At 65.6% G+C, this 55,980-nt stretch carries 54 protein-coding genes and 1 tRNA gene (1 of these 55 only partly in view); 27 read left to right on the forward strand and 28 right to left on the reverse strand.

Annotated elements, in window-relative coordinates; all coding sequences use genetic code 11:
• The 7 genes from arsH to ACN0WF_RS02055 all read right to left on the reverse strand — a co-directional run.
• Positions 1–306: the start of an arsenical resistance protein ArsH gene (gene arsH / locus ACN0WF_RS02025; protein WP_417771211.1), read on the reverse strand. The gene continues 390 nt to the left of window position 1, outside the view; the window shows 306 of its 696 coding nt (coding positions 1–306); the start codon lies at positions 304–306; the stop codon falls past the left edge of the window.
• A 10-nt stretch (positions 307–316) separates the two neighbouring features.
• Positions 317–736 (reverse strand): arsenate reductase family protein, encoded by a 420-nt coding sequence (locus tag ACN0WF_RS02030; RefSeq protein ID WP_417771096.1) that lies wholly within the window; start codon positions 734–736, stop codon positions 317–319.
• Positions 733–1,785 (reverse strand): ACR3 family arsenite efflux transporter, encoded by a 1,053-nt coding sequence (gene arsB / locus ACN0WF_RS02035; RefSeq protein WP_417771097.1) that lies wholly within the window; start codon positions 1,783–1,785, stop codon positions 733–735. The genes ACN0WF_RS02030 and arsB overlap by 4 nt, the downstream gene beginning before the upstream one ends.
• A gap of 16 nt (positions 1,786–1,801) precedes the next feature.
• Positions 1,802–2,314 (reverse strand): arsenate reductase ArsC, encoded by a 513-nt coding sequence (locus ACN0WF_RS02040; protein ID WP_417771098.1) that lies wholly within the window; start codon positions 2,312–2,314, stop codon positions 1,802–1,804.
• Between the two features lie 8 nt (positions 2,315–2,322).
• Complete coding sequence (locus ACN0WF_RS02045) at positions 2,323–2,655, reverse strand: ArsR/SmtB family transcription factor (RefSeq protein WP_417771099.1); 333 nt, start codon at positions 2,653–2,655, stop codon at positions 2,323–2,325.
• A gap of 95 nt (positions 2,656–2,750) precedes the next feature.
• Entirely contained in the window at positions 2,751–3,929 is a 1,179-nt protein-coding gene (locus tag ACN0WF_RS02050; RefSeq protein WP_417771100.1) for an NAD(P)/FAD-dependent oxidoreductase, read from the reverse strand.
• A 93-nt stretch (positions 3,930–4,022) separates the two neighbouring features.
• Positions 4,023–5,018: an AraC family transcriptional regulator gene (locus tag ACN0WF_RS02055; protein ID WP_417771101.1), complete on the reverse strand. Its 996-nt coding sequence runs from the start codon at positions 5,016–5,018 to the stop codon at positions 4,023–4,025.
• A 179-nt stretch (positions 5,019–5,197) separates the two neighbouring features.
• Between ACN0WF_RS02055 and ACN0WF_RS02060 the strand changes: the two genes are divergently transcribed.
• The 5 genes from ACN0WF_RS02060 (at position 5,198) to ACN0WF_RS02080 (ending at position 9,823) form a co-directional block, all read left to right on the forward strand.
• Complete coding sequence (locus ACN0WF_RS02060) at positions 5,198–5,638, forward strand: cupin domain-containing protein (protein ID WP_417771102.1); 441 nt, start codon at positions 5,198–5,200, stop codon at positions 5,636–5,638.
• A gap of 173 nt (positions 5,639–5,811) precedes the next feature.
• Positions 5,812–6,654: an alpha/beta hydrolase gene (locus ACN0WF_RS02065; RefSeq protein WP_417771103.1), complete on the forward strand. Its 843-nt coding sequence runs from the start codon at positions 5,812–5,814 to the stop codon at positions 6,652–6,654.
• 183 nt (positions 6,655–6,837) lie between these two features.
• Entirely contained in the window at positions 6,838–7,305 is a 468-nt protein-coding gene (locus tag ACN0WF_RS02070) for a cupin domain-containing protein (RefSeq protein WP_417771104.1), read from the forward strand.
• Complete coding sequence (locus ACN0WF_RS02075) at positions 7,302–8,537, forward strand: flavin-dependent oxidoreductase (protein ID WP_417771105.1); 1,236 nt, start codon at positions 7,302–7,304, stop codon at positions 8,535–8,537. The genes ACN0WF_RS02070 and ACN0WF_RS02075 overlap by 4 nt, the downstream gene beginning before the upstream one ends.
• A 104-nt stretch (positions 8,538–8,641) precedes the next feature.
• Positions 8,642–9,823 (forward strand): ABC transporter substrate-binding protein, encoded by a 1,182-nt coding sequence (locus ACN0WF_RS02080; protein WP_417771106.1) that lies wholly within the window; start codon positions 8,642–8,644, stop codon positions 9,821–9,823.
• Between the two features lie 179 nt (positions 9,824–10,002).
• Here the strand turns inward: ACN0WF_RS02080 and ACN0WF_RS02085 are convergent.
• Positions 10,003–10,078 (reverse strand) — tRNA-Ile (locus tag ACN0WF_RS02085).
• A gap of 248 nt (positions 10,079–10,326) precedes the next feature.
• Between ACN0WF_RS02085 and ACN0WF_RS02090 the strand changes: the two genes are divergently transcribed.
• The 5 genes from ACN0WF_RS02090 to ACN0WF_RS02110 all read left to right on the forward strand — a co-directional run bounded on the left by ACN0WF_RS02090 (position 10,327) and on the right by ACN0WF_RS02110 (position 14,616).
• A complete protein-coding gene (locus ACN0WF_RS02090; protein ID WP_417771107.1) occupies positions 10,327–11,400 on the forward strand; it encodes an AI-2E family transporter in 1,074 nt (357 codons plus the stop codon).
• Positions 11,401–11,531: 131 nt separating this feature from the next.
• Positions 11,532–12,269, forward strand: coding sequence for an SIMPL domain-containing protein (locus ACN0WF_RS02095; RefSeq protein ID WP_417771108.1), 738 nt, complete (start codon positions 11,532–11,534; stop codon positions 12,267–12,269).
• Between the two features lie 237 nt (positions 12,270–12,506).
• Positions 12,507–13,031: an adenosylmethionine decarboxylase gene (speD, locus tag ACN0WF_RS02100; RefSeq protein ID WP_417771109.1), complete on the forward strand. Its 525-nt coding sequence runs from the start codon at positions 12,507–12,509 to the stop codon at positions 13,029–13,031.
• A complete protein-coding gene (gene speE / locus ACN0WF_RS02105) occupies positions 13,028–13,897 on the forward strand; it encodes a polyamine aminopropyltransferase (protein WP_417771110.1) in 870 nt (289 codons plus the stop codon). Before speD ends, speE begins: the two co-directional genes overlap by 4 nt.
• 191 nt (positions 13,898–14,088) lie before the next feature.
• Positions 14,089–14,616 (forward strand): cytochrome b, encoded by a 528-nt coding sequence (locus ACN0WF_RS02110; protein ID WP_417771111.1) that lies wholly within the window; start codon positions 14,089–14,091, stop codon positions 14,614–14,616.
• 34 nt (positions 14,617–14,650) lie between these two features.
• Here ACN0WF_RS02110 and ACN0WF_RS02115 read toward each other — a convergent pair whose 3' ends face one another.
• Complete coding sequence (locus tag ACN0WF_RS02115) at positions 14,651–15,748, reverse strand: NAD(P)/FAD-dependent oxidoreductase (protein WP_417771112.1); 1,098 nt, start codon at positions 15,746–15,748, stop codon at positions 14,651–14,653.
• 107 nt (positions 15,749–15,855) lie between these two features.
• A complete protein-coding gene (locus tag ACN0WF_RS02120; RefSeq protein ID WP_417771113.1) occupies positions 15,856–16,245 on the reverse strand; it encodes a DoxX family protein in 390 nt (129 codons plus the stop codon).
• A gap of 573 nt (positions 16,246–16,818) precedes the next feature.
• On the opposite strand from ACN0WF_RS02120, the gene cueR reads away from it, so the two are divergent.
• Positions 16,819–17,202 (forward strand): Cu(I)-responsive transcriptional regulator, encoded by a 384-nt coding sequence (cueR, locus tag ACN0WF_RS02125; RefSeq protein ID WP_417771114.1) that lies wholly within the window; start codon positions 16,819–16,821, stop codon positions 17,200–17,202.
• 28 nt (positions 17,203–17,230) lie between these two features.
• Here cueR and ACN0WF_RS02130 read toward each other — a convergent pair whose 3' ends face one another.
• The 5 genes from ACN0WF_RS02130 to ACN0WF_RS02150 all read right to left on the reverse strand — a co-directional run bounded on the left by ACN0WF_RS02130 (position 17,231) and on the right by ACN0WF_RS02150 (position 24,592).
• Entirely contained in the window at positions 17,231–18,550 is a 1,320-nt protein-coding gene (locus tag ACN0WF_RS02130; protein WP_417771115.1) for a DUF930 domain-containing protein, read from the reverse strand.
• Between the two features lie 180 nt (positions 18,551–18,730).
• Positions 18,731–19,153: a hypothetical protein gene (locus ACN0WF_RS02135; RefSeq protein WP_417771116.1), complete on the reverse strand. Its 423-nt coding sequence runs from the start codon at positions 19,151–19,153 to the stop codon at positions 18,731–18,733.
• A 40-nt stretch (positions 19,154–19,193) separates the two neighbouring features.
• The gene (gene rpoD, locus ACN0WF_RS02140; RefSeq protein ID WP_417771117.1) at positions 19,194–21,233 is read right to left on the reverse strand and encodes an RNA polymerase sigma factor RpoD; all 2,040 of its coding nucleotides are present in this window, start codon (positions 21,231–21,233) and stop codon (positions 19,194–19,196) included.
• A 604-nt stretch (positions 21,234–21,837) separates the two neighbouring features.
• Positions 21,838–23,841 carry a DNA primase gene (dnaG, locus tag ACN0WF_RS02145; protein ID WP_417771118.1) on the reverse strand — a complete coding sequence of 668 codons (2,004 nt, stop codon included), beginning with the start codon at positions 23,839–23,841 and terminating at the stop codon, positions 21,838–21,840.
• Positions 23,842–24,136: 295 nt separating this feature from the next.
• A complete protein-coding gene (locus tag ACN0WF_RS02150; RefSeq protein WP_417771119.1) occupies positions 24,137–24,592 on the reverse strand; it encodes a GatB/YqeY domain-containing protein in 456 nt (151 codons plus the stop codon).
• 242 nt (positions 24,593–24,834) lie between these two features.
• On the opposite strand from ACN0WF_RS02150, the gene carA reads away from it, so the two are divergent.
• The gene (gene carA, locus ACN0WF_RS02155; RefSeq protein ID WP_417771120.1) at positions 24,835–26,046 is read left to right on the forward strand and encodes a glutamine-hydrolyzing carbamoyl-phosphate synthase small subunit; all 1,212 of its coding nucleotides are present in this window, start codon (positions 24,835–24,837) and stop codon (positions 26,044–26,046) included.
• A gap of 266 nt (positions 26,047–26,312) precedes the next feature.
• Here carA and ACN0WF_RS02160 read toward each other — a convergent pair whose 3' ends face one another.
• Both ACN0WF_RS02160 and ACN0WF_RS02165 read right to left on the reverse strand, forming a co-directional pair.
• Positions 26,313–26,768 carry a MerR family transcriptional regulator gene (locus ACN0WF_RS02160; protein ID WP_417771121.1) on the reverse strand — a complete coding sequence of 152 codons (456 nt, stop codon included), beginning with the start codon at positions 26,766–26,768 and terminating at the stop codon, positions 26,313–26,315.
• Between the two features lie 429 nt (positions 26,769–27,197).
• On the reverse strand, positions 27,198–28,259 hold the full coding sequence (locus tag ACN0WF_RS02165) for a helix-turn-helix domain-containing protein (protein WP_417771122.1): 1,062 nt from the start codon (positions 28,257–28,259) through the stop codon (positions 27,198–27,200).
• A gap of 331 nt (positions 28,260–28,590) precedes the next feature.
• Between ACN0WF_RS02165 and ACN0WF_RS02170 the strand changes: the two genes are divergently transcribed.
• The 3 genes from ACN0WF_RS02170 (at position 28,591) to greA (ending at position 32,958) form a co-directional block, all read left to right on the forward strand.
• Positions 28,591–28,911: a helix-turn-helix domain-containing protein gene (locus tag ACN0WF_RS02170; protein WP_417771212.1), complete on the forward strand. Its 321-nt coding sequence runs from the start codon at positions 28,591–28,593 to the stop codon at positions 28,909–28,911.
• Between the two features lie 141 nt (positions 28,912–29,052).
• Positions 29,053–32,367 (forward strand): carbamoyl-phosphate synthase large subunit, encoded by a 3,315-nt coding sequence (gene carB, locus ACN0WF_RS02175; protein ID WP_417771123.1) that lies wholly within the window; start codon positions 29,053–29,055, stop codon positions 32,365–32,367.
• Between the two features lie 117 nt (positions 32,368–32,484).
• Complete coding sequence (gene greA, locus ACN0WF_RS02180; protein WP_417771124.1) at positions 32,485–32,958, forward strand: transcription elongation factor GreA; 474 nt, start codon at positions 32,485–32,487, stop codon at positions 32,956–32,958.
• Between the two features lie 113 nt (positions 32,959–33,071).
• Here greA and ACN0WF_RS02185 read toward each other — a convergent pair whose 3' ends face one another.
• Positions 33,072–33,548: an Lrp/AsnC family transcriptional regulator gene (locus ACN0WF_RS02185; protein ID WP_417771125.1), complete on the reverse strand. Its 477-nt coding sequence runs from the start codon at positions 33,546–33,548 to the stop codon at positions 33,072–33,074.
• 158 nt (positions 33,549–33,706) lie between these two features.
• Here ACN0WF_RS02185 and ACN0WF_RS02190 point away from each other — a divergent pair, with 158 nt between their 5' ends.
• The 3 genes from ACN0WF_RS02190 to ACN0WF_RS02200 are packed head-to-tail and all read left to right on the forward strand — an operon-like array spanning position 33,707 to position 36,656.
• Positions 33,707–34,732, forward strand: coding sequence for a mitochondrial fission ELM1 family protein (locus tag ACN0WF_RS02190; protein WP_417771126.1), 1,026 nt, complete (start codon positions 33,707–33,709; stop codon positions 34,730–34,732).
• A 12-nt stretch (positions 34,733–34,744) separates the two neighbouring features.
• Positions 34,745–35,710, forward strand: a complete 966-nt coding sequence (trxB, locus tag ACN0WF_RS02195; RefSeq protein WP_417771127.1) for a thioredoxin-disulfide reductase — start codon at positions 34,745–34,747, stop codon at positions 35,708–35,710.
• Positions 35,711–35,765: 55 nt separating this feature from the next.
• On the forward strand, positions 35,766–36,656 hold the full coding sequence (locus ACN0WF_RS02200) for a LysR family transcriptional regulator (RefSeq protein WP_417771128.1): 891 nt from the start codon (positions 35,766–35,768) through the stop codon (positions 36,654–36,656).
• A 582-nt stretch (positions 36,657–37,238) separates the two neighbouring features.
• On the opposite strand, the gene msrP is transcribed toward ACN0WF_RS02200, so the two are convergent.
• From msrP to ACN0WF_RS02235, 7 genes are all read right to left on the reverse strand, one after another.
• Positions 37,239–38,201, reverse strand: a complete 963-nt coding sequence (msrP, locus tag ACN0WF_RS02205; RefSeq protein ID WP_417771213.1) for a protein-methionine-sulfoxide reductase catalytic subunit MsrP — start codon at positions 38,199–38,201, stop codon at positions 37,239–37,241.
• A 112-nt stretch (positions 38,202–38,313) separates the two neighbouring features.
• Complete coding sequence (locus tag ACN0WF_RS02210; protein WP_417771129.1) at positions 38,314–39,447, reverse strand: PQQ-dependent sugar dehydrogenase; 1,134 nt, start codon at positions 39,445–39,447, stop codon at positions 38,314–38,316.
• Positions 39,448–39,590: 143 nt separating this feature from the next.
• Positions 39,591–41,648, reverse strand: coding sequence for an elongation factor G (locus ACN0WF_RS02215; protein ID WP_417771130.1), 2,058 nt, complete (start codon positions 41,646–41,648; stop codon positions 39,591–39,593).
• Between the two features lie 298 nt (positions 41,649–41,946).
• Positions 41,947–43,146 carry a pyridoxal phosphate-dependent aminotransferase gene (locus ACN0WF_RS02220; protein WP_417771131.1) on the reverse strand — a complete coding sequence of 400 codons (1,200 nt, stop codon included), beginning with the start codon at positions 43,144–43,146 and terminating at the stop codon, positions 41,947–41,949.
• Between the two features lie 113 nt (positions 43,147–43,259).
• Positions 43,260–44,918 carry a TadG family pilus assembly protein gene (locus ACN0WF_RS02225; protein ID WP_417771132.1) on the reverse strand — a complete coding sequence of 553 codons (1,659 nt, stop codon included), beginning with the start codon at positions 44,916–44,918 and terminating at the stop codon, positions 43,260–43,262.
• Positions 44,919–44,939: 21 nt separating this feature from the next.
• Entirely contained in the window at positions 44,940–45,437 is a 498-nt protein-coding gene (locus tag ACN0WF_RS02230; RefSeq protein ID WP_417771133.1) for a TadE family protein, read from the reverse strand.
• Positions 45,438–45,740: 303 nt separating this feature from the next.
• A complete protein-coding gene (locus ACN0WF_RS02235) occupies positions 45,741–46,862 on the reverse strand; it encodes a hypothetical protein (RefSeq protein WP_417771134.1) in 1,122 nt (373 codons plus the stop codon).
• Positions 46,863–47,115: 253 nt separating this feature from the next.
• Between ACN0WF_RS02235 and ACN0WF_RS02240 the strand changes: the two genes are divergently transcribed.
• The 8 genes from ACN0WF_RS02240 (at position 47,116) to ACN0WF_RS02275 (ending at position 53,364) form a co-directional block, all read left to right on the forward strand.
• Positions 47,116–47,424, forward strand: coding sequence for a hypothetical protein (locus ACN0WF_RS02240; protein WP_417771135.1), 309 nt, complete (start codon positions 47,116–47,118; stop codon positions 47,422–47,424).
• Complete coding sequence (locus ACN0WF_RS02245; RefSeq protein ID WP_417771136.1) at positions 47,424–47,636, forward strand: hypothetical protein; 213 nt, start codon at positions 47,424–47,426, stop codon at positions 47,634–47,636. Before ACN0WF_RS02240 ends, ACN0WF_RS02245 begins: the two co-directional genes overlap by 1 nt.
• Positions 47,637–47,773: 137 nt before the next feature.
• Positions 47,774–48,184 carry a DUF3775 domain-containing protein gene (locus ACN0WF_RS02250; RefSeq protein ID WP_417771137.1) on the forward strand — a complete coding sequence of 137 codons (411 nt, stop codon included), beginning with the start codon at positions 47,774–47,776 and terminating at the stop codon, positions 48,182–48,184.
• A gap of 243 nt (positions 48,185–48,427) precedes the next feature.
• Positions 48,428–48,562 (forward strand): hypothetical protein, encoded by a 135-nt coding sequence (locus ACN0WF_RS02255; protein ID WP_417771138.1) that lies wholly within the window; start codon positions 48,428–48,430, stop codon positions 48,560–48,562.
• Between the two features lie 51 nt (positions 48,563–48,613).
• Positions 48,614–49,504: a DMT family transporter gene (locus ACN0WF_RS02260; RefSeq protein WP_417771139.1), complete on the forward strand. Its 891-nt coding sequence runs from the start codon at positions 48,614–48,616 to the stop codon at positions 49,502–49,504.
• A gap of 37 nt (positions 49,505–49,541) precedes the next feature.
• Positions 49,542–50,603 carry a DUF1624 domain-containing protein gene (locus tag ACN0WF_RS02265; RefSeq protein WP_417771140.1) on the forward strand — a complete coding sequence of 354 codons (1,062 nt, stop codon included), beginning with the start codon at positions 49,542–49,544 and terminating at the stop codon, positions 50,601–50,603.
• Positions 50,604–50,924: 321 nt separating this feature from the next.
• Positions 50,925–52,082 carry an anhydro-N-acetylmuramic acid kinase gene (locus ACN0WF_RS02270; protein WP_417771141.1) on the forward strand — a complete coding sequence of 386 codons (1,158 nt, stop codon included), beginning with the start codon at positions 50,925–50,927 and terminating at the stop codon, positions 52,080–52,082.
• Between the two features lie 289 nt (positions 52,083–52,371).
• Positions 52,372–53,364, forward strand: coding sequence for a DUF1402 family protein (locus ACN0WF_RS02275; RefSeq protein WP_417771142.1), 993 nt, complete (start codon positions 52,372–52,374; stop codon positions 53,362–53,364).
• Between the two features lie 54 nt (positions 53,365–53,418).
• Here ACN0WF_RS02275 and ACN0WF_RS02280 read toward each other — a convergent pair whose 3' ends face one another.
• The 3 genes from ACN0WF_RS02280 to ACN0WF_RS02290 form a co-directional block, all read right to left on the reverse strand.
• A complete protein-coding gene (locus ACN0WF_RS02280) occupies positions 53,419–53,682 on the reverse strand; it encodes a hypothetical protein (RefSeq protein WP_417771143.1) in 264 nt (87 codons plus the stop codon).
• Between the two features lie 28 nt (positions 53,683–53,710).
• Positions 53,711–54,370: an MBL fold metallo-hydrolase gene (locus ACN0WF_RS02285; protein ID WP_417771144.1), complete on the reverse strand. Its 660-nt coding sequence runs from the start codon at positions 54,368–54,370 to the stop codon at positions 53,711–53,713.
• A gap of 360 nt (positions 54,371–54,730) precedes the next feature.
• Positions 54,731–55,696, reverse strand: a complete 966-nt coding sequence (locus ACN0WF_RS02290) for a hypothetical protein (protein WP_417771145.1) — start codon at positions 55,694–55,696, stop codon at positions 54,731–54,733.
• Between ACN0WF_RS02290 and ACN0WF_RS02295 the strand changes: the two genes are divergently transcribed.
• Entirely contained in the window at positions 55,661–55,837 is a 177-nt protein-coding gene (locus ACN0WF_RS02295; RefSeq protein ID WP_417771146.1) for a cold-shock protein, read from the forward strand. The genes ACN0WF_RS02290 and ACN0WF_RS02295 overlap by 36 nt on opposite strands.
• Positions 55,838–55,980 lie beyond the last annotated feature (143 nt).

The raw sequence follows: 55,980 nt of genomic DNA on the forward strand, positions 1-55,980 counted from the left end.
CATCGCCCCGTGGCGCTCGGGTGACGACCAGACCATGCCCTCGCTCCAGGTGACGAGCTCGCGCAGTTCCGCCACCTTCGGGTGGTCGGGCTCGACCGAATCGACCAGGGGCAGTCCCTGCGGGTCGAACATCCGGACTTCCGCTCCGAAGCGCACCAGGATGCGCGCCGCCTCCTCGGCGCAAAAGCGCGAAAAACTGCGCTCCCGCAGCGAGCCGAAGAGGATCAGGATGCGCGGCGGATGGGTGGAGCGCACCGCCGGAAAGAGGGCTTCGGCCGAGATCTCGCGGAAGCCTTCCGGCCGGATATCGGGACCCTCAGCCAACCCGCTCGCCCCTCTCGTTCACGATCATCTGGCCGTCTTCCTTGAAGAGCGGACCGTCGGGCAGGCGCGGCAGCAGGTCGAGCACCGCCTCCGACGGCCGGCAGAGGCGCACGCCCTTCGGCGAGGCGACCAGGGGCCGGTTGACCAGCACCGGATGCTCCAGCATGGCCGCAAGGATGGTCTCCTGCGGGACATCCTCGCCCAACAGGCCAAGCTCGGCCGCCGGCGACTTCGTGGTCCGCAGCGCCGTGCGCGGCGTCAGTCCCGCCGCCGCGAAAAGCGCCAGCAACTGCGGCCGTGTCCAGCCCTCGCGCAGGTAGTCGATGACGACATGCTCCTCGCCCGCCTTGCGGATGATCTCGAGCACGTTGCGGGAGGTGCCGCAGTCGGGATTGTGGTGAATGACGATCATGTCTCGGCCTCGGGAAAATGCGCGCGGGTGCGGTTGGCAAAGGCCACCAGCGAGAGCATCACCGGCACCTCGACAAGCACGCCGACGACGGTGGCAAGGGCGGCGCCGGAGTTGAGGCCAAAGAGGCTGATGGCGACCGCGACGGCGAGTTCGAAGAAGTTCGAGGTGCCGATCATCGCGCAGGGAGCCGCGATGCGATGCGGCACCTTCAGCGCGAAGGCCGCGCCGTAGGCGATGGCGAAGATGCCGTAGCTCTGGATCAGGATCGGCGCCGCGATCAGCGCGATCACCAGCGGCCGCGTGAGGATCACCTCGCCCTGCAGTCCGAAGAGGATGGCGACCGTCGCGACCAGCCCCATCGCCGACAGCGGCTTCACCCGGCTGGTGAATTGCGCGATCGCGGCAGGCGAGCCGAGCAGCTTGCGCGTCGCCAGACCCGCCGCCAGCGGCAGCGCGACATAAAGCGCGGTGGCAAGCAGCAGCGTCTGCCAGGGAACCGCGATCTCGGTGACACCGAGCAGCAACGCGACGATGGGCGCAAAGGCAACGACCATCACCAGATCGTTCACCGAGACCTGCACCAGCGTGTAGGTGGCATCGCCCCGGGTCAGCTGCGACCAGACGAAGACCATGGCGGTGCAGGGGGCTGCGCCGAGCAGGATCAGCCCGGCGGTGTATTGCGCCGCGTCCTGCGGCGCGATCCAGGGCGCGAAGACATGGTCGAAGAACAGGACTGCCAGAAAGGCCATGGTGAAAGGCTTGATCAGCCAGTTCACCGCGAGGGTGAGAAACAGCCCCCTTGGCTGGCGCGCCACGCCGGCGACGGCTGCAAAATCGACGCTGACCATCATCGGATAGACCATCGCCCAGATCAGCACCGCGACAACGAGATTGATGGAGGCGACCTCGGCGGCGGCAATCGCCTGGACGAGCGCGGGCGCAACCGTGCCAATGGCGATCCCGCCGATCATCGCCAGGGCGACCCACAGCGTCAGGTAGCGCTCGAAGGCGCCAAGCACGCCGGGTTTGGCGGCACAGGTATCGGTCATGACATGTTCCTGGGTATCAGTTTTCGAGTGTCGGAGAGCGATCCCGACCGATCTCATCGAGCATGCCCTGCAGCGAAAGCGCATCAAGAGACCCGACAGGAAGACTGATGAACGCGAGGATGCGGTTGCGGAGCTGCCTGTAGGCCTCCGCGAAGGCGAGATTCACCTCGGCCTCTGTTCCCTTCGCCGCCGCAGGATCGGCCACGCCCCAATGTGCGCTCATCGGCTGCCCGGGCCAGACGGGACACTCTTCCGCCGCGGCCTGGTCGCAAACGGTGAAAACGAAGTCCATCCGGGGCGCGTGCTCGCCGGCGAACTCTTCCCATCCCTTGGAACGTGCGTTCGACACGTCGTAGCCCAGATGCTTGAGCAGCCGGATCGTTCCGGGGAGCACCTCCCCCTTCGGCCTTGATCCGGCGGAGAACGCCTTGAAGCGCGCACCCCCCTCCCGGTTCATGATCGCCTCGGCAAGGATCGAGCGGGCGGAATTGCCGGTGCAGAGAAAAAGCACGTTGTAGGGCTGCGACATGACGAACCTCAGCAGGTACAGGCAATTTCGTCGAGAAGGGAACGGCACAGTTCGGGTCGCCCGCCACAGCAATCCTCCATGAGGAAAGCAAGCAGCGCCCGCATCCCCTCCATCTCGGCGAAATAGCGGATCGAGCGCCCTTCCCGCACCGAGCGGATCAGCCCGGCGGACGACAGGACGCTCAGGTTGTTGGAGAGCGTGTTGGCCCGCGTGCCCAGCGCGGCGGCGATCTCCCCGGCCGCGACCCCGTCCTCCCCCGCCTTTACCAGAAGGCGGAAGATGTCGAGCCGCATGTCATGCGCAAGGGCGGCCAGCGAGGCGAGGGCATCTTTCTTTTCCATATTTCATGTAATATCGAAATATCATGTCAAACGCAAGACGCACGCGACGGAGCCCGGGCATACGCCCGCGTTCCATCTTTCCGGCCTCTGACAGTCTAAACCGCCTGTCCCGCCGCATGGGCCGACGCCCAGGCCCACTGGAAATTGTAGCCGCCAAGCCAGCCCGTCACATCGACGCATTCGCCGATGAAATAGAGCCCGGCCACGTCGCGCGCCTCCATGGTCTTGGAGGAAAGCGCCGCGGTGTCGATGCCGCCAAGCGTCACTTCCGCCGTGCGATAGCCTTCGGTGCCCGACGGCTTTACACGCCAGTCCTGAATGCTGGCCGCAAGCGAGCGCAAGGCCTTGTCGGGCAGGTCGCCCACCGCACCGGTCAGGCCCGACTTCTCGGTGAAGAACTGCGCCAATTTCTTCGGCAGAAAGACGGCAAGCAAGGTCGCGGGGGACTGGCGCGGGTTGCCGCGTTTTCCCTCAAGCAGCTTTTCCGCCAGATCGACGTCAGGCAACAATCTGACGGCAATCTCCTCGCCCGGTCGCCAATAGGACGATATTTGCAGCACGGCCGGACCCGAAAGCCCGCGGTGGGTGAAAAGCAGCGCCTCGCGAAAGCGAACCTTGCCGCAGCGGATTTCCGCCGGAACGCCAATACCCGCAAGCGGGGCAATCGCAGCCAGCGTATCCGGATCCAGCGTGAACGGCACCAGCCCGGCGCGCTGTTCGACAAGGTCGATGCCGAATTGCGCGGCCACCTCATAGGCAAAACCGGTCGCCCCCATCTTGGGGATCGACTTGCCGCCGGTTGCAATCACCACCGACGTCGCTGCTACCATCCCGCCGCTGGTGCGAACCGCAAAGCCGCCGTCGCGTTTCGCTATATCCTGAACCGCCGTCTCAAGGCGCATTTCCACGCCCCCGGCGCGGCACTCCTCGAGAAGCATGTCGATGATCTGACGCGCGGAGCCATCGCAGAAGAGCTGACCGAGTGTCTTCTCATGCCAGGCAATACCGTACCGCTCGACCAGGCTCAGGAAATCCGAAGGCGTGAAACGCGACAGCGCCGATTTGAAGAAATGCGGATTCCGGGAAATGTAATTTTTGGGGCCCGCATCGACGTTGGTGAAGTTGCATCGCCCGCCGCCGGAGATGCGGATCTTCTCGCCCGGTGCCTTGGCATGGTCGATGAGCAGAACCTTGCGCCCGCGCCCGCCCGCGACCGCGGCACACATCAACCCGGCCGCACCCGCGCCCACGATCAAGACATCGAACTGCTTCATGCCACCAGGCACCCCTTCAAGCCTGACGGCCCTTGTTTCGCGCCCGGCGAACGAAGTCAATCGCCCGCGCGTGCGCCGTCATTCGACAGGGTGTCAGCTCCGGCGTCTTTCGCTTGGGGAATGACCAAAGCGGTCCTTGTAGTCGCGCGAGAAGCGCCCGAGATGCGAAAAGCCGCAGGAATAGGCGGTTTCGGTCACGCCGGGGGCATTTTGATGCGCCATCAGCTGGTAGTGCGCCATGTCCAGCCGGGCGTTGCGCAGCACCTGCATCGGCGACAGGCCGAAGACCCGCTGAAACCCTTTTTGCAACGTGCGCACGTTCATCCCGGCCGCCATGGCGATGTCGGCCAGCGTGATCGGCTCGGAAAGGTTGGCGTGGATGTAGTCGAGCGCCAGGCGGATCTCCTTCGGCCTGGCCTGCCGGTCCGAACGCTCGATGATATGCGAGATGTTGCTGCGCTGCAGGGTCAGCAGCGCGTGAGCCAGGTCGTGTTCGGCGCGCAGGTCGCCGCCATGCAGCGGCCGCTGGAACAGATGCCCACTCTCGACCGCCTCGACACAGGCGGCGACAACGCGGCGCAGGCGCTGGCCCTGCGGCGAGGTCAGGTCGACCTTCATGTCGAAGCGGATCGGGCCGGGCAGCGGCGCACCGACGAGCGCCTGCGCCACCGCCTCGAGGTGCGACCGATCGATCTGGATCAGGAGCTTGCTGCAATCCTCTCCCCAGTGCAGCCGCGCCGCGCGGTCGGGATTGAGGATCGCCGCCGTGGACGGCGTCGCGGTCATTTCCTCGCACCGGTGGTGCACGCGGGCCATGCCCGCCAGAGGAACGTGGAACAGGTAGAACGACCCCAGCAGGCCCGGATCAACGGTCACCTCCGGCCCATAGGCGAGGTAGTTGACCGACAGGTTGAGCCCCCGCACCGCGTTGTGGCGCACCGACAGGTTTGCCCTGCGGCTGTGCACATCCAGCCGATGATCGCAGAACTTCTGGCCAATGCGATGCCGCGCCTCATCCAGATCGCTGGTGCGCAGGACCGGATGGCTGGCGAAATACTCCCTGGCCGGCGGTGTCCGTTCGGCGGTCATGGCCTCCCCCGTGGATTCAGGCTCTCCGGACGTGATGAACGCAAGAACCGCATTTTATTTCAAGTCTAAAATATTTCCCGGCAACAGGCGTTCGTTTTTTGGATAAGGGTTTTCCCCGTTTCGGGGCAGGCTCTGGCTGGGAACAGACAACAACAGCCTACCAGAACGGAGCGTGCGACATGGATCTTGGGGTAACCAAGGCCGACACCGGTCTCAACCAACATTCCTGGAACGTGGTGGGGCACACCTATGTGCCCAAGCTTTGGAACGAGGATGCCTTTGTCTGGCACGCCACGATCCCCGACGGCACCTTCGTGCCGCACCACATCCACCCGACCCAGGACGAGTGGATCTATATGCTCGACGGCAATCTCGAGATCGAGTTCCCGGACGAGACCTTCCACGCCGGCCCTGGCGACACGGTGAAAATGCCGCGCGGCATCGCCCACGGGATCTTCAACCGGTCGGGCAAGCCGGCGCATTGTGTCTTCGGCGTCGCACCGTCGCGCAAGCTCTATGACCTGTTCATCGCGCTGGATGGCGTGAAGGAGCCGGCCGAGCTCGTGCGCCTGTCCGCGCTGCATGAGGTCGACTTCCTGCCGCCGCCGGACGCGGGCTGAGCCCTCTCGCCTTTTTCTGAAACGACAGGACCGGACACCCGCCCCGCCGGCGCGTCGCATGCGCGCCGGCCACGGGACCCGTGTGCCCGAAAGGACAGGGGTGCGCCAGGCGGCCTGACCGCCTCACGCCGTCCAAGACCTGTACGAGGGCACAGCAACACCGGACAGGACCAATGAAGACCCTTTTGCCTCCCGCCCGAGATTGGGACGACGCCTTCGCCAACATGGCGCACGTCGAGAACTCGCATGAACTTCCCGGCTTCTGGTCGGCGCGCGCGGCCGACTACCGCGCCCGGATGCAGGCCGGCGGCCACCGGCTCGATCTGGATATCGCCTATGGCACGCATCCGCGCGAAACCTATGACATCGTCTGGCCGGAGGGACCGCCGCGCGGGCTCGCCATCTTCGTGCACGGCGGCTACTGGATGCGGCTCGACAAGTCTTTCTGGACCGACTTCGCCGAGGGCGCCCGCGCCAGGGGCTGGGCGGTCTGCCTGCCGACCTACACGCTGACGCCGGAAGCCCGGATCTCCGATATCACCGCCCAGATCGGCCGCGCCATCGCCAGTGCCGCCGCGCGGGTCGCCGGTCCGATCCGCCTGTCCGGCCATTCCGCGGGCGGCCATCTGGTGACGAGGATGCTGTGCACCGACAGCCCGCTCGAGGCGGATGTGCGCGCGCGGATCGTCCACACCCTGTCGATCAGCGGCCTGCACGACCTGCGCCCGCTGCTGCACACGAAGATGAACGACACGCTGCATCTGGACCTTGCCGAGGCGCGCGCCGAAAGCGCCGTGTTGGCCGAGCCCGGACTGGCGGCCCCCCTGACCTGCTGGGTTGGCGGCGGCGAGCGGCCCGAATTCATCCGCCAGGCGCGGCTCATGGCCGAGATCTGGAGCGGGCTCGACGTTCCGACCACCTGCCGCGTCGATGGCGATCACAATCATTTTTCCGTGCTTGAGGATCTCAAGGATCCGGCCTCCGCGATCACCGCCGCCTTTGTCGGCGACGACTGAGCGCACATCCGCAGCACGGATCGCCGGCCATGCCGGAAAATCCGCAACGCCCGTCATCGGCGATGCCGCAAGATCCGCACCGCGCTTCATCAGCGGTGCCGCAAGATCCGCACCGCGCTTCATCGGCGGTGCCGCAAGATCCGCACCGCGCTTCATCGGCGGTGCCGCAAGAAAGGACAGACCATGACCGCAATGGCGCCTGGAATCGTGAAATCCCGCGATAGCCTCGACCAGATCCGCTGGAACATCCTCGGCCAGACCTACGTGCCCAAGCAGATGACCGAGGAGTGTTTCTCCTGGCACGCGACCTTTCCGCCGGGCACCTTCGTGCCGCCGCACATTCATCCCGACCAGGACGAGTTTCTTTATATCCTCGAAGGGCGTTTCACCTTCCTGCTGGACGGCGAGGAGCTGATCGGCGAGCCCGGCGACCTGGTCAAGCTGCCGCGCGGCGTGCCGCACGGGATCTTCAACAAGTCCGACAGCACCCTCAAGACACTGTTCTGGGTGACGCCGGCGGCACAGCTCTATGACCTGTTCTGGGCCCTGCACAACATGGGCCCCGATGCCGACCCGGCCGAGATCGTCGCGGTTTCCGCCGCCCACGCCATCGACTTCCTGCCGCCCGAAGACAGCGAGGCGGCGCAATGACGATCCTGATCGCAGGCGCGGGCGTCGGCGGCCTGGCCACCGCCTTGATGCTGCATCAACGCGGCATCCGCGCCCAGGTGGTCGAACAGGCCCCCGAGGTGCGCGAGGTTGGGGTCGGCATCAACACCCTGCCCCACTCCATCGCCGAACTGGCCGAACTGGGCCTCCTTCCCCGGCTCGACGAGGTCGGCCTGCGCACGCGCGAGCTGCGCTATCTCACCCGCAACGGCCAGGAGGTCTGGCGTGAGCTGCGTGGCATGCACGCGGGCCACAAGCATCCGCAGTTCTCGATCCACCGGGGGCGGCTGCAGAAGGTGCTCTACGACGCGGTGATCGAGCGGATGGGGCCCGAGGCGGTGCTGACCGGCCTGAAGCTTTCCGGCTTCGTGCAGGATGAGGCCGGGGTCACGGCGCATTTCACCGACGCGACCGACGGGCTCTCCTCGCGCACCCTGCGCGGCGAAGTGCTCATCTGCGCCGACGGCATTCACAGCACGGGCAGGCGGCGGTTCTATCCCGATGAGGGACCGCCGAGCTGGGCCGGCGTGGTGATGTGGCGCGGCGCGGCCGAGTGGCCGGTGTGGGAGGACGGCGAGACCATGGCGATCGCCGGCGGGCTGGGCGCCAAGCTGGTGCTCTATCCCATCGCCCCGGCCAGGGACGGCATGCAGCTGATGAACTGGGTCGTCAATGTCCGCGTCGCAGACGGCTCGGTTTCGCCGCCACCACCCGAAAGCTGGTCCAAGCAGGCGCCGCTTTCCAGGGTGCTGCCCCACGCGCGCCGCTTCACCGTGCCGGGCTTCGACATCGAGGCCCTGGTGCGCGCCAGCGGCACGATCTTCGAATACCCGATGGCGGACCGTGATCCGCTGCCGCGCTGGACACACGGGCGGGTGACGCTGCTGGGTGATGCCGCGCACCCGATGTATCCGGTCGGCTCCAATGGCGCGGCCCAGGCGATCCTGGACGCGCGCTGTCTGGCCGACCACATGGCCGCAGCCGAGCACCCGCGCGAGGCGCTCTACCGCTATGAGCAGGAACGGCTGCCGAAGACGGCGGAGGTGGTGCGCACCAACCGCAAGGGTGGCCCGGAGCGGGTCATCGACGAAGTGGAGCGGATCAGCCCGCGCCGCTTCGCCAACATCGACGATGTGCTGAGCCACGAGGAACGCAAGGCCATCGTCGAGGGCTATGCAAAGATGGCGGGCTTCGCCGCCAGAAAGACGGGCTGACGGGAGACCCGCACGACACCGCCTGCCGCGGGTGCACAACTGCTTCCGGAGCGGCAATCTTGAGAAAATCCGACCCCGATACGGGGCACGCAGAGGGGAATGACATGACATCCAGATGGACACGCAAACTCGCTGGCCTGGCGGCCGGCGTCGCGCTCGGCGCTCTCGCCACTTCGGCGGCGCTGGCGCAGGATATCAAGATCGGCATGGTGGTCACGCTGTCGGGCCCGCCCGCGGCACTCGGCCAGCAGATCGTCGACGGCTTCCAGCTCGCGCTGGACCAGAACGACGGCAAACTCGGCGGCCAGGCGGTGCAGCTCATCGTCGAGGATGACGAGCTGAAGCCGGATGTGGCGCTGCTCAAGGCGCGGTCGCTGCTCGAGCGCGAGCACGTCGACTTCGTCGTCGGCACGGTGTTCTCGAACATGCTGCAGGCGATCTTCAAGCCGGTCGTGCAGTCGAAGACCTTCCTGATCAGCCCGAACGCCGGCCCCTCGACCTTCGCCGGACGCAACTGCAACCCCTATTTCTTCGTCACCTCCTATCAGAACAACCAGCCCGCCGAAGTCAGCGGCATGATCGCCAACGAGGAAGGCTTCGAGAACGTCATCGCCATGGTGCCGAACTATCAGGCGGGTCGCGACAACGTTCAGGGCTTCAAGCAGACCCTCAAGGGCAAGCTGGTGGACGAGATGTTCACACCGCTGGGTCATCAGGACTTCTCGCCCGAGCTGGCGCGGATCGCCACGTCGGGCGCGGATGCGCTGTTCACATTCATGCCGGGCGGCATGGGGGTGCGGCTGGTCAAGCAGTTCGACGCAGCCGGGCTGTCCGACAAGCTGAAGTTCCTGTCGGTCTTCACCACCGATGAATCCACGCTGCCCGGCCAGCAGGACGCCGCCCTCGGCTTCCTGTCGGCTGGCTCGTGGGCGCCCGACATGAAGTCCGAGACCAACACGGCCTTCGTCTCCGCCTTCGAGGAGAAATACGGCTACGTCCCCGGCTCCTTCGCCGCCCAGTCCTATGACGCCGCCATGCTGATCGGCAGCGCTCTGAAAAAGACCGGCGGCAATACCCAGGACAAGGACGCCATGCGCAAGGCGCTCGAGGCGGCAGACTTCACCTCGGTCCGGGGCAGCTTCTCCTTCAGCAACAACCACTATCCGATCCAGGACTTCCACATGCTGAAGGTCGCCAAGCGCGACGATGGCAAGTACTGGACGACGACGGTGCGCACCGTGGTCAAGGACTACGAGGACAGCTTCCACCAGGACTGCAAGATGTAAGACGCATCCCTTCGCCGGGCCCGCGCGCATGATCGCGGGCTGGCCCGGCGGACGACTTTCCGCACCCACCGGACGCCGGCCCGGACCAGCGCGGGACAGGCCGGATTGAGCACGTCTGCGGCTCCCCTGTGTGCCCCACTTGCGTGCTCTTCGTATCAAGCGCTTGTTTTGAAAGGGGATGGTGGGCCCGGCAGGACTCGAACCTGCAACCAATCCGTTATGAGCGGACGGCTCTAACCATTGAGCTACAGGCCCCCAGACGCCGGCGCGGATGGCCGGTGACGTCGGCGAAGGAGCTTCGGGCGAAGGCACCTTTCGCGTGCCTTTTCCTATATCACCTCGTCCGGGCCTTGCAAGCAGCAGAGAGCACCCGCACGACGCTGGAGCACCATGGTCCACGGGCAAGCCTCCGCACGGCCCCGGAATGCTTGACGCGGCCCCTCCCCTCCGGCATGGGTCGAAGCATGGCGGGCCACGCCCGCGCGCACGGACCCGGAGAGACGATGCCGCGCTTCCTGATGACGCTGACCCTCGTTCTCGTCTGCCTGTGCCTCGTCGGCTGGCTCCTCGTCGTCGGCCGCGCCCTGCTGCTGCCCTTCGTCATTGCGCTGCTGGTCTGGTATCTGATCAACGCGCTCGCCACCTTGATCAGTTCGATACCTTTCGGACCGCTGCATCTGCCGTGGAGCGTCGCCTTCGTCGCCGCGCTTGCGGTGATCTTCGGCATTTCCATCGTCGTGGTCGACATCGTCACGGCCAATCTGACCGAGCTTGCCCGCGACGCATCCGTCTACCAGGCCCGTTTCGAAAGTCTCTTCAACACCTATTCCGCCAAGCTCGGGCTGGCCGACCCCATCGAACTGCGCGACCTGGTACCTGACAATTTCCTCAACCGCGCCATCACCGCCGGCGCCAACGCGCTGACGACGGTTGCGAGCTCCGCCTCGCTGGTCTTCATCTACGTGCTGTTTCTCATGCTGGAGCAGTCGACCTTCGACCGGAAGATGCAGCGCCTCTTCGCCACGTCCGACCAGGCCGAGCTCGCCTTCCTGATCCGCAGCCGCATCACCCAGGCGCTGCGCCACTATCTCGGCATCAAGACGGCCGTCAGCGTTCTGACCGGCTGCCTCACCGCGGGTTTTCTCACCCTGCTCGGCCTGCCCTATGCGGCGCTCTTCGGCTTCATCGCCTTTCTGCTCAACTACATCCCGACCATCGGCTCGCTGACGGCGGTGATTTTCCCCAGCCTTCTGTCGCTGGTCTATTTCGACAGCCTGACGCCCTTCCTGGCGATCGCTCTCGGCCTCGGCGCCATCCAGTTTTCCATCGGCAACCTGCTGGAGCCGCGGCTGATGGGCAACAGCCTCAACCTCTCGGCGCTCGTGATCATGCTGTCGCTGAGCCTGTGGGGCGAAATCTGGGGTATCACGGGCATGGTGCTCTGCGTGCCGCTGACGGTGATGGTGCTGATCATCTGCGCCCAGTTCCGCGCGACGCGGCCGATGGCCGTGCTGCTTTCCGCCGATGGCGAAGTCGGAGAGCCGATCTCGCTGGAACGCCTGCGCGAAGCTGTCTGAACGGCGCAACCTGGACTGTCATTTCGCCGCCGCAATTGACGGCCAATGCTCGCCTGACCTGCCGGCGGGCCCGCCGGACCCGCCATCCATGACAGGCCGAAACACCGGCCCCTCACCACCGGAGAGACCGTATGACCCGCCACAGCATCGCCCCCCGACTGGCGATCTTCGCCGCCGCAGCCGCCCTTGCGATCTCGCCGGCGCTGGCCGCCGACGAGCCCCGCATCGCCACCATCGACATGGTCGGACAGGGCAGCGTGCGCGCCGCCCCGGACATGGCGATGGTCTCCAGCGGCGTCGTCAGCGACGCCAAGACCGCCGCTGAGGCGATGACCGCGAACAGCAAGGCCATGACCGCGGTGATCGACCGCATCAAGGAAGCCGGCATCGAGCCCCGCGACATCCAGACCTCCGGCTTCAACGTCTCGCCGCGCTACAGCCAGGTGAAGTCCAAGACCCGCGAGGAATACCACCAGGAGATGATCGGCTACCGCGTCTCCAACTCGGTCTCCGTGCGCGTGCGCGACCTGTCAAAGCTCGGCACGCTGCTTGACGTCATGGTCCGCGACGGCGCCAACCAGATCGGCGGCATCAGCTTCATGGTCAGCGGCGCCGACAAGCTGAAGGACGCGGCCCGCAAGGAGGCCATGGAAGACGCCATCCGCAAGGCCCGGATCTACGCCGAGGCTTCCGGCGCGAAGCTCGGCCGGGTGCTCTCCATCAACGAGCAGGACTATTCGCCCCGCCCGGTGATGATGATGGCACGCGCCGAAATGAAGATGGCCGATGGCGGCGCACCGGCTCCGATCGAGGCCGGCGAGAGCGAGCTCGAGATCCGCGTCAGCGTCTCCTTCGAGCTGAACCAGTAACGAAACGGCGGCGCGGGGGCACCCGCGCCGCGACCTTTCGACGCAAAAACGACTTACCCGGCTAACAGTTCTTCGAAAGTCTTTGCCCGTTTGCCCCAAATGATGCGCCTGCGGCCGTAAGGTCAGCGCGAATATACGGAATATATTTCCGGCGGGCATTGAATTTGCCCGAATCGGCCCTTATACGGAGCTCTTCGGGACTTACCCGGGTTTCATCTACTGGTTGGGGAGACCGCCATGTCTGACGACGGCCTCTTCCAATTGGGGATGGACTTGGAGGCTCGCGACTGCAACGAGCGGACGGTGTCCGCCCATGTCGAGCCGAGAAGCACCACCCATACGGAAGACAAGATTTACACCGCACCTCGCGTCGCCGCAGAGGTCGACCGCCTCGATCACTTTATCGAGAAGGCCGGCGTGCGCTGCGCAGGAGCACATCTGATCATCGATCTCTACGACGCCGAGCGTCTGGACGACCTCCCCTATATCGAGGAGACACTCCGGACCTGTGTCGAGGAGGCGGGAGCGACGCTTCTGCATATCCATCTGCATCCGTTCGAGCCTGCCGGCGTGAGCGGCGTCGCGGTGCTGGCCGAGAGTCACATCTCGGTGCACACATGGCCGGAGGCGGGCTACGCCGCATTCGACGTGTTCATGTGCGGCGACGCGGAACCGGACAAATGCGTCGAGGTGCTGAAGCGCGCCTTTTCGCCCGGCCGTACGGATGTCAGCGAATTGCTGCGCGGCAAGGAGGTCGCATGAGCCAGGGTCTGGTCTTCAACGAGACGCTCTATCCGGGCGTCGAGGTGAAGTACGAGTGCGACAACATCCTGTTCCAGGATCGTTCCGAGCATCAGGATCTCGTGCTGTTCACCAACCCGGTCTTCGGCAAGGTGTTGATGCTGGACGGCGTCACCCAGGTGACGACCGGCGACGAGTTCATCTATCACGAGATGATGTCGCATGTGCCGATCCTTGCCCATGGCGACGCCCGCGAGGTGTTGATCATCGGCGGTGGCGATTGCGGCATGGCCGAGGAAGCGCTGAAACACGCCTCGATCGAGCGCCTGACACAGGTCGAGATCGACGACGCGGTGGTGAGCTTCTCGAAGGAGCATTTCGGCGACTTCAACGCCGCCGTCTTCGAGGATGACCGCTTCGATCTGGTCATCGACGACGGTGCCCGCTTTGTCGCCGAGACCGACCGCCGCTTCGACGTGGTGATGGTCGACAGCACCGATCCAATGGGTCCGGGCGCCGTGCTCTTCACCGAGGAGTTCTACCGCGCGGTGCATCGCTGCCTGAAGCCGGGCGGCGTGCTCGTTACCCAGAACGGCGTGCCGTTCCTGCAGCGCGACGAACTGCTCGACTCGATCCGCCGCTTCTCGGCCATCTATGCGGACGCCTCCGCCTATGTGGCGGCGATCCCGACATATTTCGGCGGTCACATGGCGCTCGGCTGGGCAACCGACAATGCGGAGCTGCGCAAGGTGTCGCTCGAAACGCTCGAGCAGCGCTTCGAGGCGGCCGGGCTCGACACCCGCTATTACACGCCCGAAGTGCACCGGGCGGCCTTCGCGCTGCCGCGCTTCATCCGCGACATCGTCGAGGAAGGCCGCAAGGCCTGACAGCCCTCGGGCATCTGAAAAACCGAAGACGCCCGCGCCCCGCGCGGGCGTTTTTTTGTGCCCGCCGCCTTCGTTACAATTGGCGACAGGACAGGCACAAATTTGCGAAACAATGCGAATATAATGCCGACGCAGCCTGGGACGGGACGGGCGCGCAGAGTTTCAGCCATCCTTTCCCATGAGGTAGCCATATGTCCGAGATTTCCCCTTCCATCCACTCCCGGGCGACGCCGCCCAGCTACAGTCCCGCGCAGATAGGGCTGCACTGGCTCATCGCCGCCCTCGTCATCTTCCAGCTCGTGTTCGGGGAATCGATCAAGGACTACGGCCATGTCCTGCGCGACGGCAAAACACCGGAAACGCTGGTCTGGCTGATGGGCAATCTGCACATCTGGGTCGGGGTCGCCGTTCTGGTCCTGGCGCTCGCGCGCCTCGGCCTGCGCGTGGCCCGTGGCGCTCCCGCTGCTCCCGATGCCCTGCATCCGCATCTCGTCACCGCGATGAAATCCGTCTACGTGCTGTTCTACGTCCTGCTGATCGGCGCTCCGCTCACCGGGCTCGCAGCCTGGTATCTGGGCATCCACATCTCCGGCGAGATCCACGAGACGCTGAAGCCGGTCTTTATCGTGCTGATTTCCCTGCACGTCCTGGCCGCGCTCTGGCATCGCTTCGTCCTCAAGGACGACGTCATGGCCAGGATGCTTCCCACGCGTCGCTGAACGCCCCCCCCGCGCGCGAACGCGGCATCCGCTCTCAATCGCGCGCCGCAAGCCAGGCGGAAAGTGCCGCACCGTCGCCGGAGAGCACCCCTTCGGCGACACGCCGCCCCACCGCCGCCCCGAACTTGTAGCCATGGCCGGAACAGGCGGAAACAACCGTGGTGCGCGCGCCCGCCTCCACGAAGAAATGCCGGTCCTCGGTGAACGTGTAGGCGCAGGTCACCACCTCGGCGACGGCATAGTCGTCGATCCGGGCGAAGGGCGGGGAGAAATACCCGCGCAGGCGCGCGCCTTCCCCGGTCTCCGCCTCCCGGCGCGCATCCGGGCCGCAAGGCACCTTGTGAATGCCGGCGCCGACCTTCAGTCCGGTGCCAGCGACCGGCGGCAGGACATAGCCCTCGACCGCGCCGCCGACGTCGAGCAGCACCGGCGATGCCTCCCAGGCGGCGCGCAGGTCCTCCGGCGGAGTCAGATAGGCCACCGCCGTGCGATAGCCGGTGAGCCGGTCCGCCAGATCCGGCAGCAGCTTCAGCACCCACGCCCCGGCGGCGACCACCAGCCGGTCGGCGGCAAGCTTAGTCCCGTCGGCGAGCCGCACGCTGGCCGTCTCCCGGTCGAGCGAGACAACCTGCGCATTCTCGCGCACATCCGCCCCCGCCCGCCGCAGCCAGTCGAGGATGCCGGAACCGACCCCGCGACACAGCAGCACGCCGCCTTCCGGACTGAAGGCGGCCGAATGGATCGCCTCTCCGTCGAGGAAGGGATGACGGCCCGCCACCTCCGCGGCCGTCATCCGCTCGACCGGATAACCGCCCGCTTCGAGACTGTCGCGCGAGGCAATCGCCTCGTCGGCGCCCGTTTGCGAAATCAGCAGGAAGCCCGTGTCGACCAGATGCTTTTCGCCGAGATCCGACCAGAGCTCATCCCAGGCGTCAAAGGCTTCGTCGATGCGCCGCTGGTAGCCTGTGTGCCCGCCATAGGCGCGCCGGATCACCCGGTGCTGGTCGCCGGAGGCGGAAAGCGGATTGGGTATCGGCCCCTGCTCCAGAAGCGTGACCTCGACGCCGCGCCGCGTGAGCGCCCAGGCGGTGGAAAGGCCGGCGATGCCGGCGCCAACGACGATGACCTTCATGGCGAAAACCTCACGGCAAGGAGCGCGGACACTCTTGTAACCCCCTCCCCGCAAAAGAAAAACCCCGCACGGAGACCGCACGGGGCATCGTCGCGAAGACGTCTTCCTCAGGCCGCGCCGCGCAGCCGGTCGATGCTGAGCGGCCCCGGGCCGGCAGCGGCGATATAGAGGAACGTGAAGCAGTACAGTGCCGCAAGCTCGCCACCGTTCAGGATCGGATAGAAATCGCGCGGCGCGTGGGCGAGGAAATAGGCAACCGCCATCGTGCCGGAGGCCAGAAACGCAGCCGGACGGGTGAAGAGGCCAAGCACCAGAAGCGCGCCGCAGACCAATTCGAAGATACCGGCGGCGCCAGGCATGGTCATCACGTTGACACCCGACATCTGGGTCACGGGGAAGGACAGCAGCTTGGTCGTGCCGTGCTGCAGGAACAGGGCACCGGACATGATCCGCAGCACGCTGAGAAGAAACGGCGAATAGGAACGCAGAAAAGTCATGAGGATCTCCGAATGGGCATTGCGCGGAAACGGCGGATCGGCGCGCGCGACTGGCGAGCGGACGGAAACCGTCCAGCCGAAAGCCTAGCAGGCATGCAGGCACCGCCCCAGCCCCAACCGCCCGCCGCGCGCCCCTGTCCACTGAATGGAGGGCGGGAGAGACAAGAGGAAACGGCGCGGGCGGGGTGTCCTGAAAGCCAGCAAGATCAAGCCCTGCTTTGAGCCGAGGCCAGCGCGCCCGTCAGGAGCCTCGTGGATCCTGAAAACCAACGGAATGACCCTGAGCGCCGCCCTCACGGCAATCGACTGCGCCCAGTCGACAGGGTTTCCCGCCAACCAGTTTTGCAACTCATATCGACTGCCGATCTCCAGCCGCTCTTCCCTATCCACCACACGCGCCCGCAATGCCCTTCACCCTCGCCAGTCTGACGAGCATGACGCAAGACGACAACTTCCTTTCAGGGAAATCCGACTTTTCCACCTGTGTGGTGACGCGGCGCGCGAGGCAGAGCCCTTGACCTTCCAGTAACGGGAAGGCCCAGATAGGAGGGACGAGAACAGGAGACCGTGCCCATGAACATCGGCGAGGCGGCCGTGCGCTCCGAGCTGCCGGCAAAGACCATCCGCTACTATGAGGACATCGCCCTTATCCGTCCGGCGCGCGCGGCCAACGGCTATCGTGACTATTCCGACAGCGACGTGCACCGGCTGCGCTTTCTCCAGCGCGCCCGCGGCCTCGGCTTCACCATCGAGGAATGCCGGTCACTGATCTCGCTCTATGACAACGAGCAGCGCGCCAGCGCCGACGTGAAGAAGGTGGCACAGGAGAAGATCCGCGAGGTCGAGCGCAAGATCGCCGAGCTGGAGACGATGAAGGCGACGCTTTCCCGCCTTGTCGCCTGCTGCCACGGCGACGACCGCCCCGATTGCCCAATCCTCGACGATCTCGCCCGCTGACAGCAGGCCCCAGTCAGGTGGTCGGATCTCAATTGGCCGGAAAGCCCCGCTCGGCCCATTCCACGCGCGGTACCGGCGCACCGACCCGGTAGCTGAAGGTCTCCACCCGGGTGATCTCGGCATTGAGCTCGCAGCGGAAGGCGAGTTCGTACCAGAGCCCATTGGCGCGAAACGCCGCCCGCTTCGGCTCCAGCACATTGCCCGTGCGCAGGCGGAACGAGGGCAGCAGGTCGGGATTGTAGGACGGCCGGCCGCTGCGCAACTGGCTGCGCAGCTCCGTCATGCACAGGAGATCGGCCCGCGCCGCATGGCCCATGCCGCGCATGGCTGCGCGCACCCGCGGGTCCTGCGACAGCGCATGGGAAAAGAGCTGGCGCGCCGAGGTGGTGCCGCCTGCCCCGGAAACCGAGACACCCGGCGGCAGCGTTCCCGGCAGCGCCGCACCGGACGGCGCGCCCCTCGCCCGGGCCGCGATCGCGGCAATGTCGACGGGTTTTTGCGGCGGCAGGGCAACAACGCCAGCGCCTGTCGGCGTTCCCGGCGCGGCCTCTCCGGCAAGACCATCCTCCCCGGAGGCCTCGGCCGCCAGAACTTCGGGTGCCGGGGCGGGCACGGCCTCGGGCTCCTGCGTCTCCTGTGCAACTGGCGGCTCCTGGGAGGCAGTGTCGGCGGTATCCCCGGCGACCTCGGGGGCCTCGCCAACCATCTCGGAGGGAGATGCTTCGGCGGTCTGATCCGCCGTCTCGGCCGGTGTCTCCTCCTCGGGTGCGCCCTCGGTTTCGGATCCGGGCTCCTTGTCGCGCGCACCGTGCTCAAGCGGCTGCGCCTCGCGTGCGCCGTCGCCGTCCAGCTCCTGGTTGCCGCTGTCCTCCTCGCCAAATTCGGTCACCGGCTGCAGGACACGCCGCATCTGCTCCTCAGGCGCCTCCCCCTCCGGTGGGGCCGCGGGCTGCTCCTGCGGTGTTTCTGTCTCGGGCGGTTGCTGCTCAGGGGGCTGCTCGGGGGGCTGCTCGGGCTTCTGCTCCTCGGCTGCCGTCTCTTCGGGCTCCTGCTCCGCATCGGTTTGCGGCTTGGGCTCAGGCTCGGGGGCCGCTGCCGCGGGCTCGGGCTCTTCCACGACCTCGGCCTTGTCCTCATCAGGGGGCGGGGGCGCTTCTTCTTCCCGGGCCTGCTCCTGCGGGGGTGGTGGAGGGTCCTTCGCTGCCGCGGCCTCCTCGGGCGAGACCATCACCACCTCGACGGGCTCCTCGGTGAACCCGGGAAGCGTGCGCGAGACCTCGACCCCATGAACGAACAGGTAGCCCGCCGCCAGATGCAGCAGGAGCGAAAGCGCGAGGCCCGCGCCCATGGGCCGCATCCAGAAGGTTTCGCTCGGGACCTTGTCCTCGCCTGGCACTGCGGGTGAGACCGCAGGCATATCAGCCGCCATGGCGCGCGCGTCAGGCCGCGCGTCAGGCCGCGTGGCCGGCCCCACGCGGCTCCTGTCGTCGTCCTGCGGGTTTTCGCCTGCCATAGAGCCCTGCACTGCCTAACGCTCGTCCCCGACGATACGCACGCCTTCGAAGACCACACCCATCCACGTACCACGTCCGCTTGCCACGATCCGCGATCCCGGCACAAGCCGTTCGCGCAGGTTCTCGGCAAAATGGCGGATCTGGGAATACATCCAGGGAAGATCGGCAAGAATGAGCCGCAATCGACAGCCGCGCCGCGTTCTGGCGCGCGGATTCCCGACCGTGAAATCAAGCGAGGCCTGCTTGCCTGCGCTCAAGGCCGCGATCTTCCGGCCGGCCGCGCCGAGCCGCTCCGCGAAGGGCAGCCGGACGAGAGTGTCGCAGGCGAAGGCAAGGGCGAAGCAGGCAACGGCGACCCACACGCCCCAGGCAACAGGTGCAGCAACCGCCACGCTGGCGGGAAGCAGGCATGGCAGCAGGCGGCCATCACGCCCCATGCCGGACGGACGGCTGTCCCGCCTGTGCCATGCCCTGGTCTTAGCTGTCGAGGAACGAACGAAGCTTGCGCGACCGGGACGGGTGCTTCAGCTTCCTGAGCGCCTTGGCCTCGATCTGGCGAATACGCTCGCGCGTCACCGAGAACTGCTGGCCGACTTCTTCCAGCGTGTGGTCGGTGTTCATGCCGATGCCGAAGCGCATGCGCAGCACGCGCTCCTCGCGCGGCGTGAGCGAGGCAAGCACCCGTGTCGTCGTCTCCCGCAGGTTCGACTGGATCGCCGCGTCGATCGGCAGGACCGCATTCTTGTCCTCGATGAAGTCGCCCAGATGGCTGTCTTCCTCGTCGCCAATCGGCGTCTCGAGCGAGATCGGCTCCTTGGCGATCTTGAGGACCTTGCGAACCTTCTCCAGCGGCATCTGCAGCTTCTCGGCCAGCTCTTCCGGGGTCGGCTCGCGACCGATCTCGTGCAGCATCTGGCGCGAGGTGCGCACGATCTTGTTGATCGTCTCGATCATGTGCACCGGAATACGGATGGTGCGAGCCTGGTCGGCGATCGAGCGGGTGATCGCCTGTCGGATCCACCATGTGGCATAGGTCGAGAACTTGTAACCGCGCCGGTACTCGAACTTGTCGACCGCCTTCATCAGGCCGATGTTGCCCTCCTGGATGAGATCCAGGAACTGCAGCCCGCGGTTCGTGTACTTCTTGGCGATGGAGATCACGAGACGCAGGTTCGCCTCGACCATCTCCTTCTTGGCGATGCGCGCCTCGCGCTCACCCTTCTGCACCATCGACACGATGCGACGGAACTCGGCCGTCTCCAGACCGGTCTCCGAGGCCAGGTCCTGAATCTCCTGACGCAGCTCGCGGATCATCTCCTTCTCGGAGGCGACGAAGTTCTTCCAGCCCTTGGAGGCGAGATTGGCGACCTTGCGGATCCAGTTCGGATCGAGCTCGTTGCCCTGATACTGCTTGAGGAAGTCAGTGCGGTCGACGCCATGGCTATCGGCGAGACGCAGCAACCGGCCCTCGTAGCCCATCAGCCGCTTGTTGATGTCATAGAGCTGCGCCACCAGCGCGTCGATGCGCTGCTGGTTGAGCGACAGGCTCTTCACATCGGTGATGATGTCGTCCTTGAGCTTCTTGTAGCGGCGCTCCTGCGAAGGCGACAGCGTCTTGTTGGCGAGCTTGTTCTCGACAAGCTGGTCCTGCAGGCGGCGCAACTTCTTGTAGTCGTCGGCAACGCGGTCGAAGGTCTCCAGGACCTTCGGCTTCAGCTCCGTCTCCATGGCCGAAAGCGAGATGTTCGCCTCGAACTCATCGTCGTCATCGCCGTCGCCGTCTCCCTCGCCATCCGCGTTGGTGTTGGCATTGGCCTCGCCGGAAGAGCCGCCGTTTTCCTCGTTCTTGGCGCCGGGCGTGCCTGCGCTGCCCTCGGTCGCGCCGTCCTCGCCGTCTTCGCTCTCGTCCTCGGCGCCCTCGGCCTTGAAATCGGGACCGGCATAGGTCGCTTCGAGGTCGATGATGTCGCGCAGGAGGACCTTGCCCTCGTTGAGCTCGTCACGCCAGATGATGATGGCCTGGAAGGTCAGCGGGCTTTCGCACAGACCGGCGATCATCGCCTCGCGACCGGCCTCGATGCGCTTGGCGATGGCAATCTCGCCCTCGCGCGACAACAGCTCGACCGACCCCATCTCGCGCAGGTACATGCGCACGGGATCGTCTGTCCGGTCGGCGGGCTCCTTGGCCGGCGCCTTGGCGACGGCGGTGGTGCTGGCCTCGACCAGATCGCCGCCTGCCTCGCGGTTCTCCTCGGACTGGGCCTCCTCGGCCTCTTCTTCCTCGATGACGTTGATGCCCATGTCGGAGAGCATCGCCATCGTGTCCTCGATCTGCTCGGAGGTCACCTCCTCGGAGGGAAGCACCTCGTTCAGCTCTTCGTAGGTCACATAGCCGCGCTTCTTCGCGACCTTGATCATCCGCTTGACAGCGGCATCCGACAAATCGAGAAGCGGACCGTCAGAGCTCTCGCTCGGAGTTTCCTGGGTGTCTTCCGCCTGGGTTGCTTTCGCTGCCATGTTTCTCTCCGGCCCGCGAGCCCCAAGGGCCCGGTGCTGTCGTTCGTCACGTCGTTCAGGTCGCCGCGGCTCGCCGTCGATCTGTCCCACCCGCCATGGGACAACCGGCAAACCAAATGTCGACCTCGCCCGCGAGCGGCCTGTCGGGCCGGCGCACGGAACATTCAGTCAGACATTTATTCGGTGACCGTTAAGTGCCACTTAACCCTGCCAATCGTTTCGACAAGCTGCGGACGCAAAGCGTCTCGCCGTTGCACCCGCAAACCGGGTGTCATCCGGAGATCTGGCTCCGCTCCGAAACAAACCCGGCCCGCGTGAGGCGAACCTGTTGCTCCAGCTTTCTGAAAACGACCAACCCCTGGCCGTCCGGTCCGAGGGACCGGCGCCCGTTGATCTAGGGCTTCGCGCAGCGTGATGATTTCGTGCCGCATTGTTGGCATATGGTCTTGATGGGTCGTATCGCCCGTGACCTGCCATGCGCGGTGCCGTTTGCTGCATGAAGGATCTATGTAGCGCAAAGACCCGGATTCGCAAGAGCGATTCGTTGCCGTCAATTGATTCGGCACGCTATCAACAGGCGAAACAGCCGATCACGGACTGTACGTCAGGCGCGCCCCTGCATCGCGGCGACCGACGGGGGACGCGGAGCCGGTTGCGCGGCCCGGATCACCTTGGCCCTGTCGGCGAGATCCTGTTCGTCGCGGGCGCATTCCTCCCGCCGCCGCGCCAGGTCCTGCGACTGGGCGCGAACGCGCTGCCAGGCATCCTCGTCGAGCGCCTCGTCGAGCGCGCCAAGATCGGCATCCAGCTCCTCCGCCAGCGCCCGCGTCTCGAGCACGTCGAGCAGGTGAACGAAGAGGTCCTCGATAAAATCTGCCGGCGGATCGTGACGCAGGATCGGCAGGCGCTGCAAGAGATCGCGAAAGCGGGCGGCGCTTCCCGCAGTCCCGCCCGCCCGGCCTTCCTCGCCACGGCTCTCGCCATCGAGCGCCTCGCTCAGGATCTGGTAGAAGCGCGCATCGAGCGTCTCGAAGAAGCCGTTGACCGGCTGGTCCTCCAGTTCGGTCGCGATGCGGCAGAGCTCGTCGCGAAAACGCGCGTGCAGCGTGTCGCCGAAGACCGCCCGGCTGACACGCTCCACATGACGCTCGAGCAGTTCGGGATAGCGCAGGCACAATCCGCACAAAGTGCGCTCATTGCCGAACATCGAGCTGTCGGGAAGATCGGAGCCGCGCGCCTGTGCGGAAGGCTCGGCACCGGCCTGCCCCTGCTGCCCGCCGCGATTGCCGCCACCGCCCTGGGCACCACGCCGCGCCCGGCTCTGCTGATAGAAGAGGTTCGACAGGCGCAGGCGGATGTCGAGCTGATAGCCGCGCCGCACCCGTTCGTCGGCGATGGTGCGGATCAGGTCATCGAGCGACTTCTCCAGCGCCGCGCGGCGCTCGGGCGTGTCGATACGCGCCAGCGCGATCTCGCGCTCCCACATGACATCGATGAGCGGGCGCGCCTCGCCGAGCGCGCGCGCAAAGGCGGGAGGCCCGCCCTCGATGATCAGATCGTCCGGGTCCTTGCCGTCGGGCAGGAAGACGAAGCCGAACGAGTGACCGCTCCTGAGGCCGGGAAGAATGCGGTCGACCGCCCGATGGGCGGCGCCGACGCCGGCCGCGTCGCCGTCGAAACAGATCACCGGCTCCGGCGACAGCCGCCACAACCGCCCCACCTGCTCCTCGGTGAAGGCCGTGCCCAGGGCTGCGACCACATTGCCCATGCCCGCCTGCCATACGGCGATGGCATCGAGATACCCCTCCACGACGATCGCCTGGCCGCTCTTGTGGGCCGGCTCGCGGGCGCGGTGGAAGTTGAAGACCATCGTGCCCTTGTGGAAGAGCGGGGTCTCCGGCGAGTTCAGATATTTCGGCTGACCATCCGGGTCGAGCGTGCGCCCGCCGAAGGCGATGACGCGGGCGCGGTCGTCCTGGATCGGGATCATCAACCGGTTGCGAAACCGGTCGTAGGAGGCGCGTCCGTCGTCGGGGCGGATCACCAGTCCCGCCTCCACCATGTCCGCCTCCTCCACGCCCTTCGAGGCGAGGTGCCGTTTCAGCGCATCACGCCCCGACGGAGCGAAGCCGATGCGGAACTCGCGCAGGGTCTCGGGCTTGAGCCGGCGCCTGGCCACATAGGCGCGCGCCGCTTCGCCGCCGGAAAGCGTGAGCTGGTCCTGGAAGAAGCGCGCCGCCATCTCGCAGATGTCGGCAAGGCTGGCCCGGCGCTCGGCACGCGCCGCCTCGCGCGGATCAGGAGCCGGAAGCACGACGCCGGCGTCCCCGGCAAGCCGCTCGACCGCCTCGGGGAAGTTCAGCCCCTCGGTTTCGGTCAGGAAACGGAAATGATCCCCCGACGCTCCGCAGCCGAAGCACTTGTAGCGCCCGCGCCGGTCGTCGACGTGAAAGCTCGGTGTCTTTTCCTGGTGGAACGGGCAGCAGGCCCAGAAGTCTCCACGCGCCGGCTGCGACTTGCGCCGGTCCCACGAGACACGCCGGCCCACCACCTCCGAAAGCGGAAGCCTTGCACGGATCTCGTCAAGGAGGTTGGGCGAAAAGCGCATGAAAGCGTCCGAACGTCTGGATGGCCCACGCCCACATGCCATGGCACGCGAGGGAAGGCGCTGCCGGCCGGCACAACGCCAAACCCGACAGACAAGCTTCCTGCATATATCGGCTTAGCACCGGCAGCGTCCAACCCTACAGCGGACGACGGCGGCACGCACCCACCGATGTGGGCGCGAAAGCGAGGCAAATCCACGCTTTCGAGGCGCAAGAGCGCGCCCACAAAAGCCGATGCGTGCATTGTGCATAAGAGGGGAAAAGTTCAGGGCCAGGCGACACACGGCCGGCCCGGCGTCACTCGGTGCGCAGCAGATCCTTGACCACGCAGCTGGCGCGCACGAAGTCCATCTGTCCCGGGTAGCGCTGCTTCAGCGCGTTCATGCAGCGTCCCATGTCGCGCAGTCCGTTGGCGCTGATGTCGCGCACCACGTCCTCGCAGGCGACCTGCATCGCCTTGGCGTCGAACTGGCTCGGCAGGAACTCGTTGATGATGGCGACTTCCTCGCGCTCCTGCTCGGCAAGTTCGAGCTGGCCAGCCTCTTCGTAGTCGCGCACGGAGGCCTCGCGCTGGCGCACCATCTTGTTGAGAATGTCGAGAACCTCGGCTTCCGGCATGCCGTCATGACCAAGTTCGCGGGCCCGCGCCTCGCGGTCCTTGATCGCGGCAAGCACCAGGCGCAATGTCGCCGCCCGGCGCTTGTTGTCGCTGCCCACGGCGTCCTGCAACGCCGCATCGATCCGTTCACGCATGCTCTGCCCTGCCGTCTGCCTCGCGCCCATTGCCTACCGCCCTTCGCAGCGGAAAGAAGTTCGCGAAAGCCCCTTGCTTAAGACGTTGATTTATCGAGATTATTATTAACAAGCCAACAGTTGACCCCTAAGCGCGCTTCCCATAAAGTGCCGCGCTTGACGCACCGTTGACACCAGAATACCGATCCGTCAAGGCGCGTTGACCGCCAGATTGTCACCGAACCGACCGAGAAAGCAACACAATGACGACCGCAGACGTCTGGTCCGCGACGCCGACCACGGCCGTACTGGTCCTGGCCGACGGGACCGTGATCGAGGGCCAGGGCCTTGGTGCCGTCGGTCAGGCCTGCGCCGAGGTGTGCTTCAACACCGCGCTGACCGGCTATGAGGAAATCCTCACCGATCCGTCCTACGCCGGACAGATCGTGACCTTCACCTTCCCGCACATCGGAAATGTGGGGACGAACGACGAGGATGTCGAGACCGTCAACATGGCGGCAGCATCCGGCGTTCGCGGCGCGATCATGCGCGCCGAAGTGAGCGAACCGTCCAACTACCGCTCCGCCCGTCACTTCGATGCCTGGCTGAAAGCCCGCGGCATCGTCGCCATGACCGGCGTCGACACCCGCGCCCTGACGGCCCTGATCCGCGAGACCGGCGCTGCCAATGCGGTGATCGCCCATTCGCCGGACGGCAACTTTGACATCGAGGCGCTGAAGCAGGCCGCCGCCGCCTGGCCCGGCCTCGTCGGCATGGACCTTGCCAAGGACGTCAGCGCCACCCAGAGCTACAACTGGACGCAGACCAGTTGGCAGTGGGAGCTGGGCTACGGCGAGAAGCCCGAGGGTGAGTTCAACGTCGTCGTGCTCGATTACGGCATCAAGCGCAACATCCTGCGCCTGCTGACCGACGCCGGCTGCAAGGTCACCGTCCTGCCGGCCGACGCCTCGGCGCAGGACGTGCTGTCGCGCAAGCCTGACGGCGTATTCCTGTCCAACGGCCCGGGCGACCCGGCCGCGACCGGCACATACGCCGTGCCGGTGATCCGCGAGATCGTCGACAGCGGCCTGCCGGTCTTCGGCATCTGCCTCGGCCACCAGATGCTCGCGCTTGCGCTCGACGGCACCACCTTGAAGATGCACCAGGGCCACCACGGCGCCAACCATCCGGTGTTCGACCGCACCACGGGCAAGGTCGAGATCACCTCGATGAACCATGGGTTCGCCGTTGACGCCAAGAGCCTGCCGGCCACCGTCGAGGAGACACATGTCTCGCTCTTCGACGGCTCCAATTGCGGCCTGCGCCTCAAGGACAAGCCGGTCTTCTCGGTGCAGTATCACCCTGAGGCCTCGCCCGGCCCGCGCGACAGCCACTACCTGTTCCGCCGCTTCACCAACCTGATGCGCGCGCGCAAGGGCGAAGAGGCGATCCCGGAAAAGGACGTCGTCGCCTGAGGGCGCCGGAAAGACAGAAACGTTTCGAACGGGCAGTCCTTGGGACTGCCCGTTTTCGTTTCCACGCCCGGTCCCGGCCCCAGCAAGGGCCGGCGCGCCACACGGCAAACGAACCGCCCCCCCCCCAAAACAAAAAGCGCCTCCGGCGGGTCGCCGGAAGCGCTTTTTTGCTAGGCCATGAAATCGCCAGTCGCGAATGTCGCGACTCCCGGCTGGGGTCAGAACCCGGGCAGGCAGATCATGGGCACATTGCTCGCGGGCCCTGTTCAGGCCTTGCCGTCATTTGCAGAGATGAGACCTTCAAGCGCCTTGAGAACGCCGCTCATCTCCTGCACCTGATCCTCGATCTGGGCGAACTGCTCCTTCAGCAGGTCTTCCTGCTTGGAGCACATCTCGCGAAGCTCCTTGAGCTGCCCGATACGGCCCGTGCGGCCCTCGAGCAACGCAATGATCTCGCGGATCTCGACCAGCGTCATGCCCAGGCGCTTGGCCTGGAGAATGACACGCATGCGCCCCACGTCACGCGTGCCATAGAAACGGCGGGCTCCCTTGCGCTCCGGCTGGAGCAGAGCCTTTTCCTCGTAGAACCGAAGCGCACGCAGCGTCACGCCGAACGTCTCCGACATTTCGGCGATCGACAGCTTTGCGGCATTCGGATCATCGGAATCAATCGGCCCGGCAAGGTCCGGCCCGAAGACTGAGCTTCTAGACAGTTCCGTCATTTCAGTGTCCGTCATTCCCGATCAAAGTGCGCTCTGTCCCCCGACGGGCGCACGTCAACCCCGACTATGGCATTATCACCTAGAAGACACCTTCGCATAACGCGCCAAAAATTTATCCCAAAACACAATTCGTCACATAAATGCACATTTCGCACGCCCGCACGACAACCAGAACAAGAAGTCAAGGAACGCCGTTCCACCTGCCGCCGCGTTCGGCGTTGTGGACAGATGCCAAAACGGCGTTCAGGCCAGAAGTCTTTAAGGCAACTCCCGATGGCGGGCACGCGGAGAGGCAAACCCCAAAGACATCGTTTCCGGATTATTAATTTTTACACGATTACTTATTACTTGAACCCTAAAGGAAACCGCCTCGGGGCCTTGACCCACCCTTTGGGCCGCAAGGCTCGCGCCCCGTCCGCGCGAGAAGGATCACGAACATCCGCTGCGCCCGACGCCCGAATGGGCCTGCCGCCACTCGGTCGGCGGGCAGCCGAACCAACGGCGGGCGGCACGGGAGAAATTGCCGACGGCGGCAAATCCCAGCCGATAGGAGATCTCGGACATGGGCAGGTCGGACAGCGCAAGATAGTCGGCCGCCATGCGAAGACGGACGCTTTCGTGCAGACTGTGGAATGTCAGGTTCCGCTCCGCCAGTCGGCGCTGAAGGCCGCGCGTGCTCATCGCCAGACCGCGCGCCACATCAGCCACGGTCAGGTCCGGCCGCGAAATCCGCTCACCGATGGCATCGCACACGAGAGCGGTGAAATCCTCCAGCCGCCGCCGGTCCTCCAGCCGCCGCCGGTTCAACTCGCACATCGCCGCGAACAGGTCGTCGTCCCGGCGCGGGTTCGGCGCCTTGTCCTTCGGCACGCGGAAGACGAGACGATTGCCGCCGGTAGAGAACCGCACCGCGCCCCCGAAGAAGGCCTCGTGAACGCTGGCATCCGCGGGGCGCGAGCGCGCGATCACCGCTTCAAGCAGCTCCACGCCCTCGCCCCCGGCGCTCATCAGCCGACGATAGGCCTTGCTGGCGATCCGGTCGGTCACCTGGTCGCGGCAAACCAGTTCCGGCGACAGCGAGAAACTCAACGTCGCGCAGTCGTCCTCGCACTGCGCGAAGACCTCCGAGAAATCGCACAGCAGGTGAAGAAAGCGTCCCATGAAGTCGACGGCGGACAGGAAGTCCGGCGCATAGCGCAAGGCGAGCGAGACCGTGTCGTCGGCACCCGGCCCCTGGTCGCGCGTCCAGCCGAGCCCGAAGCAGTCATCCCCTGCGAAGCGGCTCGCGATCTCCAGTGAGCGCGCGTGATCGCGCAGGCTCACATGACCGACCAGCGGAGCCGTCTCGCACACGCCGTCCGCCCCGCTCTGCTGCAGGACCAGATCGAACGGCACGCCGCGCTGCTCGCAATATTCCGCGAGACCTACACGGGCGCGCCCGTGAATGAGCAATGTGTCCGTCGACGCCAGAACGCCGGTTCTCGCAAGCATGGAATTCAGTCCGTCGAAGCTGCGGCGAGGATCCGCATGAGGAGGTCAGGGCAGAAGGCCCCTGCAAAGTGGCATGTCACTGTCCAATTTATCAGGACCGATGCCCGAGGGCTATCCCTTCCGCATGGCTGGAACAGCGGATGTCGCAGCGCCCAGCGCCATTTACCATCTTTCACGGCGGCGGGCGGCTCTCGCGCGCACTGCCACTTGGCCGCCACCGTTTCACCGCGCCGGCAGGATTTGACAAAGCCTGCCCGAGGGCTGAAACAAGGGCGCGCACTTTTTGCGTGTTGCCGCTGCGAACAAGCCCGGGGGGAGACCGATCGTGACCATGCCCACGCACCTGCTCGACGCTGGCGGATCTGGTCCGCGCGGCGACACGATGTCCCCGGAGCTCTTCCGGGAATGGCGCAAGTCCCTCGGACTGAAGCAGAAGGACGCGGCCGAGCGCCTGGGCCTCAAGAAGCGGATGATTCAGTACTACGAGAAGGGCGATCGCAACGGACGACCGGTCGAGATCCCCCGCTCCGTAAGGCTTGCCTGCTACGCGATCAGCATCGGCATCGCCGACTTCGACGGGCACCGCGCCCTGCGCGCGCAGGCGGGCGATACGGCCGACCCGGGTGCCGATGCCGCGCCTGGAGACGAATAGGCCGCCTGACTGCCCCGGATGGGGTTTCGCCCGACGCCATTTTTCCCTATAAGGCGCGCTCAGCCGAACACTTTGCAAGAACCAGAAGCCTCACCCGCCCGGCACCCAGTGCAGGTCGTGGTGCATCCTCGCGAGCCCTTCATGCCCAAACGCACAGATATCTCCTCCATTCTGATCATCGGCGCCGGCCCGATCATCATCGGTCAGGCCTGCGAGTTCGACTATTCCGGCACCCAGGCCTGCAAGGCCCTGCGCGAAGAAGGCTACCGGGTGATTCTGGTGAACTCGAACCCGGCGACGATCATGACCGATCCGGATCTCGCCGACGCCACCTACATCGAGCCGATCACGCCGGAGATCGTCGCCAAGATCATCGAGAAGGAGCGCCCCGATGCGCTGCTGCCGACGATGGGTGGCCAGACAGCGCTGAACTGCGCGCTTTCCCTGCGCAAGATGGGCGTGCTGGAGAAGTACGGCGTGCAGATGATCGGCGCCACCGCGGAGGCGATCGACAAGGCCGAGGACCGCGAGCTGTTCCGCCAGACGATGGAGAAGATCGGGCTCGAGACGCCGCGTTCGCGCCTCGCCCACTCCCTGTCCGAGGCGCTCGATGCACTCGACGACATCGGCCTGCCGGCGATCATCCGCCCGTCCTTCACGCTCGGCGGCACCGGCGGCGGCATCGCCTACAACCGCGAGGAATATCTCGACATCATCGAGCGCGGCCTCGACGCCTCGCCGACGACCGAGGTGCTGGTCGAGGAATCGGTCATCGGCTGGAAGGAGTACGAGATGGAGGTCGTCCGCGACAAGGCGGACAACTGCATCATCATCTGCTCCATCGAGAACATCGATCCGATGGGCGTGCATACCGGCGATTCGATCACCGTCGCCCCGGCGCTGACGCTGACCGACAAGGAATACCAGATCATGCGCGACGCCTCGCTGGCGGTGCTGCGCGAGATCGGCGTCGAGACCGGCGGCTCCAACGTGCAGTTCGCGGTCAATCCCGAGAACGGCCGGCTGATTGTCATCGAGATGAACCCGCGCGTGTCGCGCTCCTCAGCGCTCGCCTCCAAGGCGACCGGCTTCCCGATCGCCAAGATCGCGGCGAAGCTTGCGGTCGGCTACACGCTCGATGAACTGGAGAACGACATCACCGGCGGCGCGACGCCGGCCTCCTTCGAGCCGTCGATCGACTATGTCGTCACCAAGATCCCTCGTTTCGCCTTCGAGAAGTTCCCGGGCGCCGAGCCGACCCTGACGACCGCGATGAAGTCGGTCGGCGAGGTCATGGCCATCGGCCGCACCTTCGCCGAGAGCCTGCAGAAGGCGCTGCGCGGTCTCGAGACCGGCCTGACCGGCCTCGACGAGGTCGAGATCCCCGGCCTCGGGCAGAACGACGACAAGAACGCGATCCGCGCCGCCCTCGCCTCGCCGACGCCGGACCGGCTGCTCAAGGTGGCCCAGGCCTTCCGCCTCGGCGCGGACCTTGCAGAGGTGCACCGCTCCTGCCAGATGGACCCCTGGTTCCTGCGCCAGATCCAGACAATCGTCGAGACGGAAGAAAAGATCCGCGCTCACGGCCTGCCGCAAAACGCCGACGCCCTGCGCCGGCTGAAGGGGATGGGCTTTTCCGACGCGCGCCTCGCCTCTCTGGCCCGGAGCGAGGAGCGTGACGTAGCACAGCTGCGTGCCCGCCTCGACGTGCACCCGGTCTACAAGCGCATCGACACCTGCGCGGCGGAATTCGCCTCGCCGACCGCCTACATGTACTCGTCCTACGAGGTCCCCTTCGCCGGCAAGCTCGCCGACGAGGCACAGCCGAGCGAGCGCAAGAAGGTCGTCATTCTCGGCGGCGGTCCGAACCGGATCGGCCAGGGCATCGAGTTCGACTATTGCTGCTGCCATGCGGCCTTCGCGCTGCAGGAGGTCGGCTTCGAAACCATCATGATCAACTGCAACCCGGAGACCGTGTCCACCGACTACGACACCTCCGACCGGCTCTATTTCGAACCGCTGACCGCAGAAGACGTGCTGGAAATCATCCGCACCGAACGGACGAAGGGCACGCTGCATGGCGTCATCGTGCAGTTCGGCGGACAGACCCCGCTCAAGCTCGCCCAGGCTCTGGTCGAGGCCGACGTGCCGATCCTGGGCACCGCCCCTGACATGCTCGACCTGGCCGAGGACCGCGACCGCTTCCAGAAGCTGCTGCAGCGCCAGGGTCTGAAGCAGCCGCAGAACGGCATCGCCTATTCGGTCGAGCAGAGCCGGCTCATCGTGGCCGAGCTGGGCCTGCCGCTGGTCGTGCGCCCCTCCTACGTGCTCGGCGGCCGCGCCATGCAGATCATCCGGGACGAGGAGGCGCTCAACGCCTATCTGCTCGGCACGCTGCCGGAGCTGGTGCCGGCCGAGGTCCGGGCCAAGTACCCGAACGACAAGACCGGCCAGATCAACACCGTGCTTGGCAAGAACCCGCTGCTGTTCGACCGCTATCTTGACGGGGCCATCGAGGTCGACGTCGACGCGCTTGCCGATGGCAAGGACGTCTTCGTCTGCGGCATCATGGAGCACATCGAGGAAGCGGGTATCCATTCGGGCGACAGCGCGTGCTCGCTGCCGCCCTATTCGCTCTCCGACGAGATGGTCGCAGAACTCACCCGCCAGACCGAGGTGCTCGCCCGCGCACTTGAAGTCGGTGGCCTGATGAACGTTCAGTTCGCGATCAGGAACGGCGAGATCTATGTCCTGGAGGTCAACCCGCGCGCCTCGCGCACCGTACCGTTCGTCGCCAAGACCATCGGCCAGCCGATCGCCAAGATCGCCTCGCGCATCATGGCCGGCGAGCCGCTGGCAAGCTTCGGCCTCCAGACGCGCAAGCTCAACCATGTCGCCGTGAAGGAAGCCGTGTTCCCCTTCGCGCGCTTCCAGGGCGTCGACACGATCCTCGGCCCGGAAATGCGCTCCACCGGCGAGGTCATGGGGCTCAACGGCTCGTTCGAGGTCGCCTTCGCCAAGTCGCAGCTCGGCTCGGGCACGGGTGTTCCCACCAGCGGCACCGTGTTCGTGTCCGTGCGCGACCAGGACAAGGAGCGCGCGCTCGACCCGATCCAGCGCCTGGCGAAGGCCGGTTTCCGGATCATCGCCACCCATGGCACGCAGGCATTCCTTGAGGAGCGGGGGATTTCCTGCGACAAGGTCAACAAGGTGCTTGAAGGGCGTCCCCACATCGTTGATGCTATCAAGAATGGAGAAGTGCAGCTCGTCTTCAACACGACTGAAGGCGCACAGGCACTCTCCGACAGCCGCTCGCTCCGCCGGGCGGCCCTTTTGCACAAGGTTCCCTACTACACGACCTTGGCAGGGGCTATTGCCGCCGCGAAGGGCATCGAGGCTTACGCCTCGGGCAATCTTGAAGTGTTTCCGCTGCAGGCCTACTTCGCAGAGGCCTGACCGATTTTTGAGCGTACCGGCCGGGAAATCCCCGGCCGGACGTGTGTCTTGTTACCCGAGCACCCGAAGACATGCGTGTCCGGCTGCCGGCATTCGAGATGAAGGGGTCGAAGACCTATGGAAAAAGTTCCGATGACAAGCGCTGGCTATGCCATGCTCGAGAAGGAACTGAAGCAGCGTACCTCCGAAGAGCGTCCGCGCATCATTCAGGCCATCTCCGAGGCGCGCGCCCATGGCGACCTGTCGGAAAACGCCGAATATCATGCCGCCAAGGAGCAGCAGAGCCTGAACGAGGGTCGCATCAGCGAACTCGAGGACAAGCTCGGCCGCGCGGAGGTGATCGACGTCGCCAAACTGTCCGGGGACACGGTGAAGTTCGGGGCCACGGTGACGCTGGTCGACGAAGACACCGACGAAGAGAAGAAGTACATGATCGTCGGCGATGTCGAGGCCGACGTGAAGCTTGGCCGCATCTCGATCTCCTCGCCCATCGCGCGCGCGCTGATCGGCAAGGCTGTCGGCGACAGCGTCGAGGTCACGGCGCCGGGTGGCGCGCGGGCCTACGAGATCATGAAGGTCAAGTTCGGCTGAGACCGGGCTGCCGCTCTCAGGCGGATCGCATTTGAAAAAAGGCGCTGCTCCCGGTTGGAAGCGGCGCCTTTTTTGTGCGAATGGACGACCGGCAGAAGCGGGCGGACAGACACTCACCCCACGTCGCGCATGGGCACGACGGGTTCGTTCTTGGTCTGGCGGATGGTGAGGGCGGTTCGTACGCTGTCGACATTGGGGGCGGCGGTCAGATCGCGGATGATGAAGTTCTGGAAGCTCTGCAGGTCGGGAACCACGCACTTCAGCAGGAAGTCGACCTCACCAGAGAGCATGTAGCTCTCGCGCACCTGCGACCAGGACTGAACCTTCTCCTCGAAGGCCAGCAGATCGGCCTCGGTCTGGCTGTGCAGCCCGACCATGGCGAAGGCGGTAACGTCGTAGCCGAGCTGCTTCTCATCGAGCAGCGTGCGGTAGCCGAGAATGAGCCCGGCCTCCTCCAGCGCCCTGACACGCCGCAGGCACGGAGGAGCCGAAATGCCGACGCGGCGGGCAAGCTCGACATTGGTGATACGCCCGTCGTTCTGCAGCTCCTGCAGGATATGCCAATCAATCGCATCCAGACGGATTTTCACACTGGTCTCCTTCGCCAATCACTGGCACACAGCCGCGGGATCGGAGCGGCGCGACCGGGGCGCCCGACATTCCGACTCGCACCGCCGCGAGCGTCTGTTCTAGGATACGCCCCTTAAGGTTTTTTGCGCAGTTGTGCAATAGTGTGACAACAAACGGCATGATCGGGAAATATACGACAAGCGAAGACGATCTTTCGGGCGCCAGCGCCTGGATCGTCACCGACGGCAAGGCCGGCGATGAAACCCAGTGCATCGGTGTTGCCGAGGCGCTCGGACTTTCGGCCGACCTGCGCCGTGTGCACCCGCGCGCGCCCTGGAGCTGGCTGATGCCGCGCGGCGACATCGACCCGCGCGACGCGCCCGAGAATCCAGCCAGCCCGATCGCGGGCCCATTCCCCGACATTGCCATCGCCTCCGGACGGCGGGCCGTCGCCTACCTGCGCCGCATCAAACGCGACAGCGGCGGGCGTACGTTTACCGTCTTCCTGAAGGACCCGCGCGCGGGAACGACAGCGGCCGACCTCATCTGGGTGGCGGACCACGACCCCTTGCGCGGCGACAATGTCCTGGTCACGGCGACCGGGCCGCACCGGTTCTCGCAGGCCCGCCTCGCGGCCGCGCGCGCCAACCCGCCGGCGGATATCGCTGCCCTCCCCCATCCGCGCGTCGCGGTTCTCGTGGGCGGCGACAGCCGTCACTACCGCTTCAACGACATGGACATCTCGCGGTTCGTCGAGGGGCTGAAGCGGCTCGACGCGCAGGGATGCCATTTCATGGCCACCGCCTCGCGCCGCACGCCGGACTCGCTGCACCGGATGCTGCAGCCACTCGCCGATGCCCCGGGCCACCTCCTTTGGGATGGCACCGGCGACAATCCGCTCGTTGCCTTCCTGGCGAATGCAGACGCGATCGTCGTAACGGCGGACTCCGCCAACATGGTCGGCGAGGCGCTCGCCACCGGGCGGCCCGTGCATGTGTTCCGTCCTTCCGGCGGACACCGCAAGTTCGAGCAATTTCTTTCGGGATTGGTCCGCCTCGGGCATGTCCACCCCTTCCCCGGCCCACTTAAAACGACTACCTACGAGCCAATCGATGCAACCCCCCGGATCGCGGCCGCGATCCGCTGGAGATATTCCGCACACCGCGCCCAGCTCGCCGAAGCAAGCGCGCGGGCGGAAAGCTGAAGGAACACGCCCATGGCCGAGCAGCACCACAAGCTCCTGATCGTCGGATCCGGTCCCGCCGGGTATACCGCCGCCGTCTATGCGGCGCGCGCCATGCTCGAGCCGGTGCTCGTGACCGGCATCCAGCCCGGCGGACAGCTCACCATCACCACGGAGGTGGAGAACTATCCAGGCTTCGCCGATCCGATCCAGGGCCCCTGGCTGATGGAGGAGATGCGCAAGCAGGCAGAGAACGTCGGCACGCAGATCATCTACGACACGATCCTCTCCGCCGATCTTTCCGTCCGCCCGTTCCGCCTGACCGGTGACAGCGGCACCGTTCACACCTGCGATGCGCTGGTGATCGCCACCGGCGCACAGGCAAGGTGGCTCGGCATCCCGACGGAGCAGGAATTCATGGGCGCCGGCGTCTCGGCCTGCGCGACCTGCGATGGCTTCTTCTACCGCGGCAAGGAAGTGATCGTCGTCGGCGGCGGCAACACCGCCGTGGAAGAAGCGCTCTATCTCGCCAATCTTGCCTCCAAGGTCACAATCGTCCATCGCCGCGATTCGTTCCGCGCCGAGCGCATTTTGCAGGAACGACTGCAGCGCAATACCAAGATCGAGGTCGTCTGGGACAGTGTCGTCGAGGCGGTGCTGGGCGGCGGCACGCCCAAGGCGGTTACCGGCGCGCGCGTGCGCGACGTCAAGACCGGCGAGACCCGCGACATTGCCGCTGACGGGTTCTTCGTTGCCATCGGGCATGCGCCGGCGGCCGAATTGTTCAAGGAACAGCTGAAGATGAAGCCGTCCGGCTACATCTGGACCGCGCCCGACAGCACGGTCACATCAATCCCCGGCGTCTTTGCCGCCGGCGATGTCACCGACGAGACATACCGCCAGGCCGTGACAGCGGCCGGCATGGGTTGCATGGCCGCGCTGGAGGCCGAACGCTACCTTGCGGAACTGGACGTTGCCGACGCTGTCGCAGCAGAATAGCCTGGGAGCCCCAGAGGGCTGAACCACAAGAACACGGGCTGGACACATCGTGCCGTTGGATTGGGATAAACTGCGCATCTTTCACGCGGCCGCGCAGGCCGGCAGCTTCACCCATGCAGGAGACGTGCTCAACATGAGCCAGTCGGCCGTGAGCCGACAGGTGAGCGCGCTCGAGCACGACCTCAAGATCCCCCTCTTCCACCGCCATGCGCGCGGTCTGCTGCTGACGGAGCAGGGCGAAGTGCTGTACCGCACCGCGCGCGAAGTCTTCATGAAGCTGGAGTCGGTGCAGACCCGCCTCACCGACAGCCGCGAGAAGCCGAGCGGGACGCTCAGGATCACCACCACCGTCGGCCTCGGCTCGACGTGGCTGACCAAGCGGCTCAACGAGTTCATCGACCTCTACCCGGAGATGGAACTCCGGCTGATCTTCGATGACGACGAACTCGATCTCGGCATGCGCGAGGCCGATGTGGCGATCCGCCTGCGCAAGCCGACGCAGCCGGACCTGATCCAGCGCAAGCTGTTCACCGTGCACTTCCACCTTTATGCCTCGCCCGCCTACATCCAGAGGTTCGGAGCCCCTAAGTCGGTCGCCGACCTCGACAACCACCGCCTTGTCACCTTCGGCGAGCACGCGCCGGCCTATCTGCGCGACATGAACTGGATGGAGACCGCCGGTCTCCCGCAAGGCGAGATCCGCCGCTGCGTGCTGCGGATAAACAACGTGGTGGCCATCCGCCGCGCGGTCGAGCGTGGCATCGGCATCGCCATGCTGCCAGACTATATCAACGAGGAAGGCTCCGGCCTCGTGCAGCTCATGCCGGAGGCGGAGGTTCCGAGCTTCGACACCTACTTCGTCTATCCCTCTGAGCTGAAGAACACCGCCCGCGTCACGGCCTTTCGCGACTTCCTGCTCTCCAAGGCAGAACGCTGGACCTTCTGATCCGGCGCCCAGCGGCACCATTTTCTCCCGCACTGCGGCATAATGTCCCCTCTCCCGCGCCGGCCCGCGCGGCGGAGGGGCACGCATCTCTCGGGCGCGGCCCGACTCCCCACCCGCACAGTTTCGCGTCATGGCTGGCATTGCGAGCGCCACTCCACCTGTCCAGAACGCAGGCAAATGCGGACTTTCTGACCAGAAATACGATCACGGGAAGGGCACAAGTGCCCTCCGACGCCGGCCGCTGCCCGCCCCCGGCAGCCGATCAACGCTTTTTGCATAGCTGATCTGCAACACTGCCTCTTGCGTAGGCGGGTTGTGCACTGCATATAAGCAGCAGGCTGTTGGTCTGCTTCGTCGCTATCTCCTCCCAGCGACGTCTGATGCGACCAGCTGTTCCCCTCTGGAAGGTGATTGCGCCACTTAGGTGGCATAATCGAATAACTGCCGGGTCTTCGGACCCGGCATTTTTTTTGCCCGCCAGGGAAAGACTTGAACTCCCCCTCAAAAAGACGAAACGCCCGGCCCTTTCGGTGCCGGACGTCTCTGCCGTGGTCGTGTTTTGCTTGCAGCGCGAGCGTGCGGTCACATGTAGAGGTTCTCACCCTCCAGCCCCTTGTAGAGGCCAGCCACCTGCTCGCCGTAGCCGTTGAAGAGGCGGGTCGGCACATGCTCGCCGGTCGCGAGAAGCTGCTCGCGCGCCTGGCTCCAGCGCGGATGCGGTACCTGCGGATTGACGTTGGCCCAGAACCCGTATTCCGAGGCCGCTATCTGCTCCCAGAAGCTCTGCGGGCGCTCTTCCGTGAAGGAGAAGCGGACGATCGACTTGATCGACTTGAAGCCGTACTTCCACGGCACGGCGAGACGCAGGGGCGCGCCATACTGCTTGGCCAACGGCTTGCCGTAGACACCCGTCACCATGAAGGCGAGTTCGTTCGTCGCCTCGGCGAGCGTCAGTCCTTCGACATAGGGCCAGGGATACCAGTCCGCACGCTGGCCGCTGGCCACGTCCGGATCAAGAAAGGTCTCCATGCGGAGATACTTCGCACCTGCCTTGGGGCCAGCGAGGCTTACGAGATCGGCCAGCGGAAATCCGGTCCAGGGCACGGCCATAGACCAGGCCTCGACGCAGCGGTGGCGGTAGAGGCGTTCTTCCAGCTTCATCTTCTTCAGCAGGTCGTCGATGGCAATGGTCTGCGGGTTGTCGCAAAGACCGTCGATGCGGACTTCCCAGGGACGGATCTTCAATGCCTGAGCCGCAGAAGCGATCTGCTTGTGGGAGCCGAACTCGTAGAAATTGTTGTAGCGGGATGTAAGCCGCTCGGGCGTAATCTCCCGCTCGATCACATAGGCATCGTTGCGGGCAGCCGGATAGAGACCCGCGCTAGGGTCCCCCTCGGCAAAGGCGGGTCGGGGCATGGCGACGCCGGACAAGATCGCCCCGGCTCCCGCGGCACCGGCGAGAAAGGCACGCCTATTCAGGAACGCCGCCTCCGGTGTCGCCAGGCGCTCCGGCATTTCCCAGCTCCGCTTGCGGATGATGTTCATCATGCTCTCCATGCCTCCTGGCGCCGCCGGTTGCGAACACCGCAAGGCCTGAGTAACGCCGACAACTGCTCGCGTGCAAATCAAGCCGAGGTGAAGCCGCCGCGCATCAGACCTACATCGCCCCTTTGATCCGGTAAATTCCACCCTCCTCCTCGTCGGTCGAGAACCAGAGCCCGCCGTCAGGCGCATTGCGCAGGGTGCGGATGCGGCCATAGTCGCCCTGCAGGATCCGCTCCTCGCTGACGACCTTGCCGCCAACAACCTCGAGCCGCGAGATGAGCTGGTCCTTGAGCGCGCCGACGAAGAGATCGCCGGACCACACCGGAACCGCGTCTCCCGTGTAAAAGGCCATACCCGAGGGGGCGATGGAGGGATCCCAGTGATAGAGGGGCGGCTCGTAGCCTTCCGCCTGCGTACCGATGCCGATGGGAAGGCCGGAGTAGTGCCGCCCGTAGGAAACGATGGGCCAGCCGTAGTTTTTCCCGGCTTCCGGCCGATTGATCTCGTCGCCCCCGCGCGCACCATGCTCGACCGTCCACAGCAGGCCGGTGCCAGGCTCGATGGCCGCGCCTTGCACATTGCGGTGGCCCACAGACCAGATCTCCGGCAGCGCCGCCTTGCCGTCGGCAAAGGGATTGTCCGCGGGAACACCTCCATCGGCCGTGACGCGCAGGACCGAGCCGGCATGATCGAACGGGTCCTGCGCCCGATCCGCCTCGCCCCGGTCGCCGAGCGTGACGAAGACAGTGCCGTCCGGTGCGGGAACCACACGCGAGCCGTAATGACGGCCGGAACCGGTCTTCTTCGCCATGCGGGCGATGACGGTAACATCCTCCAGCCGCGCGTCACCATTCGCACGCACAAGGCGCGCGCGCGCCGCGGCCGTTCCCGCGCCTGCCGCGCCCGGTTCGGAAAAGGTGAAATAGACAGTGCCACTCTCGGCGAAGTCGCCCGCGACCACGAGATCAAGCAGGCCGCCCTGGCCCGCCGCCCGAACCTCGGGCACTCCGGAAACAGTGATCCGCTCCGTACCATCCGCCGGCACCAGGATCATGCGCCCCTCGATCTCGTTGACGAGGATCGAGCCGTCGGGAAGAAAGTCGAAGCCCCACGGATAGGAGAGCCCCGAGACGACCGGCGTCACGACGATCCGTGTCAGATCGGTCGCATGCGCGAGCGGCTCGGCCCGCACCGCTGTGACGGCGACGGGCACCGCCAGGGCCGTTGCAAGAAGAAGAAATCGCACGGACAAGAGAGCCTCCAGGTTTTCGCCGCCACGCCCAGTTCGTCATGTAGGCGGGATCTGCCGCGGATCCAGTCGGCAGCGGCCCCGGAGCCCTGCGACCGCGAGCGCCGCGAACCGCAGGGCAGTCTGGCGTGGCGCGTCTCTCAGGCGGCGCGCCGGCCGTGGCGGGCAAGAACCTGATCGGCCGCCTTCCCCGTGAGTTCGGCCAGATGGTCGAAGCGCGAAGTGAAAGTGGCAACACCGGCTGTCGCCGAGCGCAACTCGATGATGAGCCCTTCCATCTCCGTTTCCGGCAACAGGCAGCTCACCTCGTCCCACCCGGACCATCCCGGGCGCGCATCGAAGCCGAGCAACTGTCCGCGCCGGCTGGAAACGATGGCGTTGATCCGCGCGGTTGCCTCGCTCGGGCAGCTTATCGTGACAATCAGGACCGGCTCGAGCAGCACCGGCTGACAATTCGGAAGTCCCTCGCGAAGGGCCTGGATCGCCGCCATGCGGAACGCCTGGTCCGAGGAATCGACACTATGGAACGAGCCGTCGGTGAGCGTGACGGCGAGATCGACCACCGGAAAGCCGAGCGTCCCCTGGGCAAGCGCCTCCTCCACACCGGAGCGAACGGAAGGGATGTACTGCTTGGGCACGACACCACCGGTGATCGTATCGGCAAATACGAGCCCCTCGCCACGCGGCAGCGGACGGATATCGAGCGCCACGTCGCCGAACTGGCCGTGACCTCCGGACTGCTTCTTGTGCCGCGCACGCACGCTGGTGCCCGTGCGGATGGTTTCCCGGTAGGGGATGGCAGGCGTTTCGGTATTCACCGACAGGCCGTATTTGCCCGCAAGCCGCTCGAGCGCCACCCTCAGGTGCATTTCGCCCTGCCCCTCGAGAAGCGTCTGGGCGCTGTCCTGCTGGTGGGTGATCACCAGGCTCGGATCCTCCTCGCCAAGCCGGGCAAGCGCGGCCGAAAGCTTGACCTCGTCGCGCCGCTCACTCGGCGAGACCGCAAGCCCCATGACCGGGGCCGGCGGGACGAGGGGAGCAAGTTGCACAACCGATCCAGTCGCGCTCAGCGTCTCCCCGGTCAGAACCTTGTCGAGCTTGCCAAGGCCGACAGTCTCGCCGGCCACAGCAGGGCCCCGCTTGGCGGCCTGCTGGCCGGTGACCCGGTAAAAGCCGGAGATACGCGCCTCACCGCCGTCCTCGCGGCACACGGTGTCCGCATCACCGAGACGCCCGCTGAGCAGGCGGGCGAGCGAGAGCTTGCCGGCGTGGGCCGTGTGCACGGTCTTGAGGATCTGCACGATCGCCGTGTCGCCGGCGACGAGCCCAAGCCGCGCCCGGGTCACGGCGATGCCGGGCGCCTCGTGGCGCAGGGCCTTCAGCAGCCTGCCGATACCGTTGCCGCGTTCGGCCGAGCCGAAGAACACCGGCACGATGAAGCCTTTGCGCATCTCCCCGGAAAGATCGGCGAAGACATGATCGGTGCGTGGCTTCTCGTCCTCCAGAAGGGCTTCCATGAGGTCGTCGTCATGATCGGCGAGCGTTTCCAGCATCGAGAAGCGCGCTTCCATCTCCCGCGCCTTCGCATCGTCGGGAATATCGATCACCTCGCTTTCCGCATTCTCGCGAAATACATGGGCCCGCTCCAGCGCCAGGTCGACATAGCCAACCGCCGTTCCATCCCGCCAGATCGGGATCTCGCGCAGAACCAGCGGCACCGCCGAGGCCGGCTGCAGCATCGCCAGAACGTCACGCATGCGCGCCGCGGACCTATCGATCTTGTTGAGGAAGAGAATGCGCGGGATGTTGCGGTCTTCAAGCTCCTTGAGGATCACCTGCAAGGCCGGGACCTTCTTCTCGTCCGCCTCGGCAACGACGATGGCGAGATCGACGCCGGCAAGAACGCCGAGGCTCTCGGCGAGGAAGTCCACCGCGCCGGGGCAATCGAGGAAAGTGAAGTTGTCGCCGAGATAGTCCGTCGAGGCGACATTGACCTCGACGCTCATCGTATGGGCGCGCGCCTCTGGCGCGCCGTCACCGACACTGGTGCCGGCAGGAACACTCCCCTGTCTGGCAATGGCCCCGGTGCGCGCGAGAACAGCCTCCAACAGCGTGGTCTTGCCACTGCCGAAGGGACCGACGATCCCGATGCACCGGGGCCCGACCTCTCTGCCGCCTTGTTCGCCTTTTCCGCCCATGATCGCGTCTCCTTCTCCCCGGCCCGCCATGCAAGCCTCGTGGTTGTCGAAGGAACCGGTGCGGTCCTGACCGGCAAGTCCGCATACCGGTACCGCCGCCCGCCGGACCGCGGGCGGACATTCATCGTCGCCGAAACGGCAGGAAACGCAAGGGAAACCGATACTGCGGCGCAACATCGAAGGAAGGGGACGGGGTGGCTGTCGCGCGAAAAGAAAAGGGCCGGCGACGCAATGCCGACCGGCCCCGATCACAATGAGATGCGGCACGCCCGCGAGAGCGGGAAAGCGCCGCGCTGTCCTACTTGAGGTTGCCGCAGAAGCGCTGGATGCGCGTGCAGGCTTCCTCGAGCGCCTCGGTCGAAGTGGCGTAGGAGATCCGGAAGTTCGGGCCAAGACCGAAGGCCGAGCCCTGAACCACCGCCACGCCTTCGGTCTCGAGCAGCTCCGTGACGAAATCCTCGTCGCTCTCGATGACCTTGCCGGACGGCGCCGTCTTGCCGATCGTGCCGGCGCAGGAGGGGAACACGTAGAACGCGCCTTCCGGCACCGGGCAGGTGATGCCCTTGGCCTGGTTCAGCATCGAGACGACGAGATCGCGACGGCCCTTGAACACCTCGTTGTTCTTCGGGATGAAGTCCTGCGGTCCGGTCAAAGCCTCGACCGCCGCCCACTGTGCGATGGAACAGGGGTTCGACGTGGACTGCGACTGGATCTTCGCCATCGCCTTGATGAGCTCGGCCGGACCGGCCGCGTAGCCGATGCGCCAGCCGGTCATGGCATAGGCCTTGGAAACACCGTTGACCGTCAGCGTGCGGTCATAAAGACCGGGCTCCACCTGGGCCGGCGTGGTGAACTCGAAATCGTCGTAGACCAGGTGCTCGTACATGTCATCGGTCATCACCCAGACATGGGGATGACGCATGAGCACATCGGTGATCGCCTTGAGCTCGGCGCGCGTGTAGGCGGCGCCCGACGGGTTCGATGGCGAGTTGAAGATGATCCACTTGGTCTTCGGCGTGATCGCCGCCTCGATGGCCTCCGGCGCGACCTTGAAGGTCTGCTGGTCGGCGTCGACGATGACCGGGCTGCCGCCTGCGAGCAGAACCATGTCCGGATAGCTCACCCAGTAGGGTGTCGGCACGATGACCTCGTCGCCCGGGTTCAGCGTCGCGACCAGCGCGTTGTAGAGCACCTGCTTGCCGCCGGTGCCGACGGTGACCTGACCGGCCTCGTAGGACAGGCCATTCTCGCGCTTGAACTTGGCGACGATCGCCTGCTTCAGCTCGGGAATGCCATCGACGGCCGTGTATTTCGTCTTGCCTTCATTGATCGCGTTGATCGCCGCCGTCTTGATGTTCGCCGGCGTGTCGAAGTCCGGTTCTCCGGCTCCAAGTCCGATAACGTCGCGACCCGCCGCTTTCAGCTCCCGTGCCTTGTTGGTAACGGCAATGGTCGCGGACGGTTTGACGCGCGCAAGCGCGTCGGCGATGAAGGCCATGATGATCTCCCGATGAGGCCCGATGGGCGGTAGGATGTGCAAGCGCGGACCCTACTGCCGGCGGCGGAAGCGTGCAAGGGTGGATCTCGCCGCTCAGCCCCGTCGGACGGCGTTCAGCCGGCCAGAACGCCCCCGTCACACCGCACCGCGTGCAGACGGATATCCGCCTCGCCCAAATGTAGGCCAAGCGTCGAGAGAAGCGAATTCACCACCGCATCGAGCGGCACCGCCACCCCCTCGAGCGTGTTAACGAGACCGGCCGCGACATTCGCTTCCGTCAGCCCCAGGCCGAGAAGCCGGACATCGAGGTCCAGATCGCCGAGCAGAGAAGAGACCACCGACTGCAAGATCGTCGTGGTGCTGACGCTCTTGCCCGGCGTGCGGCCGATGTCTGCACGCGAGAACGACAGGATCTTCTCCTGCACGCTGCCGGCTTCCACATGGGCAATACCGCGAACGCGAATGAGCGGCAGCACTGCGATGTCGGCTTTGGAAACAGGGGGAAAAACCGAAAAATCCGCCATCGTCGCCGTATCGATCTCTCCGATCCAAAGGTCGGCGATCCCCGGCCTGGCCGCGATCCTGACCGCCACGCCACCGCCCGGCAGGCAGGCGATCCTGTCCAGCGAGGCGCGCGCGTGTGCCAGGTCGAGATAGAGCGGCAGCTTGAGCGAGATTGTCGAAAACAGCCCCTTGCCACCGATCTGGGCGACGAGACGCAGGCGCGTTTGTGCTGTCGAGACGCTGGTGTCGCGCTGACCAACAGCCATCATCGATGTTCCCTGCATCGGCTCACCGATGGCAACGACTGCCTTGACGCTGGAAAGCCCGGGAATGGCGATCGACAGGTTAAGCTCCACCTGCCGCCCTCCGTTGGCGAGAACCGTGGATGCGGAAACGAGATCAAGCGCGGATGCCGAAAGGTCAAAACCTTCCGCCGGGTCGCCGATGGCAAGCTCGGCGAAGGGGCCAGCGTCGACGAGAAACGAAAGCGGCACGGAAATGCCGGACCCGGCCGCCTGGCCCAGCCTGCGCAACGCAACGGAGGCGGCGGCATCGCCCTGCGCGGCGGAGATGTCGGCAAGCACCTTCATCAGTTCGCCGACCGTGACGGAACCGGACAGCACCTCACCATAGGTTCCGGCGGTGACCGCCCCACTCGTCGACAGTCCCTGAAGGGCCTCGGCGATCCGCAGGTCGACATCGGCCAGCGCCCGGTAGTCCATCACCGACAGGTTTACGGACCCGCCGACCAGCGCGCCCAGCAACTGGTTCGCGACACCGCCCTTCAAGGACGCGAGCCTGCTGCCGATGCTGAACGAGGCCAGTTCCGCGCTGGCGGCCACGGCGGTGACACTGATCTCAGGTTGCTGGGCGTCGAACACGCGGGCGAAGAAGATCTTGCCCGGCTGACTGAGGTTCACGCGCACCGCATTGTAGGGCAGACGCCCCGCTGTGAAGCGCTGATCGGGCTCCACATCCGGATCCGCGACGTAATTGCCCCGCACGACCTCATAATCGGCCAGGACCTGATTTGCCGCGAGCGTCGCCTCGACCCGTTCCTCGGCCCGCGCGATGTCGCCTGCTCCGGCGATGGCCGCAAGATCGGCCCCGCCCTGCAGGACACGGCGCTCGAAGTAGAGCGAACCGACGTCGATGGCCAGGGCGGTCACCCCGATCATGAGCAGGAAGAAGAAGCCCGCCATGAGGGCAATGGTTCCGGAGGTATCACGGCCGAAATCACGCAGGCGGCGGCGAAGAGACAATCCCATGACACGCTCCCTCGCCCGCACTCAGTAGCCGCCACGCGAAACGATGGCGACGCGCTGGATCGTTTCGCTCGGCAAGGGAAGCATCGGCCGCATCTGCCAGATCGGAAGGTCGCCGGCGTGATAGGTCACGACGACGCGAAACTGACGTGCATTTCCAGGAAGAGGGCCAGCGTCCACGGCCACCTTGGCGCCGTCGATGAGGGCATAGGACCCCGCACTTGCCGCGATATGCGTACGCACGATCCGTTCGCGCTCCGCATCGGACAATCCCGCAACCGAGGCGCGCGCCGCATCCGCCGCGATCTGCGCGACGCTGTGCGCCGCGCCGAAGTAAATTCCGTAGGCCAGGATGCCCAGCATGATGAGAAGAAAAACCGGGACGACGATTGCGAACTCAACAGCAGCCGCGCCGGATTGGCTTTCGAGGAAAACTCGATCTTCTTTTCTTGTCATGTCGAACTCCCAACATTGAAGTTCCCTCCCGCCTGTCGCCGGTTCGAAAAATCGAAAAACCAGCATGTAAATATTTTCCCCTACGGCAATTCCACGCTCGAAAAATGAAGAGAAAGTGAATATTCCACCAACCCTGGGTAAGTCGGAATTGCTACATGTGATTGCATTTTCCCGACATCGCACCAGTCAATTGAAATTCAAATACTTCGCCTCCCGCTGCACACGCGGCGCTCGGAGAAGTTTTTTTCAAAAAACAGCAAGTACCGCTGCTCTCGGGCAGAGCCTCTGGAGACTCGGCACGCGCGAAGGCGTCCGGTCGGGGCGACCGGAGACGGGAGCCTTAAGCATCACCCCCAGGCGGTGCCCGGCTTAGTGCTTGCTTTCGATGAGGAGATAATGCGCGGAGCCGGTTTCCATCAGCGTCACGCGCAGCCGCTTGCTGCGCGACACGCCGTCGAAGCCGCTGACCGTCGCCTGAACTGGCGTCGTCGCCCCCTTGCGGGCGTGATCGAGCAGGGTCATGAACGTCTTCGGATGCAGCATAGTCTCGGTGATCGGCGCCGATTCCATCAGCTGCTCGCTGATGGCGAAGGTCTTGCGCGCCGCGGCATTGACCGCGACGGTCATGCGGGTCTTCACGTCGACCACAAGCGTCGGCGCGTTCACGCAGTTGAACACCTGCATGAAATCAACCGCACTGGAGGTGACCTTTTCCGCCGAGAAAACGACGCCGCCGAGTCCGGAGGACACCCGGAACGGAACGATCGAGAACGTCAGCGTCATCGAGTCGCCCGAGGACAGGAAGAACCGCTTGTTCCCCTCCATCGGCGCCCGTCTGGCCAGTGTCGTCAGCACGACGGACGTCAGCGTCTTGCCGACGCGGTTGGGGATGTGGGCGATGTTGCGGCCAACGCACAATGAGGCATCGGCTATGTGGAACAGCGACACCAGCGCATCATTGGCGTAGCGCAGGTAACCGAAGCTATCGACGACGAGAACGGCCTTCTCGCTGCTCTCGACCAGATGGCGGATGAGCGGCGCGACACCGCGCACGGCCGAGCCGGTCCCCTCCTCCTCCTGCTCGCTGTCGGCAACGGCAACGATAAACGTGCGCCCGCCCTCGGCCTGGTAGCGCATGGCCGACAACGTCAGCCCGGTGCCGACCTCGCCGCCGCCAAGCTCGGCCGGACCGGATGCACCGTATTTCACGGCCTGCTGGATGAGGCCCAGAATCTGCTTCTGGTCGTTTTGGGCGAGAAGGCGCAATGCGCTCGAAAGTGGCGCCTCGTTGAGACCGGCGCGCGCGGCGAAATCAAGCGTCTGAGATTCCAGCCAGACGATCCGCTTGGCCTGGATATCAACCATGAAGAAGCCGAGACCGGCGAGCGAAAGGGCCGCGTCGGCGGCACCGGGCGCTCCCGCGGGCTGGCGCGGGCCACGGTCCGCTTCAGGGCTCGCCTGCGGCTCCGGCTTCTCCAAGGATTCCATCATCAATCTTCCGACTTAGGCTCCCGACGGCACCGTCGCGCCAGGCGCTCACTTATGCCAAGGATCATGGGCGAAAGCTCCTGCCAATCGGTAAAGGGGCCGGTAAGAATGTGGAAATGTATGTGGCGGGAGCGCCATGATCTGCCTTCAATCCGCCTACAAATGACACAGGAAGCGCCCGATTGGCGACCTTGCGAAGCCCCTTTCGCCCGTCACCTTCAACGCATCGACCAAAAGCGAAACGCGGAGCAGTCAGATGCGTTCCCCCAGTTCCTCCCCGCGCAAGTCCGTTCTCTCCGGCACCGCCAAGCCGCGCCGCTGGCGCAGGCTTGCCGTTCCAATGCGCGCTGCCCTGGTCGTCGCCATTGGCGCCCTGCCGGCGATCTTCATTGCCTCCAGCGCACGGGCCGCCGGCGCGACCGCTGCCGACGACTGGACGATGGGCGTTCTCGCGCTCGCCTTCGGCTCGATGCTGCTGCTGCTGTCGATGCTGGCCCGCCACATGGTGCAGGGCCTGAAGGACGGAGCCGAACGCGGCAAGCGCCACGACAGAGGTTTCTACTGATGCCCCGTGCCCTTTCCCTCCCCTCCCGCCCCTCGACGCGCGGCGAACGCGGCAGCGAGGAAAGCGCCGCGGCGATGCTCGGGCTGGCGGTTGCCCTCGGCCTCCTGTTCGCGCTGTCTCTGACGATGTTTGGCGGACCGCTCGCCCATACGCTAAAGCGGATCGCCCCGGCCGAGCAAGCCGCGACGGAAACTCCCCCGCAGAGCCGCTGATCGAGGCAACCGCCCGCCGCGTTCCGTCCACACCTCCCCCACCCGCCATTGCGAAGCACGCGAAAACGCGCGAAACATCGGGGAACGATGCGGGAGGACAGGATCCGTCCTCTCCACCCCGACAGGGAGCTTGGAATATGGCGGTCGATCTCAGCCTATCACCGGACACGATCCGGATGCTGATCCAGAAGGCGCGTGCGGTCTCGGGAGCCCTCGAAGACAGCTTCGAGGACGGCAACGACCACGAGGTTGAGTTCGACGAGGACACGCTCACCGACAGCCACGCCCACGACGGGCTCGCCGAGGAAGAGACCGAAAATCTCAGCGAAGAGGAGCTGCGTGAGCTGATCGAGGACCTCAACGTCGACGAGGCCGCAGAGCTCGTCGCCTTGCTGTGGATCGGTCGCGGCGATTTCGACGCGGAGGATTTCCAGCAGGCTGTGAACGAGGCGCGCGAGCGCGCCGTCGGCTCGACCGCCAAGTATCTGCTCGGCATGCCGCTGATGGCGGATCACCTGGAAGCAGGACTCGACGCGCTCGAGCTTTGACCCCGGCAGTCAAAAATGATCGGGACGCGGGCGGGCGAGGGTCATGGACCCGCCCGCCCGTTTACCTTTTCAGTCACGAACCGCGCGACCGCAGTGTCGCGCGGTTCGTGACTGAAAAGGCTTGGAAATCCACAGCGAGTTGCAAAATATCTGAATAACCCGACAGGCGCGCAATTCGCCTCTTTACTCTTCGTTAACCAAAACACTTAACTTTTCGTGCGTGGCAAACGGCGGAGAGTGCGCATGAGCTTCACCAACCGGACTGACGCAGACACCCTTTCCGTACGCAGGGTCTCTCCCTGGCCGACAGCCCTCTGGGTCACCTCGGCGACACTTGCCCTGACCTTCGTGATCTGCTTCGCCTTTCCCAACGGCTGAACGGACCGAATGGCGCTTGCGGCACCCGGCGCTTTCGGATAGCCGATCTGAATGAGCCGACTTGCCGCAAATTGCCTTCTCCTTATCGCAGCCCTCATCTGGGGATCGGCAATCGTCGCCCAGTCGACCGCGATGGATCACCTGGGGCCGTTGACCTTCACGGGGATCCGCTTCTCCATCGCAGCCCTTGTGGTGCTGCCCTTCGCCCTGCGCGAAAGGGGACCCGCGCCGCTTGCCCCCCGGCATTTCCTGCGTTTCACCCTGCTCGGACTGATCTTCTTTCTCGGCATCACGCTGCAGCAGGTCGGCCTGACGACGACAAGCGTCACCAACGCCGGCTTCCTGACGGCGGTCTACGTTGTCCTGACACCCGTCATGGCCGCGCTGATCTTCCATGAGCGGCCGCATGTCATCGTCTGGCCGGCGTCCCTGGTGACGCTCGCCGGCATCTGGATGCTGGGTCGCGGCTCGCTCGGCACGCTTGGCAGCGGCGATGTTTTGATGCTCGTCTGCGCGATCTTCTGGGCCCTGCACGTCAGCTTGATCGGCCGGTTTGCCGCCACCAGCGGCCGACCGCTGGCGCTGTCGGCATGGCAATTCGGCGTGACCGGCCTCGTCGCGCTTCTGCCGGGCCTGTTCCTCGAGCCGATAACGCTGAGCGATATCGCCAGCGCCTGGCCGGAGCTTCTTTACACCAGTGTGATTTCGGGATGCCTCGGGTTCACGCTTCAGGCGCTTGGGCAACGATGGACGGGCTCCGTCGACGCCGCGATCCTGCTGTCGTCAGAGGCTCTTTTCGCCGCACTCTTCGGCGCGCTCCTTCTCGGCGAGAGGCTGACGCCAACAAGCCTCGCCGGCTGCCTGCTCATCTTCGCCGCGATCCTGGTCGTCCAGCTCGCACCGCTCGTCGACGCCCGCCGCGCGCGCCTGCGCCGCGCCTGACGTCGAATCGAGCCCCAACACGGAAAGACCCGCCGCCATGACCGAAGAGACAGGCACCGCGGTTTCTCCTTGCGCGCCGCCGCCGCCCCCGGGCGACGACGCAGCCAGTGCCCGCGCCGACCGATCAGGCCGGCTCGACTGGCTGGATGTGGCGCGCGGCATCGCGCTGCTGGCGATGGCGGTCTACCATCTGTCCTGGGACCTTTCCTGGTTCGCGCTTGTCGACTGGCCCGTCGACCGCGGAGCCGGCTGGCGCAGCTTCGCGGCCGCGATCGCCGGGTCCTTCCTCTTCCTTGTCGGTGTCGGGCTGGTGTTGTCGCATCGGCGCGGCATCCGCTGGAAGGCGGCACTCCTGCGTGCCGGGCGCATCGCCCTTGCCGCCGGCGCGATCAGCCTCTCCACCTGGTACGCGCTCGGCGACCAGTATGTCCGCTTCGGCATCCTGCACGCCATTGCCGCCGGTTCTCTCATCACGCTTCCCTTCGTCTTCGTGCCGCCGCCGCTGACGCTTCTCGCAGCCGCCGGCGCGCTGGCGCTGCCGCGCGTGCTCAGCCTCTCCTTTGCCGGAGACGACTGGTTCGGCTGGACGGGCCTTGTCGCCACCTCGTCGCCGTCGGTGGACCACGTCCCCCTGTTTCCCTGGCTCGCCCCGATCCTCGCCGGCATCGCCATCGCCCGCCTCACGCTGTCCACGCCAGCATGGGCAAGACTTGGCACATGGCGGGCGAGAGGCATCGGCACACGGCTCACGGCCTTTTTCGGCAGGCACTCGCTCGCCTTCTATCTCCTGCATCAGCCGCTTCTCTACGGCGCGGTGTGGGCCGCCGTTTCCCTCGGCGTCGCTCCGGATCCGGCAGAAACGGCCTTCCTCGAGCAATGCGAGATGAGCTGCGCCATCCTGGAGCCCGGAGAGGCGGAGGCAGAGGGCAACGTCCCGCCGCCCGACTGCGCCGAGATCTGCCGCTGCACGCTCGACACCCTCTCCTCGGAAGGGAGCTGGGTCCGCCTGCTGGAACACAGCGAGGACCCGACTTTGAACTCGGCCATCAGCAACGCCTACGGGCAATGCACGCGCGCAACGACCCTCTCCGACGACTAGGTCAACGGACCTGGATCGCGGGAACGTGATCCCGGTCACAGCTCCCCCTGCCCCGATGGGGCACGCTCATGCTAGAGTTCTCGCGGTTGCGATGAGGATCAGGATCGCAACCGAAAACGCACAGGGCTGCAATCGGGACGAAGGGGGAGGCAGAACCATGCGGAAGCGGATGTCAGGCGGAAAGGCCGCTGCCGGTTGCCGAGTGCCGACATCACTGACCAGCCCTCCCTCGCTCACGCTCCGCGCGTTTTCCCGGCCCCACCCCTGCTCGCCGCGATGTCCCCGCGTGCCGCCAACCTATCGCCAGCCAACGAGAATCGCATGAACACGTCTGACCACACCTCCGAAGGACACTGGGCAATCGGCCTGATGACCGGCACCGTCCTCGATGGCAACATCGACATCGCCATGCTGCGCACCGACGGCGAGCGCGTGTTTGCCTTCGGCCCCTGGAGACTTGCCCCCTATCCCGACGGCCTGAAGCCGCTGCTGGCGACAACGCTCAAGGAGGCCGCGCTGTGGAACTTCGAGGGACCGGAGCCTGACATCTTCGCCGAGGCGGAGGCGCGCGTCAGCGAAGCCCAGTCGCAAGCGGTGGCCGACTTCCTCGCAGAGCACGGGATCGGCCACGACGAGATTGCCGCTGTCGGCTTCCATGGACAGACCGTGCTGCACCGCGCACCAACCGGCGGCGCCTGCGGCCGCACCCGCCAGCTCGGCAACGGCACGTTGATGGCCGAACGCCTCGGAATACCCGTCGTCAACGACTTCCGCAGTCACGATATGACGCTCGGCGGCCAGGGCGCGCCGCTCGCCCCCGTCTATCACACCGCGCTCCTGCGCTCGATCGGCGCCGGTCCGGAGACCGCCGTTCTCAATCTCGGCGGCGTCGGCAACATCACCTGGGTCGACGAGGACGGGTTGCCGCATGCGTTCGACACGGGCCCGGCCAATGCTCCGCTCAACGACTGGATCGGTGCCCACGGCCTCGGCGACATGGACCGGGATGGCAAAATCGCGGCCAGCGGCCGGGCCGACCGCGACCGCCTCGCGCGGCTCCTCACCCATCCCTATCTCCATGCGCCCTACCCGAAGTCCCTTGACCGCAACGACTTCACCTCGGCGATGGCCGACGGTCTGTCGGTCGAGGACGGAGCAGCGACGCTGACCGCCTTCACCGCAGGCGCCGTCGGTGCGGCGCTCGACCGGCTGCCACGTCGTCCCGCCCGCGTCATTATCTGCGGCGGCGGCCGTCGCAACCCGCACCTGCTGGAGGCGATCCGCCAGGAAGCCCGCGTCGATGTCGCCGTGGCCGAGGATGTCGGCTGGCGCGGCGATGCGATCGAGGCCGAGTGCTTCGCCTTTCTCGCGATGCGGGTGCGCGCCGGACTGCCAATCAGCTTTCCGCTCACCACGGGCGTCGCCAGCCCCGCGACCGGTGGGCGGATCTGCCATCCGCCGGCGCGAAAAGCATCCTGAGGCGACACATGACGCCCGCAACGCTCGCCCAGATAGCCCAGATGCCCGGCGCCTCCATCTTCGCCGCCCCCCGAAGCGACAACAAGGATCGACCAGAGCGATGAGCAACTTCGCCAGCCGCGAGCTTCCCCCCACCCGCGCGGCGACAATTCACCTGCGCCGCCGGTCGCGTGCGGTCGCCTTCGGCATGCGCCTTTCCGTTACGGCCCGAAACGTATATGCAGGGCGTCATCTGATCGTCAGGCCTGCCGGCCGCCCCATGAACCGCCTTGTCACCTCGAGTTGGCCCGTGAAACAGACCGCTTCCCTGTTGCGCCTGGGCGCGATCGCCCTCGCCCTGTCCCTGCCGTTTGCAGGAGGCCCGCTTGCCCCCGTCCTGGGTATCGAGGCAGCACAGGCCGCGACAAAGGTTCCCGCCGGCAACCGCAACGCATCGCAACCACGCATTCCGTTCGCCTCGGCGCGGCGGACGGCCGCAAGCCGGTCCGCCTATGACGCCAAGTTTGACAGGATCGTCAGTGTACTTCGTCGCGACACCCGGCTGATCCGGGACATCAAGAAAGCGGCAAGCGCCTACGGAATCGATCCGATCCACATGCTGGGCGCGATTGTCGGCGAGCACACCTATAACTACGACAGTCTCGACAGCGCCCAGTCCTACTATGTCAAGGCGCTGAGCTACGCCGGCATCCGCATGGAATTTTCACTGGGCGGGGTCCATGTCGCCGACTTCGTCCAGCGCCCGGAGTTCAAGCGCTGCAATGCCGGCTCGCAGGAAAGCAACCGCCTGTGGTCCTGCTACCAGCGGATCTGGAGAGCCAGGTTCCAGGGCAAGCTGGTCGATGGTGTCCGCTATCCCGGCAAGAACTTCAACGAAGCCTTCTTCCAACCGCTCTTCGCCGGCCAGAGCTTCGGGCTCGGCCAGCTCTCGCCGCTGACCGCGCTGATGATGAGCGACCGGGTCAACCGTACCAGCGGCTATCCCAAGCTCTCCGTGCGCAACGAGCAGGAGATCTACCGGGCGACGATGGATCCGGGCAAGTCTCTCCACTACATGGCCGCTGTCCTGCGCGACGCCATCGACGCCTACAAGAGCGTCGCCAATGTCGACATCTCGGGAAATCCGGGCCTGACTGCGACCCTCTACAACCTCGGAGATTCATGGGATCGCGCCGCCGCGTTCCGCCGGCGGCGGGCTGCCGGCGGCGCCCGCTGGCCAGAGGAAAATTATTACGGCTGGCTGGTCAACGACAAGATCGAGGTGCTTCAGGGCCTGCTCTAACGGACGTGGCCTGCCCGGACCGCGAAGGCCGCCGAGTTCCGCTCGCGGCCGGCGTCATTCCATCCAGCAGACTTCCTTCATCACCTTGACCAGCTTGCCCGTCTTGGGGTCGCGCACCGGCGTCGGCATGACGTTGCAGACCTTCACCCGGGCCTGGAACGCCGACCGGCCGCCGCGAATATAAGGCCCGCCGCGGGCCTCGTCGCGATTCAGCCGGTCGATCAGCATCTGGCGGTCGGTGAAGTCCCCAGCCCGCGCCGCCTGCGAGGCGGCCAGAGCGGCGGCAATGAGGGCGAAAATGGCAAGCTGCTTGATCATGTCGTTGGCCCTTCCGAAGCGCGCCGCCTCAGCGAAGAAACGGGTTCGTCTTTCTCTCGTGACCGATCGTGGAGGCCGGGCCATGGCCCGGCAGGAAGCTGACGTCGTCGCCAAGCGGAAGAAGCTTGTCGCGGATGGAGGCGATCAGCGTCTCGTGGTTTCCACCGGGAAGATCCGTGCGTCCGACGGAGCCGGCGAAAAGCACATCGCCCGAAATCGCGAACCTCAGCTCCGGCTCGAAGAAGACCACATGACCGGGTGCGTGTCCGGGACAGTGAAGCACCTGGAAACTGCGACCGGCAATCGACATCTCGTCACCCTCTTCCAGCCAGCGGTCGGGCGTCACCACGCGCACGCCGTCGACCCCGAACTGACGCGCCTGTTCCTCGACCCGGGCGATCAACGTCTCGTCGGCCCTGTGCGGCCCCTCGACCGGCACGGAAAGCCGCTCCGCGAGTTCCGCCGCACCACCGACGTGGTCGATATGGCCATGGGTGAGGACAATCTTCTCGACCTTGACGCCATGCTCCGCCAGGACTTCCAGGATCCGCTCGACGTCACCGCCGGGATCGACAACCGCGCCAAGCTTCGTCTTCGGATCGAAGATCACCGAGCAGTTCTGCTGAAAGGCCGTCACGGGAATGACGACAATCTGTACGGGCGGTTCTGCCTGATCGGTTTCGGACATGGTGCGAAGCTCTTTCGGCGCTGGAGGGAGCTGCTGAGCGGACGGGTGGCCGCAGCCTTCGGTATCCATTCAGGTAACCCGCCCCCCGCCGCTTGACAACCATCACGCAAGCGAGGGCTCCATGCCCTGTCAATTTCCGCAATTTACGGCAGGAATGGGCGGGGATTCACTCTGGAGAACCTGCAAGCTATGGCGTTTCGCAGGGTTTTCCTTGCCCGAACCACGTCTCCACACGTATGATGCGTGCGCGATTGGCAAGGATGTGGCGGCGGACAAGGTCTGGGATGTGACGGTTAGGATGTTCGGCGTTCTTGGTGCCGAACATGCGGGGACGGGAAAGAAGTTCTCTCGTGCCTGGCGTCAAGCGGCTGGTGATACAGGGGGCAACGCCCATTGCGGATCGCCTGATGCCTGAACCCCCAGCACTCCCGCTCCTTTGTCCCGGAAGCCTTTGGGCCTGGACCCCTTGGTCACGGCCCGAGCGACGGGTGCGACATCCCCAGACAGACGCGGCGTGAACAGGGCGTGGCCGGGCAAGATTGCGATCATACCGGACGTCGCCAACACATTGACCAGCGAGCCCGGCGGAGCAGCGGGTTCATACAGGGTGAATTTAACATGGATGACTGGCGTTCGGACAACCGTCGGCAAGGCAGACGGCGCGGTGGTTCGAAGGACTTTGGCGGCGATCCGGAAGAATTCGGCGGTGGTAACGACCACGACAAGCGCAACAAGCCCGAGCGCGGCGGGCGGCGGGACAGCTTCAGCGAGACGAGCTGGGGTGCCCCGGGCGAAGAGACCGGCGGTTTCCCTGCCGGTGATCGTTTTGGCGGTGGCGACCGCTTTGGTGGCGGCGGCGGTGAACGCGCCAGCGGCGGTGGCGACCGCTTCGGCGGCGGCGGTGATCGTTTCGGCGGCGGCGGCAGCCGTTTCGGCGGCGGTGATCGCAGTGGCGGCGGTGGTCGCTTCGGCGGTGGTGATCGCGCCGGTGGCGGCGGCCGCTTCGGCGGTGGTGATCGCGCTGGCGGTGGCGGCCGCTTCGGCGGCGGTGATCGCGCCGGCGGTGGCGACCGTTTCGGCGGTGGTGATCGCAGCGGCGGTGGCGACCGTTTCGGCGGTGGTGATCGCAGCGGCGGCGGTGACCGTTTCGGCGGTGGTGATCGCAGTGGCGGCGGCGACCGTTTCGGCGGTGGCGAGCGCGGCGCACCGAGACGTCCGCCTGTCGAGCGCGGCCCGCGTCAGACTGGCGTCGTGAAGTTCTTCAAGGCGGACAAGGGATTCGGCTTCATCATGCCGGACAATGGCGATGCGGACGTCTTCGTTCACATCTCCGCCGTGGAACGATCCGGCCTGACAACCCTCATGAGCGACCAGCGCGTTTCCTTCGAAACCGAGCCGGATCGACATGGCAAGGGTCCCAAGGCCGTTGAACTGCAGATCGAGGAAGACGGCGGCGAGCAGGCCTGAGGCCTGCCCTCCCTGTCCGGGTTCCGGAATGCGGCGGCCTTTCGCGGGCCGCCGCATTTCTTTTCTGTCCCCTCCTCCCCTTCCCCCGAAAGCAGTGGCGAGACCTTTACAGGACCGCCGTCGACGCCCTATCCCGGAGCTGG

The organism is Stappia sp. (assembly GCF_048268045.1).
In the GTDB taxonomy this organism is placed as follows: Bacteria; Pseudomonadota; Alphaproteobacteria; order Rhizobiales; family Stappiaceae; genus Stappia.

Bases quoted from the DNA above. Each gene is read 5' to 3' on its own strand.
- ACN0WF_RS02030 (WP_417771096.1), bottom strand. From the start codon at position 736: ATGATCGTCATTCACCACAATCCCGACTGCGGCACCTCCCGCAACGTG.
- arsB (WP_417771097.1), bottom strand. From the start codon at position 1,785: ATGACCGATACCTGTGCCGCCAAACCCGGCGTGCTTGGCGCCTTCGAG.
- ACN0WF_RS02040 (WP_417771098.1), bottom strand. From the start codon at position 2,314: ATGTCGCAGCCCTACAACGTGCTTTTTCTCTGCACCGGCAATTCCGCC.
- ACN0WF_RS02045 (WP_417771099.1), bottom strand. From the start codon at position 2,655: ATGGAAAAGAAAGATGCCCTCGCCTCGCTGGCCGCCCTTGCGCATGAC.
- ACN0WF_RS02050 (WP_417771100.1), bottom strand. From the start codon at position 3,929: ATGAAGCAGTTCGATGTCTTGATCGTGGGCGCGGGTGCGGCCGGGTTG.
- ACN0WF_RS02055 (WP_417771101.1), bottom strand. From the start codon at position 5,018: ATGACCGCCGAACGGACACCGCCGGCCAGGGAGTATTTCGCCAGCCAT.
- ACN0WF_RS02060 (WP_417771102.1), top strand. From the start codon at position 5,198: ATGGATCTTGGGGTAACCAAGGCCGACACCGGTCTCAACCAACATTCC.
- ACN0WF_RS02065 (WP_417771103.1), top strand. From the start codon at position 5,812: ATGAAGACCCTTTTGCCTCCCGCCCGAGATTGGGACGACGCCTTCGCC.
- ACN0WF_RS02070 (WP_417771104.1), top strand. From the start codon at position 6,838: ATGACCGCAATGGCGCCTGGAATCGTGAAATCCCGCGATAGCCTCGAC.
- ACN0WF_RS02075 (WP_417771105.1), top strand. From the start codon at position 7,302: ATGACGATCCTGATCGCAGGCGCGGGCGTCGGCGGCCTGGCCACCGCC.
- ACN0WF_RS02080 (WP_417771106.1), top strand. From the start codon at position 8,642: ATGACATCCAGATGGACACGCAAACTCGCTGGCCTGGCGGCCGGCGTC.
- ACN0WF_RS02090 (WP_417771107.1), top strand. From the start codon at position 10,327: ATGCCGCGCTTCCTGATGACGCTGACCCTCGTTCTCGTCTGCCTGTGC.
- ACN0WF_RS02095 (WP_417771108.1), top strand. From the start codon at position 11,532: ATGACCCGCCACAGCATCGCCCCCCGACTGGCGATCTTCGCCGCCGCA.
- speD (WP_417771109.1), top strand. From the start codon at position 12,507: ATGTCTGACGACGGCCTCTTCCAATTGGGGATGGACTTGGAGGCTCGC.
- speE (WP_417771110.1), top strand. From the start codon at position 13,028: ATGAGCCAGGGTCTGGTCTTCAACGAGACGCTCTATCCGGGCGTCGAG.
- ACN0WF_RS02110 (WP_417771111.1), top strand. From the start codon at position 14,089: ATGTCCGAGATTTCCCCTTCCATCCACTCCCGGGCGACGCCGCCCAGC.
- ACN0WF_RS02115 (WP_417771112.1), bottom strand. From the start codon at position 15,748: ATGAAGGTCATCGTCGTTGGCGCCGGCATCGCCGGCCTTTCCACCGCC.
- ACN0WF_RS02120 (WP_417771113.1), bottom strand. From the start codon at position 16,245: ATGACTTTTCTGCGTTCCTATTCGCCGTTTCTTCTCAGCGTGCTGCGG.
- cueR (WP_417771114.1), top strand. From the start codon at position 16,819: ATGAACATCGGCGAGGCGGCCGTGCGCTCCGAGCTGCCGGCAAAGACC.
- ACN0WF_RS02130 (WP_417771115.1), bottom strand. From the start codon at position 18,550: ATGGGCGCGGGCCTCGCGCTTTCGCTCCTGCTGCATCTGGCGGCGGGC.
- ACN0WF_RS02135 (WP_417771116.1), bottom strand. From the start codon at position 19,153: ATGGGGCGTGATGGCCGCCTGCTGCCATGCCTGCTTCCCGCCAGCGTG.
- rpoD (WP_417771117.1), bottom strand. From the start codon at position 21,233: ATGGCAGCGAAAGCAACCCAGGCGGAAGACACCCAGGAAACTCCGAGC.
- dnaG (WP_417771118.1), bottom strand. From the start codon at position 23,841: ATGCGCTTTTCGCCCAACCTCCTTGACGAGATCCGTGCAAGGCTTCCG.
- ACN0WF_RS02150 (WP_417771119.1), bottom strand. From the start codon at position 24,592: ATGCGTGAACGGATCGATGCGGCGTTGCAGGACGCCGTGGGCAGCGAC.
- carA (WP_417771120.1), top strand. From the start codon at position 24,835: ATGACGACCGCAGACGTCTGGTCCGCGACGCCGACCACGGCCGTACTG.
- ACN0WF_RS02160 (WP_417771121.1), bottom strand. From the start codon at position 26,768: ATGACGGAACTGTCTAGAAGCTCAGTCTTCGGGCCGGACCTTGCCGGG.
- ACN0WF_RS02165 (WP_417771122.1), bottom strand. From the start codon at position 28,259: ATGCTTGCGAGAACCGGCGTTCTGGCGTCGACGGACACATTGCTCATT.
- ACN0WF_RS02170 (WP_417771212.1), top strand. From the start codon at position 28,591: ATGCCCACGCACCTGCTCGACGCTGGCGGATCTGGTCCGCGCGGCGAC.
- carB (WP_417771123.1), top strand. From the start codon at position 29,053: ATGCCCAAACGCACAGATATCTCCTCCATTCTGATCATCGGCGCCGGC.
- greA (WP_417771124.1), top strand. From the start codon at position 32,485: ATGGAAAAAGTTCCGATGACAAGCGCTGGCTATGCCATGCTCGAGAAG.
- ACN0WF_RS02190 (WP_417771126.1), top strand. From the start codon at position 33,707: ATGATCGGGAAATATACGACAAGCGAAGACGATCTTTCGGGCGCCAGC.
- trxB (WP_417771127.1), top strand. From the start codon at position 34,745: ATGGCCGAGCAGCACCACAAGCTCCTGATCGTCGGATCCGGTCCCGCC.
- msrP (WP_417771213.1), bottom strand. From the start codon at position 38,201: ATGAACATCATCCGCAAGCGGAGCTGGGAAATGCCGGAGCGCCTGGCG.
- ACN0WF_RS02215 (WP_417771130.1), bottom strand. From the start codon at position 41,648: ATGGGCGGAAAAGGCGAACAAGGCGGCAGAGAGGTCGGGCCCCGGTGC.
- ACN0WF_RS02220 (WP_417771131.1), bottom strand. From the start codon at position 43,146: ATGGCCTTCATCGCCGACGCGCTTGCGCGCGTCAAACCGTCCGCGACC.
- ACN0WF_RS02225 (WP_417771132.1), bottom strand. From the start codon at position 44,918: ATGGGATTGTCTCTTCGCCGCCGCCTGCGTGATTTCGGCCGTGATACC.
- ACN0WF_RS02230 (WP_417771133.1), bottom strand. From the start codon at position 45,437: ATGCTGGTTTTTCGATTTTTCGAACCGGCGACAGGCGGGAGGGAACTT.
- ACN0WF_RS02235 (WP_417771134.1), bottom strand. From the start codon at position 46,862: ATGATGGAATCCTTGGAGAAGCCGGAGCCGCAGGCGAGCCCTGAAGCG.
- ACN0WF_RS02240 (WP_417771135.1), top strand. From the start codon at position 47,116: ATGCGTTCCCCCAGTTCCTCCCCGCGCAAGTCCGTTCTCTCCGGCACC.
- ACN0WF_RS02245 (WP_417771136.1), top strand. From the start codon at position 47,424: ATGCCCCGTGCCCTTTCCCTCCCCTCCCGCCCCTCGACGCGCGGCGAA.
- ACN0WF_RS02250 (WP_417771137.1), top strand. From the start codon at position 47,774: ATGGCGGTCGATCTCAGCCTATCACCGGACACGATCCGGATGCTGATC.
- ACN0WF_RS02255 (WP_417771138.1), top strand. From the start codon at position 48,428: ATGAGCTTCACCAACCGGACTGACGCAGACACCCTTTCCGTACGCAGG.
- ACN0WF_RS02260 (WP_417771139.1), top strand. From the start codon at position 48,614: ATGAGCCGACTTGCCGCAAATTGCCTTCTCCTTATCGCAGCCCTCATC.
- ACN0WF_RS02265 (WP_417771140.1), top strand. From the start codon at position 49,542: ATGACCGAAGAGACAGGCACCGCGGTTTCTCCTTGCGCGCCGCCGCCG.
- ACN0WF_RS02270 (WP_417771141.1), top strand. From the start codon at position 50,925: ATGAACACGTCTGACCACACCTCCGAAGGACACTGGGCAATCGGCCTG.
- ACN0WF_RS02280 (WP_417771143.1), bottom strand. From the start codon at position 53,682: ATGATCAAGCAGCTTGCCATTTTCGCCCTCATTGCCGCCGCTCTGGCC.
- ACN0WF_RS02285 (WP_417771144.1), bottom strand. From the start codon at position 54,370: ATGTCCGAAACCGATCAGGCAGAACCGCCCGTACAGATTGTCGTCATT.
- ACN0WF_RS02295 (WP_417771146.1), top strand. From the start codon at position 55,661: ATGCCGGACAATGGCGATGCGGACGTCTTCGTTCACATCTCCGCCGTG.